This is a genomic window from Ramlibacter cellulosilyticus, assembly GCF_014297465.1.
GTDB classification, from domain to species: domain Bacteria; phylum Pseudomonadota; class Gammaproteobacteria; order Burkholderiales; family Burkholderiaceae_C; genus Ramlibacter; species Ramlibacter cellulosilyticus.
The window spans coordinates 113132-167979 of the sequence record NZ_JACORT010000012.1 but is presented as its reverse complement, the minus strand read 5'-3'; the positions used below and the strand labels follow the sequence as shown (position 1 = coordinate 167979).

The following is a 54848-nucleotide window of genomic DNA, read 5'->3' as shown; positions in this document are numbered from 1 at the left end:
AAGTGGCCCTTGGCCACGGTGAGGGGCTCGTCCTGCAGGAAGAGCCCCACCTCGTAGCGCACGCTGGACGTGCCGATCTTCGCGACCCGCAGGCCGGCTTCCACCCCCTGCGGGAACGCCACCGGCGCGAAATAGTTGCACTGCGTCTCGATCACGAGGCCGATCGTGTCGCCGCGGTGGATGTCCAGCACGCCCTGCTCGATCAGGTGCGCGTTCACGGCGGTGTCGAACCAGCTGTAGTAGACGACGTTGTTCACGTGCCCGTAGGCATCGTTGTCCATCCAGCGGGTGCTGATCGTGCGGAAGGCCCGGTAGCCCTCGCGCCCCTCGGGCTGCGGCTTGTTGGCGTCGCTCATCGCGGGCGATTGTGCCAGCGGCGCGCATACGCCGCCGCGACCGCGAAGGTGTTGACCTGCACCTGCACCGTGTCCTCCATGCGGTGGCCGTAGCCGCCGGCCATCGCGAACGCGAGCGGCAGCCCGCGCTGCCACGCCCAGTCGAAGACGCGCCGGTCGCGCGCTTCCAGGCCGTCCCACGTGAGCTTGAGCCGCCCGAGGCGGTCGCCTTCGTGCGGGTCGGCGCCGGCGAGGTAGATCACCAGGCCGGGGTCGAAGCGGTGCGCCAGTTCGTCGAGGGCGCGCTCCAGCGCCTGCAGGTACGCGTCGTCGCCCGTGCCATCGGGCAGGTCCACGTCGAGGTCGCTCGCTTCCTTGCGGAAAGGGAAGTTCTTCTGCCCGTGCAGCGAGAGCGTGAACACCGTGGGGTCGTCGCGGAAGATGCGCGCGGTGCCGTTTCCCTGGTGCACGTCCAGGTCGACGATCGCGACCCGAAGGGGCCGGCGCTGGTGGCGGGCGTGTTCCGCCTGCAGCAGGCGCGAGGCGACGGCGGCATCGTTGAACACGCAGAAGCCGCCGCCCTTGTCGGGGTAGGCATGGTGGGTGCCGCCTGCGATGTTGGCCGCCACGCCATCGCGGAAGGCCGCCCGGCAGGCGGCGATGGTCGCGCCCACGGAGCGGCGGGCGCGGTCCGCCATGGCAGGGCTCCAGGGGAAGCCGATCTCCCGCAGGATCCGGGGGTCCACGGAGCCGTCGCTGATCGCCTGGATGTAGCCCGGCGTATGGACCAGGGCGAGTTCGCCGTCCGTGGCCGGCTCGGCCTGCATGAGCTGCACGTCGTGGACCTCCGCGGCGAGGCGGTCCCGCAGCAACCGGTATTTCTCCATCGGGAAGCGGTGGCCGGGCGGCAGGGGCAGGACGAACTGCGTCGCATAAAAGACCTGCATCGGCCGCATTGTCCCGGCCCGGCGGACATTAGGTAGGAACGCCTACTTTGCTGCAACGCAACAAAAAGGGCTTGCAATGACCGGCGCCGGCCCTATACTTCTTTCCATGCTGCACTGCAACATGCGACAGGGCAGATGAAGAAGTTCCCGCAACCCCTTTCACCTACCGGAGAAATCCCATGCTGACCGCTGAGCAACTGCTGGCCGCCCAGAAGGCCAATGTCGAAACCCTGTTCGGCCTGACCTCGAAGGCCTTCGAAGGCGTCGAGAAGCTCGTCGAGCTGAACGTCACCGCCACCAAGGCCGCCCTGGCCGAAGCCGCCGAGACCACCCAGTCCATGCTGTCCGTCAAGGATGCGCAGGAACTGCTGGCCCTGCAGGCCTCCCTCTTCCAGCCCCTGGCCGAGAAGACCGCCGCCTACAGCCGCCACCTGTACGACATCAGCTCCACCGCCGGCGCCGAGTTCGGCCGCACGTTCGAAGGCCAGTTCGCCGACGCCCAGAAGAAGTTCCTGGCCGTCGTGGACAACGCCGCCAAGAACGCGCCCGCCGGTTCCGAGACCGCCGTCGCCGTCTTCAAGAGCGCCGTTGCCGCCGGCAACAACGCCCTGGAATCCGTGCAGAAGGCCGTGAAGCAGGCGACCGACGTCGCCGAAGCCAACTTCAACGCCGTGGCCGCGACCGCGGTCAACGCCGCCAAGGCCCCCAAGGCCAAGCGCGCCTGAGTCTTGCATTGACGGTTCCTGACTCCATTTCGGTGGAGCGGGAACTCCGGTCCTAGACTCCCACTCATTCGGTATTCGCGCGACCCGGTCGCGAGAGTATCTTCAGGTTGTCTCCTCGGGTCCTTTCGACACCTTCCAAGGTTCAGGGATCCCTTCAGGCTCCCGGTGGCAACACCGGGAGCTTTTTTCATGGGGCGTGCGCCTTCGCTTCCAGCGCTGCGCGCAGTTGCGGCAACAACGCCTGCATGGCCGCGCGGCCCGCGTTGATCGCGCGCTGCTTGCCGGCGAAGTCGCCGCTGCCCATGCCCGTCAATGCGGGGCGGACGACGAGGTCCGCGTCCTTCAGTTCCCAGCTGTTGATGCTCTTGCCCATGATGGCGAACGTCTGCAGCAGCACCTGCAGCGTGTCGCCCGACGGATTGCCTTCGGGGGCGCTGGAGATGTCGACCGCGATCACCACCTCGGCGCCCATCTGCCGCGCGTAGCGCACCGGCACCGGCGAGACCAGGCCGCCATCGACGAACTCCTGGCCGCCGATGCGCACGGGCAGGAACACCGCCGGCACCGCGCTCGACGCGCGCACGGCCGTGCCCGTGTCGCCGCGCTGGAAGAGGACGCCCTGCCCCGTGCGCAGGTCCGTGGCGACGATCCCCAGCGGCAGCGCCATGTTCTCGATCAGCCGGTGGTTCACCTGCGTGTTGACGTAGCGCGCCAGCGCCTCGCCGCGCAGCACGCCGCGGTTGAAGAGAGGCAGGGTCCAGTCGGCGAAGGCCGCTTCGTCCATGGCCATCGCCACCTGCTGCAACTGCTGGGCGTTGCGCCCGCTCGCGTAGAGCGCGGCCACCAGGCTGCCGGCCGAGGTGCCCACCACGAGGCCGGGCTTGATGCCCGCTTCCTCCAGCACCTGGATCACGCCGACGTGGGCGAACCCCCGGGCCGCGCCGCCGCCGAGCGCCAGGCCCACGCGCGGCGGCACCTTGGCGACGGCAGGCGTGGGCGGTGCCGTCGTTTCGGGCGGCTTGGCCGGCGGGGTGCCGGCGCATCCGCCCAGCGCGAGGACACAAGCCGTCAGGACACCGCCAGCCAGCCGGCGCCAAAAGTTACTGAGAATGATTCGCGTTTGTTTTATGATCGTCCGCTCCCAACAGAGCGCTCACCAAAGGACTGAACCGATGATCTCCAAGGTCGCCGCCGTCGCGACACTGCTCGCCGCCGCCCTCGGCAATGCCGCCGCGCAGGAGCAGGTGCTCAACCTCTATTCCGCCCGCCACTACTCGACGGACGAGGCCCTGTACAGCAACTTCACCAAGGCCACCGGCATCCGCATCAACCGCGTGGACGCCGACGACGCCGGTATTCTGGCGCGCCTGAAGGCCGAAGGTGCCGCTTCGCCCGCCGACGTGGTCCTGCTGGTGGACGCCGCCCGCCTCTACCGCGCGGACGTCGACGGCCTGTTCAAGCCGGTGAAGTCCAAGGTGCTGGAAGACGCGATCCCGGTCCAGCTGCGCGCCCCGGCCACCGCCGACGGCACGACCTGGTTCGGCTTCTCCACGCGCGCCCGCGTGGTCGTGTACGACAAGATCAAGGTCAAGCGCGAGGACGTGGACACCTACGAGGAACTCGCCGATCCCAAGAACAAGGGCAAGGTGTGCCTGCGTTCCGGCTCGCACCCGTACAACCTGTCGCTGTTCGGCGCCGTGACGGAGCACCTGGGCGAGCAGAAGGCGGAAGCCTGGCTGAAGGGCCTCGTCGCCAACATGGCGCGCGATCCCGTCGGCGGCGACACCGACCAGATCAAGGCCGTCGGCTCGGGCGAATGCCAGGTCGCGGTGAGCAACAGCTACTACATCGCGCGCCTGATGCGCTCCACCAACCCGGAAGACCGCAAGCTGATGGAACGCGTCGGCATCGTGTTCCCCAACCAGCAGTCCTGGGGCACGCACGTCAACATCGCCGGCGGTGCGGTGGCGAAGAACAGCAGGAACACCGCGGCCGCGGTCAAGTTCCTGGAATACCTGGCGAGCCCCGAGGCGCAGAACTACTTCGCCAACGGCAACAACGAGTGGCCGACCGCGAAGGGCGTGAAAGTGAGCAACCCGGCCCTGACCGCGATGAGCGGCGGCGGCGAGTTCAAGGCGGAGACGATCCCGATCGCCACCGTCGGTGCGAACACGGTGAAGGTGCAGCAGATGCTGGACCGCGTCGGTTTCAAGTAACCAGGCTCCGCGAGGACCCACGGAAGCCCGCTTCGGCGGGCATTTTTTTTGGTGCTCCGGGGACACCAAGCAATCCAGAACGCAGAGGTCGCAGAGATACGCAGAGGTCGCAGAGAAAACCCTCCGGCCCGGCTGTTCTCTGCGACCTCTGCGTGACCCCTGCGACCTCTGCGTTCTTCTGCTCGCGCCCCCGGAATCGGTGAAGAGCCATTCTTTCGTCGCCATAATCCACGCGAACATCCAAGGAGCACAACGATGGACATTCAGGGCAAGGTCTTCCTCGTCACCGGCGCGGCCTCCGGCCTCGGCGAAGGCACCGCGCGCATGCTGGCGGCGGCCGGCGGCAAGGTCGTCGTCGCCGACATGCAGGTGGAAAAAGGCGAGCAGGTCGCGAAGGAGATCGGCGGCGTCTTCGTCAGGTGCGACGTGAGCCAGGAAGCCGATGCGCAGGCCGCCGTCGCCAGGGCGGTGTCCCTCGGCAAGCTGATGGGCCTCGTCAACTGCGCCGGCATCGCCCCCGCGGAGAAGACCGTCGGCAAGAACGGCGCCCACAACCTCGGCGTGTTCAGCAAGACCATCATGGTCAACCTGGTGGGCAGCTTCAACATGATCCGCCTCGCCGCCGAAGCGATGGCGAAGAACGAGCCCGAGCCCACCGGCGAGCGCGGCTGCATGATCTCCACCGCCTCCGTCGCCGCGTACGACGGCCAGATCGGCCAGGCCGCGTACAGCGCCTCCAAGGGCGGCGTGGTCGGCATGACGCTGCCCATCGCGCGCGACCTCGCGCGCAACGGCATCCGCAACATGACCATCGCCCCCGGCATCTTCGGCACGCCCATGTTGTTCGGCATGCCCAAGGAGGTGCAGGACGCGCTGGCCGCGAGCGTCCCCTTCCCCTCGCGCCTCGGCACGCCGGACGACTACGCGAAGCTCGCGAAGCACATCTTCGAGAACGACATGCTCAATGGCGAGGTGATCCGCCTCGATGGCGCGATCCGCCTGGCGCCGAAGTAACCCCGCGGGGACGGCGCGCGTCCTATAGTGCCGGGTCGGAACCACCGGACCTGGAGAACAACGATGCGCCGTCCCGTCCTCACCTGGCTCGCCGCCGCGAGCCTGCTGGCTGCCTGCGCCAGTCCCCCGAGCGCCCCCACCGCTTCCTCCGGCTTCACCTACACGGTGCCGCAGCAGCCGGAGGCCGCCTCCGGCCTCACGGCGAAGCCCGGGTGGGCCACCACCAAGTTCGCCGTCGCCGCGGCGAACCCGCTCGCGACCGATGCGGGCTACCAGGTGCTGAAGGCCGGCGGTTCGGCGGTGGACGCGGCGATCGCCGTGCAGATGGTGCTCTCGCTCGTCGAGCCGCAGTCCAGTGGCATCGGTGGCGGCACCTTCCTCCTGCACTTCAACGGCCGCGAAGTCGAAGCCTTCGACGGCCGCGAGACCGCGCCGAACACCGCCGACGAACGCCTCTTCCTCGGCGCCGACGGCAAGCCCCTGCCCTTCTACGAAGCCGTGGTCGGCGGCCGCTCGGTGGGGGTGCCGGGCACGGTGAAGGTGCTCGAGATGGCGCACCGGCAATACGGCAGGCTGCCCTGGGCCGCGCTGTTCCAGCCCGCCATCAAGCTCGCGGAGGACGGCTTCCGCGTCAGCCCGCGCCTGAACACCTTGATCAAGGCCGACGCCCACCTCCAGAAGGACCCCGTCGCGCGCGCGTACTTCTACCAGCCGAACGGCGAGCCCGTCGCCGTCGGCAGCACGCTGCGCAACCCGCAGCTCGCCGCGGTGCTGCGCCGCATCGCCAGCGAAGGCTCGCGCGCCTTCTACGACGGCGAGATCGCGCAGGCCATCGTCGACAAGGTGCAGCGCCATCCCACCAATCCCGGCAAGCTGACGATGGCAGACCTCGCGGCCTACCAGGCGAAGAAGCGCGCGCCGCTCTGCACGGACTACCGCACGCCGCCGCGCGAATACCGCATCTGCGGCTTCCCGCCTCCCAGTTCGGGAGCGATCGCGATCGGGCAGATCCTCGGCATCCTCGCCAACACGACGGCCGACACGCTGCCGCCGGAGAACGGCCTGCCTTCGCCGGACTGGCTGCACCTGTACACCGAGGCGGCCCGGCTCGCCTTCGCCGACCGCGGCCAGTACGTCGGCGACCCCGACTACGTGCAGCCGCCGGCGGGCAACTGGATGAGCCTGCTGGACCCCGCGTACCTGCAGGCGCGCGCCGGCCTGATCCGTCCGCAGAGCATGAAGACGGCGCAGCCCGGCAACCCGGGGCAGCGCACGAGCCGGTACGCGCCGGGTGCGGACCAGGTGGAGTACGGCACTTCGCACATCAGCATCGTCGATCCGTTCGGCAACGCGATCGCGATGACCACCACCATCGAGGACCAGTTCGGCGCCCGCCAGATGGTGCGCGGCTTCCTCCTGAACAACGAGCTCACCGACTTCAGCTTCGCGCCGGCCGACGCGCAGGGCCGGCCCATCGCCAACCGCGTGCAGCCCGGCAAGCGCCCGCGCTCCTCGATGGCGCCCACGCTGGTGTTCGACAAGGCCACGGGCCAGCTCGCCATGAGCGGCGGCAGCCCCGGGGGCGCGCTCATCATCCACTACACGGCGAAGACGCTCTATGGCGTGCTGCACTGGGGGCTGACGCCGCAGCAGGCCGTGGACCTGCCCAACTTCGGCTCCAACAACGGGCCGACGCTGCTGGAACAAGGCCGCTTCCCGCCCTCCACCGTGCAGGCGCTGCAGGCCCGCGGCCACGAGGTGCGCGAGATGGACATGACCAGCGGCCTGCAGGCGATCACGGTCGGCAACGTGCACGGCACGCAGATGCTCCTCGGCGGCGCGGACCCGCGCCGCGAAGGCATCGTCATGGGAGATTAGGCTTGCGGTCGATGCGCTCGTACTCGCTGATCACCTGTGCGCCCAGGAGCAGCAGGGTCGCCGCGATCTCCAGGCTGAACAGCACGACGATCGCGGTGGTGAGCGAGCCGTACACCACGCTCACCTGCGACAGCGTGGTGAAGTACCAGACCAGCACGCGGCGCGTCACTTCCCACAGCAGCGTGGCGGTGACGCCGCCCACGAGCGCGTGGCGCCACCAGAGCCGCCCCACCGGCATCACCATGTAGATGGAGGTCAGCAGCAGGACTTCGCCCGCCAGGCCCAGCAGGTACAGCAGCACGCCCGACATGCCGTGCAGGGACCACACCAGCCCGAGGAAGAAGACGCTGTTCTCCCCCATGGCCTGGATGCTCGCCGCCACCATCGTCATCACCAGCAAGCCGAAGCCGAGGCACAGGATGTAGACGTAGGGCAGCAGCGCGGAGACGAGGAAGTGCCGCCGCTTCACGGTGAAGCGGTGCAGGAAGATGACGGCCATCGCCTTCTCCAGCACCGTGAACGCCAGCGAGCTGAAGAACAGCATGGTCCCGAACAGCACCCAGCCGATCACGTCGCGGTGCTGCACGAAATTGGCGAGCTCCGCGATGATCGCGCGCGACTGGCCGGGGAACAGCCACTCGAGGTAGCGCCCGAGGGTCGTCATCAGCTCCGCCTGGTCCACCACGTGCGACAGCGCGATGACCGTCAGGATCAGCAGCGGCACCACCGACAGCAGCGCGTAGTACGCCACCGCGCCGGCGAGCAGCAGCCCCTGGTTGGACTTGAACCCCTTGAGCACCTTGCGTGCGAAGGTGCCGGGATTGGCGAGCACGTAGGCGCCGGCGGGGCTCAGGACGGGCATGCGGCCGAGTATGCCGCCGGCGCGCGGATTCGGGGCGGCCCCGGGCGACCTCAGGCGTCGCGCACCAGCCGGAAGCCGAGGTGCGACATCGGGCTGTACGGGTCGCAGCCGCGGCGCGCGCTCGGCCGGTACGACAGGCAGTAGTCCACGTTGCAGAGGAAGGACCCGCCGCGGATCACCTTCTTCGGCGCATTGGCGGGCACGCCGCGGTCCGCCGGGTCGAAAGAGTCCCGCGGGCCGCGCGGATCCTCGATCGGCCCGCCGCCGCGCCGCGCCTGGGCCGCGAACCAGTCGGCCCGGTACCAGTCCGCCACCCATTGCCACGCGTTGCCCGTCATGTCGTGCAGGCCGTAGCCATTGGGCGGGAAGCTCTGCACCGGCGTCGTGCCCGCCGCGCCGCCCGCCTCCGGCCGCACGACGGGAAAGCGGCCCTTGCCCGCGTCCCAGTAGTTGGCCGCCGGCGCGCCATCGGGAGCGGGGTCGTCGCCCCACGCGTAGGTCGCCTGCTCCAGGCCGCCGCGCGCCGCGAACTCCCATTCCGCTTCGGTCGGCAGCCGCTTGCCGGCCCAGCGGGCATACGCGAGCGCATCGTCGTGGCTCACCTGCACGACGGGATGGTCGCCCTTGCCCGCGATGGAACTGCGCGGCCCCTGCGGATGCCGCCAGTCCGCGCCCGGCACGTAGCGCCACCACTGCGAATAGTCGTCCAGGCGCACGGGCGCGCGGGTGCCGACGAACACCATCGCGCCGGGGACCAGCGCCGCATCGGGCGGACGCGGCGTGCCCGGCGGCAGCTGCACGCGCACCGTGTCCCAGTCGGGCGTGCGCTCCGCCGTCGTGACGTAGCCGGTCTCGCGCACGAAGGCGGCGAACTGCCCGTTGGTGACGTGCGTGCGGTCCATCCAGAAGCCGCGCACCCGCACCGCGTGTGCCGGCCGCTCGTCGAAGCGCGCCAGCGCGTGGTCGCTGCCCATGAGGAACACGCCGCCCGGGACCCACGCCATGTCCTTCGGGCCGGAGACGCCGTCGCCGATGCGCACGACAGGGCGGACGGGCGAGCGCCGGCGGTCCCACGCACGCCAGCCGAGGAAGCCGGCGCCCGCGGCCACGACGCCTGCGCCACCGAGCACCAGTGCGCGCCGCCTAGTAGACGCCATGGCTCTTCGCGCAGCCGCGCCCCAGGTTCTGCCGGACCAGGTCGACGTCCGCCGCGGCCGTGACGCCGTCGGTGCCCGCGAAGTCGTACACGCTGGAGAAGCCCCAGCCGGTCGCGAGCGCCTGCACGTTGGCGAGGTCCTGCGCGTCGACGACGCCGTCCTTGTTGCCGTCGCCGGGGCACGCGGGTTCGGACGCCAGCACCTCGTCGAGGCGGGCCGTCAGCTCGCCGTACACGCGCTGCAGTTCCGGCGTGAGCGGGGCCAGCAGCAGGTTGCGGTCGGGGTCGTCGAGCAGCGGCGTGGGGCTGGCCTGGTCGATCGCGTAGAACTCGTTCGTGGTGACCGGGTTGCAGCTGTCGGCGGCGGGGTCGTAGGTCTGCGTGGTGTTGCGGATCACCTTGTAGCGTTCGTTGCGCAGCGCGCTCGAGAACTCGGGCAGCACCGAGACGGTCGTCCGGCCGGCGCGGGACAGTGCCTGGTTCACCTGGCAGCAGCCCGGGTAGCCGGCCCCGCCGTTCGGCACCACCGACGGGTCGGTGTAGCCGCTGCCCCACCAGACACCGGCGTTGTCCTCGCAGACGCTCTTGGTCATGGGGATTTGCGTGCAGCTCGTCTGGATCACGCAGGGCCCGTTGCGCCCGCCGTTGGCCTGGAGGTTGAAACCCGTCATGGCGAAGTTCATCGTGCGCAGGCTGCCCTGCCCCGCGTTCGTGAGGTAAGGCAGCAGCGCCACGGAGTCCACCGTGCGCGGCACGGCCTTGTGCACGTCGATGCCGGCCAGCTCGCCGAACAGCTGGAACACGTCCACCATGTTGACCATGTGCTCCACGGCGCGGCCCGGCTGCGCGACGGGCGGGCCCGCCACGATCAGCGGATCCCAGATGCCCGTCTGGTACGTGGTGCCCTTGGCGAGCTGCGAATTGAACGGCGGCTTGACGGAGAAGCCGAGCGAGCCGTTGTCGCCCACGATCACGATGACGGTGTTGCTGGCCTTGGGGTCGTACTGCAGGCTGCCGTCGCCCGCGCGCTTCGCGATGCCCGTCTCCACGAGGATGCGGCCGAACTCGGTGTCCAGGGCTTCCGTCATCTGGTTCTGCAGCACCCGGCCGGCGAGCACGCCGTCGCAATCGAGCGCGTCCTTGTCCGCGTGGCCGCTGTGCGGCACCAGGGCCATGGGCGGCTGCTGCAGGGGCGTGTGCGCCGCGCTGAAGCTCACCGTCGCCATCCACGGCTTGCCGGAGGCGCGCGACTTGATCCAGGCAATCGCCGCGTCGGCCTCGATGCGGGTCCGGTAGCCGCGGCCGCGGGAGTCGTCGAGAGGCACCTGCTCCACCCTGCCGCCATCCACGACCACGAGCGGCGAGACGTAGTAGGCGTTCTCGCGCCGGAAGTCGAGGCTGGCCGGCCGCGTGCCGCAGGCCTGGTCCGGCACGAACAGGCCGCCCGCGTTCACGCACTGCAGCCCCGCCGCGTCCTGCGAGGGCGCAGCGCGAGTCTTCACGCTGCAGCTGCCGTCCGGCCGGTAGCAGGCCCCGGTGTCGGCGCCGCCGCGCTGGCCGGCCGGGGGAACGAAGCCGCACGTGTACGTCTTCGCGGGCGCGAGGCCGCCGCCCGTGGTATCGATCGACGCGGGCACGCCGCCGATCCAGCCGGTGAAATGGTCCCAGCCGAGCACCGCGGGCGTTCCGTTGCCGGCGGGGTTGTTCTCCGGGCCGGCCAGGTGGAACTTGCCGAACATGCCGTTCTCGTAGCCGGCCTGCTTCAGCAGCTTGGGCACGGTCATGTCGTAGGGCGAGACCTGCGACTGCGCCAGGTCGTTGGGGCCGATCGCGGCGTAGACGTTGGTGCGGTGCGGGAAGCGCCCGACGAAGAAGGCCGCGCGCCCGGGCGAGCACTCCGGCATGGACCAGGCATTGCGGAAGCGCACGCCGGCCGCGGCGACCGCATCCATGTTGGGGACGTGCGGCGGCACCGGCCCGCCGTAGCCGAAGGACGCCATCTGGTCGACGCCGACGTCGTCCAGGATGACGAAGAGGATGTTCGGCCGGGGCGGCGCGCCCGGCAGCTGGATGCCGCCGCCACCACCCCCGCACGATGCCAGCGCCAGCGCGCCCGCCGCCAGCAGCCACCGCCACGACTTCATCGCCCGCCCTCCCCGGTCTGGATGAAGTGCGGAATGTACGACGCCGCCGGCTAGACGTCGATGGCCGCGGCCGACCCCGCCTGCTTGCGCAGCTCGAACTTCTGGATCTTGCCGGTGGAGGTCTTCGGCAGCTCGCCGAACACCACGGCCCGCGGCACCTTGAAGCCGGCGAGGTGCTTCTTGCAGTGCGCGACGACCTCCTCCGCCGTGAGCTTCGCGCCCGCCTTCAGCTCCACGAAGGCGCAGGGCGTCTCGCCCCACTTGGCATCCGGCTTCGCGACGACGGCCGCCGCGAGGATGTCCGGATGGCGGTACAGCACGTCCTCCACCTCGATGGACGAAATGTTCTCGCCGCCCGAGATGATGATGTCCTTGCTGCGGTCCTTGATCTTGATGTAGCCGTCGGGGTACTGCACCGCGAGGTCGCCGGTGCGGTACCAGCCGCCCGCGAAGGCTTCCTGCGTCGCCTTGGCGTTCTTCAGGTAGCCCTTCATCGTGATGTTGCCCTGGAACATGATCTCGCCCATGGTCTCGCCGTCCCAGGGCACGGGCTTCATGGTCTGCGGGTCGAGCACGCGGGCGCTGCGCTGCAGGTGGTAGCGCACGCCCTGGCGCGCATTCAGGCGCGCGCGCTCGCCGATGTCCAGCCGGTCCCAGGCGTCGTGCTTCGCGCAAGCGGTCGCGGGGCCGTACACCTCGGTGAGGCCGTAGACGTGGGTCAGGTCGAAGCCCAGCTTCTCCATGCCCTCGATCAGCGAGGCGGGCGGGGCCGCGCCCGCGACCATTGCCTTGACGCCGCGCGGCAGGCCCTTCTTCAGGTCCTCCGGAGCGTTCACCAGCATGCCGTGCACGATGGGCGCGCCGCAGTAGTGCGTGACGCCGTACTCGCGGATCGCGTCGGCCATCGCCTTCGCTTCCACCTTGCGCAGGCAGACGTTGACGCCGGCCCGCGCGGCGACCGTCCACGGGAAGCACCAGCCGTTGCAGTGGAACATGGGCAGCGTCCACAGGTAGACCGGGTGCTTGGGCATGTCCCACTCGAGGATGTTGGAGATCGCGTTGATCGCCGCGCCGCGGTGGTGGTAGACCACGCCCTTGGGGTTGCCGGTGGTGCCGCTGGTGTAGTTCAGCGCGATCGCGTCCCACTCGTCGGCCGGGAGTTCCCAGGCGAAGGACGGGTCGCCTCCGGCGAGGAAAGCCTCGTACGTGGTGCTGCCGATGCGCTGCGCCTCGCCGGTGAAGAGCGCGTCCTCCGCGTCGATCACGAGCAGCGGCCGCCCCTCCTTGCGCAGCGCGATGGCTTTCTGCATCACGGGGGCGAACTCCGGGTCCACGATCACCGCCCTGGCCTCGCCGTGTTCCAGCATGAAGGCGATCGCCTCCGGGTCCAGCCGGGTGTTCAGCGTGTTCAGCACGGCGCCGGCCATGGGGATGCCGAAGTGCGCCTCCACCATGGGCGGGGTGTTGGGAAGCATCACGGCGACGGTGTCGCCCTTGCCCAGGCCGGCCTGATGCAGGGCGCTCGCCAGCCGGCGGCAGCGCTCGTACACCTGCGCCCAGGTCCGGCGCAAGCCCCCATGGACCACCGCCGTTCGTTGCGGGTAGACGTCGGCGGCGCGCTCCAGGAAGGACAATGGCGACAGCGGCGTGTAATTCGCCTCGTTGCGCGGAAGGTCCTGGTCGAAGATGCTGGCCATGCCCTGTCTCCTCTCGTTCGAAGGGAGCCAAGGTTAGTCCTTTTCCGCCCGGTGCAGAATCAGGTAGGAACACGTAGCCCCGATGGCGATCCCCCAGTCTTTCATCCAGGAACTCATAGCGCGCGCCGACGTCGTCGAGATCGTCGGCCGCCACGTGCAGCTGAAGAAGACGGGCGCCAACTATTCCGGGCTCTGCCCCTTCCACAGCGAGAAGACGCCGTCCTTCACCGTGAGCCCCTCCAAGCAGTTCTATCACTGCTTCGGCTGCGGCAAGAGCGGCAACGCCATCGGCTTCCTGATCGACTACGCCGGGATGAACTTCCCGGAAGCGGTGAAGGACCTGGCCGGCCAGTACGGCATGCAGGTGCCGGAAGAGGACATCTCGCCGGCGGAACGGGCCCGCCAGGCGGAGCAGAAGCAGAAGCAGGCCACGCTGACCGACGTGCTGGAGAAGGCCGGCGCCGCCTACCGCAAGCACCTGAGGACGTCGCAGAAGGCCGTGGCGTACTTCAAGAGCCGGGGCGTGTCCGGCGAGATCGCGAAGCAGTTCGGCCTGGGCTACGCGCCGGAGGGCTGGCGCACGCTCGCGGGCGTCTTCCCGGAGTACGACGACCCGCTGCTGGCCGAGAGCGGCCTCGTGGTCGTCAACGAGGACGACGACAAACGCTACGACCGCTTCCGCGACCGCGTGATGTTCCCCATCCGCAACGTCAAGGGCGAGTGCATCGGCTTCGGCGGCCGGGTGCTGGGCGACGAGAAGCCCAAGTACCTCAACTCGCCGGAGACGCCGATCTTCAGCAAGGGCCGCGAGCTCTATGGGCTCTGGGAAGCGCGCAACGCGCTGCGCGAGGCAGGCTACGTGCTGGTGACCGAGGGCTACATGGACGTGATCGGGCTGGCGCAGCTCGGTTTCCCCAACGCGGTCGCCACCCTGGGCACGGCCTGCACCACCGACCACGTGCAGAAGCTGTTCCGCTTCACCGACAGCGTGGTCTTCAGCTTCGACGGCGATGCCGCCGGCCGCCGCGCCGCCCGCAGGGCCCTGGACGGCGCCCTGCCCTATGCCACGGACGTGCGGACGGTGAAGTTCCTTTTCCTGCCCCCGGAACACGATCCGGACAGCTACATCCGCGAGCACGGCACGGAGGCGTTCGCGCGCTTCGTGCGCCAGGCCGTGCCCCTGAGCGAGTTCCTGCTGGAGGCCTCCGCCGAAGGCTGCGACCTCGGCACGGTGGAAGGCCGCTCCCGCATGGTCAGCAACGCCGGGCCCCTGTGGAAGCAGCTGCCCGAGGGGGCGCTGAAGCGCCAGATCCTGGGCGCGATCGCGGAACGCGCGCAGCTCGGCGAACACGACCTGCTGGAACTCTGGGGCATCGTGCGCCCCGGGCAGCAGAAGGCGCCGCGCCGCGAGCGCAAGGGCAGCGACGCACCGTACAAGCGGCGGGCGTACGGCGCCGGCCCCCGGCATGCGATCAAGCCGCGGACGATCGCGATGGCGGAACACATCGCCCGGGCGGCGCTGCGCAACTCCGAGGCCTGGGACCTCCTGACGAACGACGACCACCACGTGCTGTGCGAGCTGCAGTCGCCGCACGGCGACCTGTTCTCGTGGATCGACACCCGCTTCCACGAGCACGGCGCCGAGCCCTGGGCGGTGCTGCAGCTGGTGGTCGAGGGCCAGCCCTTCGCGGAGCTGGCGGGGCGCCTGATCGCCCTGGACGACATGCAGCCGAGCGGGCGCGCGTACGAGGTGGAGGAGCTCGGCCCGGACGACCTGCGCCGGGCGATGACGGCGATCCACCTGGAGGCGGTGGCGGCGGAAATCGAGCGGGTCGGCAAGCTGCCCGGGACCGATCCCACCCGGATGGAGCGCCTCTACGAGCTCAGCCGGAAGCGGCAGGCGTTGCAGGAAGCGCAAAAACCCCCGGCCAAGGCTTGAAATCGGCATTGACCGATATAATGTAGGGTTGCTAGCGGCAAGAGCGACAGCAGCACCTCCGGACCGGCCGGCCCTCACGCACGAGCGGCACCCCCAGCGGGTAGGCCAACACACCGCAAGGACTGCACACCAAATGTTCGCCCACCCATCTTGCCCCTGAGGCCCAGGTCGGCCTTTCTCCACCCGCGCCGGGTTCGTGGCGCATTTGTGTTTCCGCTGTCCTGTACCGAGGTCGTATGCCCGCTCAAAAGTCCGCGAAGACGTCTGCCGCCGCGAAACCTGCCGACCGCAAGCCAGTCCAAGCCTCATCCCCCTCCAAGGCCCCGCTGAAGGTCGTCAAGAGCGACAAGAAGCCCGCCGCAACCCAACCCGTCAAGCCCGTGCCCACGAAGTCCCCCGCCAAGTCCGAGAAGGCCTCCGCCAAGGAAGAAACCAAGAAGTCCGCCAAGACCGCCGTCGCGGAGGAACCCGCGAAGAAGAAACCGGGCCGCCCGCCCAAGGCGAGCGCCGAAGTCGACACCCCGCCCAAGACCGGCGCCAAGCGCGGCCGCAAGCCGAAGGCGGCAGCGGAAGGCCCGAAGGCCGAGGACGACGAGGACCTGTCGGACGTCGAGGCCGACTTCGAGGACAGCGAACCGGTCGTGGAAGAAGCCGCGGCGGTGGTCGAGAAGGCCAAGCCGCTGCGCATGAAGATCAGCAAGGCGAAGGAACGCGCCTTGATGAAGGAATTCGGCCTGGATGAAACCATCCTGACCGAGGAGGAAATGCTCAAGCGGCGCCAGCGCCTCAAGAGCCTGATCAAGCTGGGCAAGACCCGCGGCTACCTGACGCACGCGGAGATCACCGACCACCTGCCGGAAAAGCTGGTCGACAACGAGACGCTGGAAGTCGTCGTCTCCATGTTGAACGACATGGGCGTGGCCGTGTACGAGCAGACGCCCGATGCCGAGACGCTGCTGCTGACGAACACCGGCCCGACCGCCGCGACCGAGGAAGAAGCCGAAGAGGAAGCCGAAGCCGCCCTGTCCACCGTCGACAGCGAATTCGGCCGCACCACCGACCCCGTGCGCATGTACATGCGCGAGATGGGCACGGTGGAACTGCTCACGCGCGAGGGCGAGATCGAGATCGCCAAGCGCATCGAGGGCGGCCTGATGGCCATGATGGAGGCGATCTCCGCCTCGCCCGCCACCATCGCCGAGATCCTGCGCCTGGCCGCGGAGATCCGCGAGGGCAAGGTCGTCATCTCCACCATCGTGGACGGCTTCTCCAACCCGAACGAAGCCGACGACTACGTCGCGGAAGAAGACTTCGACGAATTCGACGCGGACGACGACGACGACGGCTCCGGCGGCTCCAAGGCGCTGACCCGCAAGCTCGAAGAGCTCAAGGCGCAGGCGCTGGAGAAGTTCGACAAGATCGCCAGCCTGTTCGAGAAGGTGCACAAGGCCTACGACAAGGAAGGCTGGGGCTCGCCCACCTACCAGAAGTGCCAGCACGCGCTGTCCGAGGAGCTGATGACCATCCGCTTCACGGCCAAGACCATCGAGAAGCTGTGCGACATGGTGCGCGGCCAGGTCGACGACGTGCGCAAGAAGGAGCGCGAGCTGCGCCGCATCATCGTCGACAAGTGCGGCATGCCGCAGGAAACCTTCGTCAAGGACTTCCCGCCCAACCTGCTGAACCGCCAGTGGGTGGAGAAGCAGGCCGCCGCCGGCAAGCCCTGGAGCACCGTCATCGCCCGCAACGTGCCGGCGATCCAGGAACTGCAGCAGAAGCTGATCGACCTGCAGGCGCAGGTGGTGGTGCCGCTCGCCGAGCTGAAGGAGATCAACCGCCGCATGAACGAAGGCGAGGCTTCTTCCCGCGAGGCGAAGAAGGAGATGATCGAGGCCAACCTGCGCCTCGTGATCTCGATCGCCAAGAAGTACACCAACCGCGGCCTGCAGTTCCTGGACCTGATCCAGGAAGGCAACATCGGCCTGATGAAGGCGGTGGACAAGTTCGAATACCGTCGCGGCTACAAGTTCTCGACGTACGCCACGTGGTGGATCCGCCAGGCCATCACGCGCTCGATCGCCGACCAGGCGCGGACCATCCGCATCCCGGTGCACATGATCGAGACCATCAACAAGATGAACCGCATCTCGCGCCAGCACCTGCAGGAGTTCGGCTTCGAGCCGGACGCCAGCATCCTGGCGGCCAAGATGGAGATCCCGGAAGACAAGATCCGCAAGATCATGAAGATCGCCAAGGAGCCGATCTCCATGGAGACGCCGATCGGGGACGACGACGATTCCCACCTGGGCGATTTCATCGAGGACACCGGCAACACCGCGCCGATCGAAGCCGCCATGCAGGCCGGCCTGCGCGACGTGGTGAAGGACATCCTCGATTCGCTGACCCCGCGCGAAGCCAAGGTCCTGCGCATGCGCTTCGGCATCGAGATGAGCACGGACCACACGCTGGAGGAAGTCGGCAAGCAGTTCGACGTCACCCGCGAGCGCATCCGCCAGATCGAGGCGAAGGCGCTGCGCAAGCTCAAGCACCCGAGCCGCTCGGACAAGCTGCGGTCGTTCATCGACACGCTGTAAGCACAAGGGCCCTGAGGGGCCCTTTCTCATTCCCTCACCCCGCCCCCCTCCCGCAAGCGGGAGAGGGAGCCTGTGTTGCTCCCTCTCCCCTCCGGGGAGAGGGCTGGGGTGAGGGGCACGCGGCCGCCATAATCCCGCGATGCTCCACGACGCCGACTTCCTCGTCCTCGGTGCCGGCATCGCCGGCGCCTCCGTCGGCTACTTCCTCGCGCCGCATGCGCGCGTGGTGCTGCTGGAACGCGAGTCCCAGCCCGGCTACCACTCCACCGGCCGTTCCGCCGCCCTCTTCCTCGACTCCTACGGCACGCCGCAGGTGCGTGCCCTGAGCAAGGCGAGCCGGCCTTTCCTCGACGCGCCGCCGCCCGGCTTCTCCGAACATCCCGTGCTCTCCGGGCGCGGCTGCCTGCTCGTCGCCGCGCCGGGCGAGGAAGCGCTTCTCGAGGCGCACTGGGAGCTGCTGCGGTCCATGACGCCGCACGCGCGGCGCCTCGCCAGGGAAGAGGCGCTGGAGATGGTCCCCGTGCTGCGCCCCGAACGCCTCATCGGCGCCGTGCTGGAGCCCGATGCCAGCGACATGGACGTGCACGCCATCCACCAGGGCTACCTGCGCGGCCTGCGGCGCGCGGGCGGCTCCGTCGTTTGCGACGCGGAGGTGCTGGACCTGGCGCGCAACGACGGCGCGTGGCAGGTGCGCACGAAGGCAGGCAGCTTCACCGCACCCGTGGTGATCAACGCGGCCGGCGCCTGGTGCGACGTCATCGCGGATCTCGCGGGCGTCCCGCGCATCGGCCTGCAGCCGAAGCGCCGCTCCGCGTTCACCTTCGCGCCGCCGGAAGGCGTGGACACGCGGTCCTGGCCGTGCCTGATCAGCGCCGACGAGAGCTGGTACGTGAAGCAGGACGCCGGCATGCTGCTCGGCTCGCCGGCGAATGCGGATCCGGTGGACCCGCAGGACGTGCAGCCGGAGGAGCTCGACATCGCGCTCGCGATCGACCGCATCCAGTCCATGACGACGCTCGAGATCCGCCGTCCCGCCCGCACATGGGCCGGCCTGCGCTCGTTCGTGGCGGATGGCGACCTCGTCGGCGGGTTCGATCCGTCGGCGGAAGGCTTCTTCTGGGTGGCCGCGCAAGGCGGCTACGGCATCCAGACCTCGCCGGCGATGGGCGAGGCGTGCGCGGCGCTCGCGCGGGGATTGGAGTTGCCGGCGCACATCGCGGATTGCGGGCTCACGGAAGCGATGTTGAGCCCTGCACGCCTGCGGTAGCCGCCATCGGTGGGGTTCGCTGCGCTCACCTTCCGACGCTGGCGCGTCGCCACCCTACAGCTTGCAGCAGGCTGGGTCGAGCGAAGCTCACCGTAGGCTGGGTTCAGCGGAGCTCACGGTAGGCTGGGTTGAGCGAAGCTCACCCCAGCGCTGCCCCATCAGAACATCGTCTCCTGGTACCGGTCGTCCTTGCCGTCCCCGCGCCTTCGCAGCAACTGCACTTCCGGCTCCGCGTCCGCCTCGATCTCGTAGCGCTTGCCGCACTCCGGGCACGGATAGGACGCGTGCTGGTGCTCGTGCGCGACCTGGGCCAGCACGCGGAAGCGCGCGCCGCAGTAGGCGCACGACTGCTCGAACACGCTGAGGTGGCCGTCGGGCCCCGTATCGTCCATGGGGTCCTCCTCTCCTGGAGACGGACCCTGGCAGTATGCGCCTAGGCCAGGGCCTCCAGCGCCATCATCCCCGCCGCCGTGTTGGAGATCGGGATGTGGTAATTCGTGTGCACCTTGCGCACGCGGCCGGCAACGGCGCCGCGCGTGGCGAGCCACATCAGCAGCTCCACGCCCTGCGTTCCCGTCTTCTCCACCAGCTCGTGGATGCTGTACTGCGTCGCCCACTCCGGGTCGTCGACCAGGCTCTCCATGAACTTCAGGTCGAAGGGCTTGTTGATGAAGCCGGCGCGCTCGCCATCGAGCTGGTGCGACAGGCCGCCCGTGCCGATCACGACCACCTTCCTGTCGCCGTCCCAGGAGCGGACCGCCTCGCCGACGGCCTGTCCCAGCTGGTAGCAGCGGCGCGCGCTGGGCAGCGGGAACTGCACGGTGTTGATGCACACCGGCACCACCGTCACCGGCACGCCGTTCGGCCAGAACAGCTTCATCGGCAGCGTGAAGGCGTGGTCGACCAGCATCTCCTGGCAGGTGGTGATGTCGAACTCCCTCGCCACCAGGTGCTCGATGATGTGCCAGGACAGGTCCTGCTGCCCGTGGAACGGGGCCGAGGTGGGAATGCCCCAGCCTTCGTCCGCGTTGCGGTACTCCGGCGCGGCGCCGACCGCGAAGGTCGGCATCTTGTCCAGGAAGAAGTTGAGGCCGTGGTCGTTGTAGAAGACGACCGCGACGTCGGGCTTCACTTCGTCGAGCCACTGGTGCACGGGCAGGAAGCCGTCGAAGAAGGGTTTCCAGTAAGGTTCCGCCTGGAGTCCCCTGGCGATGGCGCCGCCGATGGCGGGCACGTGGGAGGTGGTGAGTCCACCGACGATCCGGGCCATGGTGCGTCCTTTCAGGCGGCGAGGCGGTCGGGTTGGTCGTTCTGCTGCAGCAGCTTCAGCTTGAACTGCTGCTTGGTCATGCCGGTCTGCGCGGCGCCGAGGTCCTGCACGTCGAGGCCCAGGATCCCGGCGAACTTGGCGAGGTAGTACACGTTGCCGCCGGCCGCCAGCAGCCCCAGCACGTCGCGCTTGCGGATCGCGTCGGCCTGCGGCGCGGTCAGCCCGTAGTGGCGCATGTAGCGCTCCTCGTCGGCCTTGAACGCCTCGCGGTTCGCCTGGTCGTTGAACGAGAAGCACATGCGGTTGAGGGCGTAGCCCTTCATCGCCTGCGCGCCGTCGAACAGGGTGGTGCCCGGAATCCCGGTGTTGCTCATGGCAGTCTCCTTCGCGGGCCAGTATGTGCAAGCCGCACCGCCTGCCAACTGACGCAGGTCAAGGTTCCTGCCGCCGGTTCAGCCGCTGATGTCCCCCACCACCTGCAGGAACCACTCGGCCTGGCGCCGGCGCTCCGGCACCTCGCTGGACGCCACGCCGGGCGATTGCGCGAGGCCGTCGGCCGTGGCGCGCCGCCCCTGCGCCCGCAGCAGCAGCCAGCGTGCACAGAACTCCACGATCGTCGGCTCCGGCACGTCCGGCTGGAGCGGGTCGTCGGACTGGCCGCGGGCCACGACATAGCGGCTGACGTTCATGAAGCGCTTCAGCTCGCGCGGGCTGGCGGTCTCGGGGTTGTTGGCCAGCTGCGGCTGCCACTGCTGCACCGCCTTGCGGTACCCGGGCGTCGGCTCCACGACGTAGCGGTCACGGTATGTGAGCGCGGCCAGCACGAGCAGCAGCACGGGCAGCATCGCGAGCACGTAAGGCCAGTCGGGCGCCTCGCCAGGCGGCAGCGGCGCGCCCGCGGCCGCATCGGGCGCACCGGGTGCGGGCGTCGGCTCGCGCGGAGCGGCCGCTGCATTGCCGTCCGGCGCGAGCGCGGCCACGACTTCCGTCCTGCCCGCCTTGCGCGCCTGCGCCTCGAAGTCGCCGCGCAGCGTCTTCACGGCGGCCTCGTGCGGCGCGACCGCCGCCTGGAACAGCTTGTCGAAGCCGGTGGTTTCCTTGCGCAGCGCCGGCAGCAGGCCTTCGACCGCCCTGGCGTGGCCGGCGACCACGTCGGCGTCGGCGCGCACGGTGGCCAGCGCCAGGCCTTCGCCGCCGCGTTCCGCCTGCACGCGCAGGACCTGCTCGAAGCGCTTGGCGCTGCGCAGGAAGTCCTCCGTCCGTTCCAGGGTGGCGGCGCGTGCAGCGGCGGCGGCCTGCGCCTCCTGCTCCATGAAACCGAGCGACTGCCACCACTGCACGCCGAGCGCGCCCAGGAACAGGGCGAGCGCCAGCCCCAGCGTGGCCGGCATGAAGCAGGCCCCGCCGATCTCGCGCGCCCGCTGCCAGCGCGCCTTCCAGGTCCGGTCCTGCGCCTGCTGCTCCTTGCGCTTCTGCAGCAGCAGGTCCACCGCCTGCGCATCCTGCACCTGGGGCAGCTGCACGTCGAGCTGGACCAGCTTGCGCAGGTACTTGCGGGCGTACGCGAGCCGGTCGCGCTCGGGCGTGCCCTTCGCCGCGGCCGGGGCACCCTGCCCCTCGTCGTCCTCGCGGCGCGCGCGTTCCAGCACCGCCTGCTCCTCGGCGAGCGTCTTGTGCGCGCTGGCGATCTGGGCCTCCACCAGCTCGCGCGCCATGCCGAGCACGACGAAGCACCGCCCCGACTCGCACAGGTAGTTCACCGCTTCCAGCAGTTCCGCGGCCTTCTGCGGCTCGCACCGGTCCAGGTCGTCGATGAAGATGGTGAGCGTGCGCGGCGACAGCGCCCGCGCCACGTCGCCGAAGTGTTCGCGGAAGCGCTGCCGGAAATCCGCCTTCGCCTCGGCCTGCGACAGGCTGAACTTGCTGTTCAGGCGGGCGGCGAGGATGCCCGGGCTGGTCGGGAAGGGCCGCAGCAGGTAGGTGGCCAGCATGTACAGGCAGAGCGACAGGCCCACCGTCCCGAGCAGCCAGTACCCATTGCCGGGGTCGCTGCGCAGCGCGGCGAAGGCCGCACCGAGCACGTCGGTCAGGCTCGCGCTCTTCGCCGCGGCCAGCCACTCGCCACCGAGCAGGAAGTTCCAGACGGCGTGCAGGTCGCGCACCAGGTGGTCCAGCGTCGGGAACTGCGGCGGCTCCGCGCCGGGATGCGGTGCACGCACCACGAGGCACGCGACGTAGAGCGGGATGACGACCAGCGCCACCAGGCCGGCGACCACGCCCCAGTCGTTCAGCTTGCGCATGCGCCGCAGCACGAGCCGCGCGCGGAAGCGCAGGCCTTGCCAGCGCCACCAGCTCGGCACCGCCTGGCGCGTGATCGCCTGCAGCAGCGGTGCGAGCAGCACGTCCCCGTGCTGGTGGTGCCAGACGTTGAACCACACCGGCCGCGCGCCCAGGTGCCGCAGCCGCACCTGCAGCATGCGCATGAAGCTGGTCTTGCCGCGGCCCCACGGCGCGTTGATGGCAATGGCCAGCGGCGGCGTGGTGGCGGAATGGCGCAGGAACAGCGCCAGCGCTTCCACGGCGGGCGTGAAGGCGAGGCGATCCTGCTCCGCGCGCGAGATCGGTTCGTCGGACACGCCGTTGTCCATGAGGCCCGTCTTCGCGAGGCGCAGCTTGCGGCGCTGCCAGGCGAGCAGGCCTGCGCCGGCGGGCGGCAGCATGAGGAAGCCGACGAAGCCGAGGAACCAGGGAGCGGGATAGCGCGCGTAGCTGCCGATCGCGGTGAGCGGGTCCTCGACGCGCAGCGCGCGCACGAGGTTGCCGGAGACATCGGTGCCCACGAGCGACCTGCCGTCCGGCGTGGCGAGCGACGTGAGCGGCTGCGAGAGCGGCTTCTTCCCGGGTTTCCATTGGCCGCCGCCGTCGTCGGTGGTGAACACCTCCGCGTTCTCGGTCACGGCGATCCCGAACTTGCCGTGCGGCGCCATGGCGACGGCGCGCAAGGGAGCGTCGGTCACCAGAACCGCGGTATAGACGCTCCCGTTCATGCTGCGCAGCACGGCTCTGTCTGCCACCGCGAAGAACACGTCGCCCTGGCGCGTGAGGGCCCGGAACCGGGACGGGAGGCTGGCGGAAGGCACCATCAGCGCCGCGGGCTTCCAGTGCAGCCCGCCGTCCTCGCTGGTCACCAGGTCGTCGGCGGTCGCCCCGATCACGCGTTCCTTGCCGGCGAACAGCACGGCCACCAGCGGCGGTGCGACCGGAGCCGCCGCCACCGGCGCGGGTTGCGCCACCGGGGGCACTGCAGGCACAGGCGCGGGCACGGGCTCGGGCACCACGCGGGCACGCGGCGCCTGCGGCGGGATTTCGGCCTTGCTGCTCGCCTTCGGCCGCGGTGCCGCCTTCTGCACCGGCGCCTGCTCCACGTTCGGCAGCGGCCCCTGCTGCTTGAGCAACGCGTCGGAGGGTTCGCACTGGTTCGCCTTCGCGTTGTACGTCCAGCCCGCCGGGCATGCCCCGCCGGGGGGAGGCATCGCCGTCTTCTTCGCCGTCGCGGCCGGGACCGCCAGTCCCGCCGGCTGCGTAGCCGCGGCCGTGCGCCACTCCTGCCCGAGGTTGTCGGAACGCAGCACCTTGCCCGTGCCCACGGCCAGCACGACCTGCCCTTCGGGCGCGGGCGCGAGGGCCTTGAGGCCGCTGCCTGCGGGAACCTTGTTCTCCCACTTGCGGCCCCCGTCCGTGCTGCGCCACACGGCGCCGTTGCTGTCCAGGACCATCAGCGCACCCGCCGCCTCCGCGACCGACACGATCGTCGCGGCACCGGGCACGCGGCGCGGCCGCCAGCTCCGGCCACCGTCGTCGCTGCGCAGGAGCACGCCCTTGTCGCCGGCGGCGAACAGGCGCCTGCCTTCCGCCGCGAGCACCATCGAACGGAAGTGCGGCCGCCCCGCCTGTGCGCCGGGGCGCAACCAGCGGTCGAACTCGATGGGCTCCGTGAGCCAGGCCCAGGACCAGCGCTGCGGGTCGTCGTCGTAGGCGTCCACCGCCGGCACCTGCGTGCGGGCCGCATACAGGGACACGCACAGCATGACCGCGAGCGCGATGGCGACCCCCATCAGGCCCTTGCGCACCGCGCTCGTGCCTCCGGACGGTTCGCCGGCCTCCGGCTCGAAGTCGTCGTCGAAGCGGCTGGCCTCCTCGGAGGCCGACTCCATGGGCGGGCTCTTCATCATCGTCGCCTCCTTCGCGCGCAGGCGCAGGCGAATCGCGGATGGTGATGATCGATCCGGCGCGGCGGCACTGCAAGCGGGAAGCGCTCTCCCGAACGGGGTGCCCACTCGTCCGTGGCGGGGTCCGCGTAAGATCGCGCCTCGCATGACCCTCCCTCTTCCCGCGGATCCGCGCGCGGCCAACCGGCGCGGCATCCTGGCGATGGCGGCCGGCATGGCCTGCTTCGTCACCAACGACACCCTCGTCAAGTACGTCAGCCAGTCGCTGCCGGCGCCGCAGCTGATCTTCGTGCGCGGCGTGTTCGCCACCCTGCTGCTGTTCGCCATCGCCGCGGCGATGGGCGCGCTGCCGCTGTTGCCGCGGCTCGCGGATCGCAAGGTGGTGCTGCGCGCCGCCTTCGATGCGTTCGCGACGGTCACCTACCTCGTGTCGCTGTTCCACCTGCCGATCGCGAACGCCACCGCGATCAACATGGCGACGCCGCTGTTCATCACGCTGTTCGCGGTGATCGCCTGGCGCGAGCGCGTCGGCGCCGGCCGCTGGATCGCCATCGCCACCGGCTTCGCCGGCGTGCTGCTGGTCGTGCAGCCGGCGGGCTCCGTGTTCAATGCCTATGCGCTCCTCTGCCTGGCCGGCACGCTGCTGCACGCGAGCCGCGACCTGATGACGCGCGCGATCGCGGGAGGCATCCCGTCCATCCTCATCACGCTGAGCACCGCGTTCGCCGTCACGCTGCTGGCGGGCCTCTGGAGCCTGTTCACGGCGTGGCAGCCCGCGAGCCTGCGGCAGGTGGGCCTGCTCGCGGCCGCGAGCGTGTTCCTGAGCGGCGGCTACTTCCTGCTGACCGTCGCGATGCGCGCGGGCGAGATGAGCGTGATCGCGCCCTTCCGCTACACGGGCCTGCTGTGCGCGCTGGTGCTGGGGTTTGCGGTCTGGGGCGACGTGCCGAACGGGCTGGCCTGGGGCGGCATCGCGCTGCTCGTGGGCGCGGGCCTGTACGTGCTGCACGGCGAGCGCGCACGCACGCCGCGCGAAGCGCTGGACTCGATCTCGGACTAGCGGTCCCCGGCGGGCCTCGCGTCAGAACACTTCCGTGTCGACCTCGCGGTTGGACTGCTCGCTGTAGCGGTTGCCGGCGACCGTCTTCTCGTTGATGAGCGCGCCCACGCGGCGGAGCAGGTCCGGCGAGAGCTTCACGTCCGCGGCAGCCAGGTCCTCGTGCAGGTGCTCCACGTTGGTCGTGCCCGGAATCGGCAACACGTACTCGCCCTGGTGCAGCAGCCACGCCAGCGCGAGCTGCGCCGGCGTGCAGCCCGCCTCGCGCGCGAGCTCCTTGTAGGGCGGCAGCAGCTGCAGGTTCCGCGCGTGGTTCTCCGGGTCGAAGCGCGGCATCGTGCGGCGGATGTCCTTCGCGTCGAAGGTGCGCACGTCCGGCACCGCGTCGCACAGGAAGCCGCGGGCGACCGGGCTGAACGCGACGAAGTTGATGCCCAGCTCGCGGCAGGCGCCGAGCACGGCGATCTCGGCGTTGCGCGTCCACAGCGAGTACTCGGTCTGCACCGCCGTGACGGGATGCACCGCGTGCGCCTTGCGGATGGTCTGCGCGCCCACTTCCGACAGGCCGATGGTGCGCACCTTGCCCTGCTCGACCAGCCGCGAGAGCGCGCCCACGCTCTCCTCGACGGGCACCTTCTTGTCCCAGCGATGCAGGTAGTAGAGGTCGATGACGTCCGTCTGCAGGCGGCGCAGGCTGTTCTCGCAGTCGCGGAAGATCGCTTCCGGCCGCCCGTCGATCACGCGGCGCGTGACGCCGTCGTCGCCGGCCACGCCCGCCATGCCGCCCTTGCTGCACAAGGTGATGCGGCTGCGCTCGGCCTTCAGCACGCGGCCGACCAGCGTCTCGTTGGCACCGAAGCCGTAGAGCGCCGCCGTGTCGAACAGGGTGACGCCCGCGTCGAGCGCGGCGCGCAGGAGCCTCTCGCCCTGCTCCGCGGAAGGCGGGATGCCATAGGCATGGCTGAGGTTCATGCAGCCGAGGCCGATGGCGGTGACGGTGAAGGGGCCGAGGGTTCTGGTGTGCATGGGGCGATTTTCACCGGAATCGCCCGCGCGGCCGGGCGGCTACTTCTTCGGCGACATGATCCCCAGCATCAGGTCCGTATTGAGCTTGGCGATGCGCTGCACCAGCGACCACTGGCTCGTCATGAGCTTGCCGAACTCGGGATTCGTGGGGTTCGCCTGGCCGGACATCGCGAGCTGCGCGGTCGACTGCGCGATCTTCTGCTGCTCGGCGACGATCTGCTGGATGGCTTCGTTGTACTGGTCCAAGGTCATGGGGATCTCCTGTCGCGGTGTCCGTCCGCGCTCGCATCCTAGCCAGCCGGGCGCGTTCCGGGGGGCTGGACCAAGGTCCCATGCCGTCGGGCAGGCCCCCGCGCCATCATGGCGTCACTGCTCTTCATCAGGAGTGCGCATGAAGAACGCCGCCCGCCTGCCCCTGTCCCTCGTGGCCGCCGCGTCGCTCATGACCGGATGCGTCTACGCACCGGTCCTGCAGAGCACCTACCCGTTCGCCCAGCACCCGGGCGTCGCCATGGAAGTCTGGACGCAGTACGACGCCTACGGCTACGGGTACACCGTCATGAGCCTGGTCAACCGCAGCAGCGTCGACAAATGCGCCTGGACGGCCACGCAGGACGGCCGCCTGCTGCGCTCCGGCGAGAGCTGGCAGGTGAACCAGGTGCAGTCCCCCGGCGCCGTGGGCATCGCCAACGTGCAGCCTTCGGACCCCACCTGCGCCAATGCCAGGCGCACCTACGGCTCATCCACCGGCTGACGGGTCCGCGGGCGGTTCCCAGCCCAGGATCTCCGCGAGCCGGGTGACCACCCAGCGCGCCTCCCTGGGCTCCAGCACGGCGCCCTCGGCACCCAATGCCTGTTCCATCTTCGCGAGCACCTCGCGCTCGCTGCCGCCCGACTTGAACAGCGCCGTGGCCGCCTGCTCGGCAAGCATCTGCGCCATGTCCTCGCACAGCTCGTAGCGCGTGCGCACCGTGGCCATGGGTTCGGTGAGCCGGTGTCCCGAAGGCGAGGTGAAGAGTGCCGCGAAGGAAGGCGGTACTTCGATCTGGTTGTCGTCCATCGCCGCGAAGCATAGCCCCTGACCGCGCGGCGAGCCCCGGCGCGCGGCTTCGCCGCTATCCTTGGCCGCACGCGATGACGCCCTCCCCTGAGTTCGATGCAGTCGTGGTCGGCGCCGGCGTGGCCGGGCTGTTCTGTGCAGCGTCGCTGGCGGATGCGGGCGTCAAGGTCGCGGTGCTCGAGGCACGGGCCGACGCCGGCGGGCGCGCCCGCAGCTGGCACGACGCGACGATGGGCCTGGAGGTCGACATCGGCCCGCACGTCCTCAGCTCGGAGCACCGGCAGTTCGTCCGCATGCTGCGCCGCCTCGGCACCGCGGACCAGGTGCAGTGGCAACGCGAGCCGCAGGTCACGCTGCTGGACGCGGGCGAGCTGCTGGCCGTGCGCAACGTGCGCTGGACGCCTCCGCTGCACGGGCTGCCCAACCTGCCCGTCGCGCTGCGCCGCATCGGGTGGCGCGATGCAGTCTCCCACTGGCGCGTCGCGTGGCATGCGGCCCGCGCGAACGAAGAGTCCTTGCGTGCGCTCGACGGGATCGCGGCCTTGCACTGGCTGCGCAGCCTGGGCGTGACGACGCGGGCCATCGACTGGTTCTGGCGATCCGCCCTGCTGGCGCTGCTGAACGTGCCGCTGGAGCATTGCTCGGCGGCTGCCGCAATGCGCGTGTTCCGGCTGATGCTGGGGCGCAGCGGCTACCACTTCGGTTTTCCGACGACGGGACTCTCGCGCCTGTACGTACCCGCGTGCGTGGGGCTGGTGCGCGAGCGTGGCAGCGCGTTCTTCACGCGCAGCGCCGTGCGCAACCTCGAGATCGAGAACGATCGCGTCGCTGGCGTGCGACTGCGCGACGGAAAAGTCCTGCGGGCCCCCTGGTGCGTGCTCGCGCTGCCGCCGTGGAACCTCGCGCCCCTGCTCGCGCGAACGCGCTCTGCGCGGCTGGCGGGGCTGGCGGAGGCCGCGTCGCGCTTCCTCGGCGCGCCGTACACGAGCACCGTGCTGGCCCTCGATCGCCGCGTCGGCGAACTGCGCTTCCGGGCGCGCGTGTGGAACCCCGCCGACTTCAATACCGATTTCTACGACCTCGCCAACATCCGGCCGGAGCTGGCCGGTGGCGGGTCTGTCATCGCCTGCAATGCGATCGGCCCGCATGCGCGGCTCGCGTGGAGCGACCGCGAAGTGGTCGCACGCACGATGGCGGAGCTCGCCGACTGCACACCGGCCGCGCGCGATGCGCGCGTCCTGCGCGCCTGCGTGCACCGCATCCGCGCGGCCATTCCGCAGCCGCGCCCCGGAACCGAGACCCTACGTCCGCCCACGCGCACGGGGCTGCAGGGCCTGCTGCTCGCCGGCGACTGGATCGCTACCGCCGTCCCGTGCTCGATGGAGAGTGCCGCGCGCTCCGCGGCGCTGGCCGCCGGCGCGATCCTCGGGCGCGAACTCGTGCTGCCGCCCCCCGAGTCCTACGGCTTCGTCGGCCTGCTGCGGAAGCGCGCATGAACCTTCGCTTCGCCAACGCCGACGAGGCACTGCGCTTCTTCGACAGCCTGCCGCCGATGGAGCCCGAGGCGATGCTCGGACCGTGGGCGGGCGAGGAAGTCCCGACGGGACACCCGCTGGACGGCGCGCTCACCGCGTTCGGCTGGCACGGCAAGCGTTTCGCGAGTGCCGAACACGTGCATCCCCTCGTCTTCGGCAGCGGCGCGCGCACATATTCCGTGCGACCGCGCTGGGTGTGGCCGGGGCTGCCGCTGCTCCTGCGCTTCCCGGCGCTCCAGCGCGCGCCTTTTGCCCCTGTCGTGCGCGCGCTGATGCCCCTGCTGGCCACGCGGCGATCGCGTGCGCGGCTGCGCGCCGTCCGGTTCCGCGGCTGCGTGAGTGCCGCGATGGTCTACGACGAGATCCCGGTCCAGGACGTGTTCCGCGGCATCGACGGCGAAACCGTGCTGGGGCTCATGGACATGAAGGGCATGGCGCAGCCTTTCTTCTTCGCGCTGCGGCGCGAACCGCCAGCCTGACGCCCGCCCGTCAGGATCGCGCAAGCGCCTGCCCAAGGAAGCAGCACCGTGTGCAAACCCAATGCCGGCGCGGCCTGCGCGCGTACTGCACACGCTTGTCCACAGCGTTCTCCACGCCGCCTGTGCGGATCGCGCCGGGGCGGGTGTGCTAGGGGAAGCGCCCGTGTCAGCGCTTGCCGAGCATCATCGTCCAGTAGGTTCCCCACTGGCTGTCCCGCTGCCCGACGCACGCCACCGCCACCTCGTTGAACTCCGGGTTCATCAGGTTCTCGCAGTGCGCGGGGCTGTCGATCCAGCCTTGCAGCGCGCCGCCCAGGTCGCGATCGCCGCCGGCGAGGTTCTCGCCCACCAGCCTGGACTTGTAGCCGGTGCGCGCGACGCGGTCGCGCACCGTCCGGCCTTCGGGGGTGCGATGGTCGAAGTAGTTGCGGCGCGCCATGTCGCGCGAATGCGCCGCGGCGACGGACTGCAGCGTGCCGTCCCAGTGCAGCGCGCGCGCCGGCGGCATCTTGCGCCAGCCGCAGCGCTGGCCGGCGGCGCGGGCCGCGTTGATGCGGCGCAGCGCCTCGCCCGCATCGACGCTGCAACTCGCGACGAAGCCATGCGGACGGGAAACGACGCTGAAGGCGGTGGCGTCCGCCACCGCAGGGGCCCAGGAGGAGGCGGCCAGGACGAAAGCCGCGAGCGCTCGACGACGGTACTGCATGCGGTCGAGCTTGCCACGGTCGAGCTACGCCACCTGTTTCAGACTGTGGCAGCGCGACGCCGGCGCAACACTGCGCGGCTCGATCAAGGCATGCGGAAGCGCTCCACCGCCTGCCTGTCCCATGCCAGACCCGTGCCCGGCTTGTCGCCCACGGGCCAGTGACCATCGACGATCTTCACGGGCTCCGCCGCGATCGCGTCGGTCCAGTCGACGTACTCGAGGAAATGGCAGGTCGGCGTGGCCGCAAGGAGGTGCGCGCTGACCTCGGGCATCAGGTGCGAGCTCATGGGGATGCCGTGCGCCTCCGCGACGCCGGCCGCCTGCATCCAGCCGGTGACACCGCCGATGCGCGCAACGTCCGGCATCACGAGGTCGCACGCCTGCGCCTGCAGCGCGCGCAGCAGGTCCTTGGGGCCGTCGAAGTTCTCGCCGAGCTGCAGCGGCAGGTCCAGCGTGCGCGCGATCTCCGCATTGCCCGGCAGGTCGTCGTGGCGGATCGGCTCTTCGAGCCACGCGACGCCTTCGGACTGCAGCGCGCGCCCGCGCTCCAGCGCCTCGAAGCGCGACAGCGCCTGGTTGTAGTCGACCATCAGCTGCACGGCATCGGGCAGGCGCTTGCGCACGGCGCGCGTCACCGCGAGGTCCTCGGCGAGGGTGGCGTAGCCGAGCCGCAGCTTCACGGCCTGCATGCCGCCTTCGAGCAGCGCTTCCGCCTCGTCCGCGGCGGCTGGCGGCGCCATCAGCCCGAGTCCGCAGGAGTTGTACGCGCGCACGGGCCGCGGCGCGGCACCCAGCAAGGTGGCCAGGGGTACGCCTGCCGCCACCGCCATCGCGTCCCACAAGGCCATGTCGAAGGCGGAGAGCGCCATGCGCACGAGGCCGGTGACGCCGACCAGCGCGAAGCGCCGCTGCAGCTTCGCCGCGAAGGCGACGGGCGCGATGGTCTCGCCGCGCACGATCTCCGCCGCGTCCTCCACGAGCGACGCGATCGGCTTCGCGCCGCTGCGCCGGTAGCAGAAGACGTACGAGCGTCCGGTGATGCCCTGCTCCGTGTGCACGTCGACGAGCAGCAGCGGCGCGGCCCGGACCGTGGCGGCGCTCGTGCCGAGCACGTAGCGCAATGGCACTTCCACCGGCGTGCAGGTCACGCCGCGCAGGCGCAAGTCGCAGGTGCGCGCCGCCGCTTCAGCCACGGCGCGCTCCATCGGCATGCAGGGCGAGGATGTCCGCGATGGCGCGGTTGCAGGGCGTCGCCACGCCCTTCTCGCGCCCGAGTTCCACCACGCCGCCCGAGAGCCAGCGCACCTCCAGCGGATTGCCGCGCTCCAGGTCGTGGTGCATCGACGAGGTCATGTCCGGCGACACCGTGTCGGCGCGCTGCATGGCGCTGGCGAGGTAGTCCTCCGGCAGCGCGACGCCGTGCGCGCGCGCGACGGCGATCACTTCGCGCATCACGTCCTCCAGGAAGGCGCGCGTCTGCGGGTGCGAGCGGATCGGGCCGATCGTCCTGCGCATCGTGGTCGTCGTGCCGGACAGGCCGACGAGGAACACGTACTTCTGCCAGATCTCGCGCTGGATCTCGGTGGAGAGTTCCGCGTTGATGCCGCCCGCGAGGCAGGCCGCGAGCAGCGCCTCGCCGCGCGCGGAGCACTTGCCGTCGAACTCGCCGAAGAGGAGGCGCTGCATCGGGCCGGTCTGCTGGATGACGCCGGGCGCGGCGATGGTGGTCGCGACGTAGCCGACGCCGCCCATGACCTGCTTCGCGTCGAAGGCCGCGCGGAGGTACTGGTCCTTGAGCACGCCGTTCTGGAACGAGATCACCGCGGTGTCCGGCCCGACCATGGGGCGCATCTGCGCGATCGCCTGCTCCGTGTCCCAGAGCTTCACGCCCAGCATCACGACGTCCATCACGCCTGCTTCCGCGGGCTGGTCGGTGGCCTGCACTTCGCGCAGGTGCAGCGGCTCCGGGCCTTCGATGCGCAGGCCGGCCCGGCGCATCGCATCGAGGTGCTGCCCGCGCGCGATGAAGGTGACGTCCGCCCCGCCTTTCGCGAGCTTCGCGCCGAAGTAGCCGCCAAGCCCGCCCGAACCCATGATCGCTATGCGCATCGTGTCTCCTTGTTGCTCTCGAGCCGGCCAGCATAGCGCGGGCGTTGGACCCCTTCTTCGCGCGGGCCTTGCTCGTGGTAGGACGCCACGCACCGCGCGTGCCGACGCGCACCGACCGATGGCCACGCGACGCCCTGCCGTAATGGGAAAGCAGCAGCGTGCTGCCTCCATCCCGCCGGAGCCGAGGCGGCTGCCACTCCACTCACCATGAACAAGCTGTTCGGTATCGTCTTCTGCGCCGCCGCGCTGGCCGCGTGCTCCAACATGTCCGGCACCCATTCGATGGGCAACTCCTCGGCCAACAAGTCCGAAACCAAGAACAGCACGGACGCGAACAAGTCCGGCAACCCGGCGGCGGTCAGCCCCGGCGGCGGCGCGAGCAGCGGCGGCTCGCGCTGAGTCCGCTCAGCCCGTGCGGCGGTCGGTGCGGGGCCGGGGCCCCGCGATGCGCCACCACGCGGGCAGCAGCTCGCGCACGGCGGGCCGGGCGAAACGGTCGTCGATGAGGACCACCACGCCCTTGTCCTCCTGCGTGCGGATCACGCGCCCCGCGGCCTGCACCACCTTCTGCAGGCCCGGGTACAGGTAGGTGTAGTCGTAGCCGGCGCCGAAGGCGGCTTCCAGCCGTTCCTTCAGCTGCTCGTTGCGCGGGTTCACCTGCGGCAGTCCGAGCGTGGCGACGAAGGCGCCCACGAGGCGGTCGCCGCGCAGGTCGATGCCTTCGCCGAAGCTGCCGCCCAGCACCGCGAAGCCGACGCCGGCGCCGCCCGGCACGAAGCGGTCCAGGAAGGCCTGGCGCTCGCCTTCGTCCATGCCGCGCGCCTGCAGCCAGGCGGGCACTCCGGGATACGCGTGCCGGAACTCCGTCGCGACGAGCTCCAGGTAGTCGAAGCTGCTGAAGAACGCGAGGTAGTTGCCTGGCTGCACCGCGTAGCGCTCGGCGATCAGGCGCGCGATGGGCGCGGCCGATCGCTGGCGATCCGCAAAGCGCGTCGAGATGCTGCCCACCACCTGCACGTCCAGCTGCTCGGGGCTGAACGGGGATTCCACGTCGATCCACGCCGTGTCCGCCGGCATCCCCAGCATGTCGAGGTGGTAGTGCGGCGGGCTCAACGTGGCGGAGAACAGCGTCGCCGACCGCGCGGCGGCGAAGCGCGGCTTGAGGAAAGGCGCGGGAATCAGGTTCTGGATGCGCACCGTGGCCGCGGGCCGGCCGGACGGCCCCGGCTGCTCGGTGAACTCCAGCGCCGAGTGCGTCCCGAAGGACTCCGCCAGGCGCAGGAAGCCGAGGATGTCGAAGTACGCCTGCTGCAGGCCGGCATCGCCCGTGCCGGGGGCCGCTTCGGCGAAGTGCGCTTCCAGTGCGTTGCCCGCCTGCTTGAGCGCGTTGACGAAGGAAGCCGGCGGCGCGTCCAGCGTGCCCTGCGCATGCGCCTTGCGCAGCGCGCTCCAGCCGCGGTTCACCTTGTCGAGGGGAGCCCGCACCGCCGCGGGCGCGGTCGCCCGCACAGCACGCAGCGCCGCCTGCGAGAGCGCACCCGAATACATGGCCCGTGCCCGCTCCACCAGGTTGTGCGCTTCGTCCACGAGCACGCCGACGCGCCACTCGTTCGCGAGCGTGGCGGTGTGCAGCATCGCGCTGCCGTCGAAGAAGTAGTTGTAGTCCCCGACCACCAGGTCCGCCCAGCGCGAGAGGTCCTGCGCGAGGTAGTAGGGACAGACGCCGTGGCGGGCCGCCACGCCGCGCAGCGTGGGCGCATCCATCGCGGCGACCTGCAGGCTTTCCGCGCGCGCGGCGGGAAGGCGGTCGTAGAAGCCCCGGGCCAGCGGGCACGCCTCGCCGTGGCAGGCCTTGTCCTTGTGCTCGCAGGCCTTGTCGCGCGCGGTGAGCTCCAGCACGCGCAGCGGCAGTGCGGGCGCGCTGCGGCGCAAGGCCTGCGCCGCATCGAGCGCGAGCTGGCGGCCGGTCGACTTGGCGGTGAGGTAGAACGCCTTGTCCAGGCGATGCGGCGGCGCCGCCTTCAGCAGGGAGAAGACGGTGGCGATCGTCTTGCCGATGCCGGTGGGCGCCTGCGCCAGCACGCAGCGGCCGGTCGCCACGCCCTTGAACACCGCCGCCGCCAGGTCGCGCTGCCCGGTGCGGAACGACGGGTGCGGAAAGGCGAGCGACGCGAGCGCGGCATCGCGCTGCTCGCGATGCGCGAGCTCCTGCGCCGCCCAGGCCTGGAACTCGCGGCAGCGCGCCTCGAAGAACGCGCGCAGCGCATCCGCGGAGTGCGTTTCCGCGAAGACCGTTTCCTCCTGCGTGGCGATGTCGAAATACACCAGCGCGAGCTCCACCTCCGCCAGCCCGCGCGCCTGGCACAGGAGCCAGCCGTACACCTTCGCCTGCGCCCAGTGCAGGTGCCGGTGGTTCGCGGGCTGCTTCGCCAGGTCGCCGCGGTGCGTCTTGATCTCCTCGAGCCGGTTGCGGCCGGGGTCGTAGCCGTCGGCGCGCCCGCGCACCGCGAGCAGCTCGAACTCGCCGCGCAGGCCGATCTCGGTTTCGTAGTCGCTGCCGCGGCGCGCCGCCACCAGCTGGTGGCCGGCGATGCCTTCCTGCGCCGTGGGCACCGGAGTGAACCGCAGGTCGAGGTCGCCGCGTCTTGCGGTGAACTCGCACAGGGTGCGGACGGCGACGGAGTACGGCATCGGGGGATCGTAGTCGAAGCGGCGCGGCGATCCTTCGCGTGCGCCCCGCAAGGCGGAACGCTGGAATTCGTCACGGCTGCGCGATGGTGCATCGGCCGTGTCCCGCCGCGTCCTTGCGAATGGCTCAGCTTGCGCCCACAGTCGCGCCTGCCATGCGTGACCTTTCCTTCGCCGGCGGCGCGTCCCGCGTGCGGCGCTCCCTCCCCCTGCTTGCCCTTGCCCTCTGCGCGTGCGGCGGTGGCGGGGGATCCGCACCAACCGGTGGGATGGACCTGGCAGCGGCTGCGGAGACCACCACGCCCGTGACGCAGGCCCCTGCTCCCGTGAGCGCACCCGCCTGGACGTGGCTGGGCGTGACCACCGACGACCCCAACACCGCAACCGCCGCCCAGGTCGAAGCGCTCGCCGCGCTGCCGCGCCGGGTGACCCTGCGCGTCGTCCTCGACCAGGGCACGGAACCCGCCGACTACGTCGACTCCGTGCGCAAGCTCGCCGCGGTCTCCGACGTCATGGCCCTGCCCCTGGACTCCTCCGACATGGCCAGGCTCACCCCGGCGGAGGCCGGCGCGCGGGCGCGCCGCTACATGGAAGCGCTGGGCGAATCCGTGCCGGTCTGGGAAGTGGGCAACGAGGTCAACGGCGACTGGGTGGGCGCCGATCCCGTCGGCAAGATCGCGGCGACCTTCGATGCCGCCCGCGCATACGGAAAGAAGACCGCGCTGACCTTCTACTACGAGAACCCGGCGACGCCCGGCCACGCCATGCTGCCGTGGATCGACGCGAACATCCCCGCCGGCCACCGGCTGCGCACCGGCCTGGACTACGTGCTCGTGAGCTACTACGAGGACCAGAACCGCGGCCACCGCCTGTCGCAGGAAGAGATCGACGCGATCTTCTCGGGCCTGGCGCGACGCTTCCCGAATGCGAAAGTCGGCTTCGGCGAATTCGGCTGGGGCCGCAGGATCCCGGCGGACGCCGCCACGCGCGCCGAGCTGATCGAGCGCTTCCACGGCACCACGTCCTCGGAGCCCGCGTTCGTCGGCGGTGGCTTCTACTGGCACTTCCGCCAGACGATGAGCCCGCGCAGCAAGCCGGACTTCGCTCTGCTGCAGCGGCTGGCCGCACCGTAAGGCGCCGGCGGCACCTCCCGGGGGTTTTCCTGGCTAGCGTTTCCCCCCGATGGGAGAGGCGCGCGGCGACCGCAGATCCATACTGCGTTTCCCCTCCCTGCACTTCCATGAGACACGTGCTCCCCAGCCTTCGGTCGCCGCTGCTGGCGGGCGTGCTGCTGGCCGCGACGGTGGCATGGGGCGAGGCGCCGGGGCGGGAAGAAGCCGCCATCGCGCAACTGCAGGCCGCGTACGCGGAAGCCGTGGGTCCCGGGGTCCAGGGAGACCTCTACGGCACGCTGCTCGCGAGCGTGCTGCGCCGCGTGTACCACAGCCACGTCACGAGCGTCGACCTCGACGCACTGGCGGCCGTGGCAGGGCGCACCATCGCCGCGGAGCCCCGTGGCACGCTCGAAGCACGCGCGCTGTTCCTCAAGGCGATCAACACCGCGCTCGGCACGCTGGATCCGTACTCGCGCTTCCTCGACGGCAGCGCGCCCGCGAACGACGTTCCGCTCGCTTCCGACCCCGTGGTGCGGCGCGAGCCGCTCACATGGAAGATGGAAGGCGACGTGCTCGTCCTGCGCCTCCCGGTCTTCACCGCCGCTTCGGCTGCCGCGTTGCGCCAGGCCGTCGCGGAGGCCTCTTCCCGCCAGGCGCCGGCGGCGGTCGTTCTCGACCTGCGCGGCAATCCCGGCGGGCCGCTGCCCGAAGCCGTGGCGGTGGCCGACGCCTTCCTCGCGGAAGGAGAGATCGTGACGCTGAAGGGACGCACGCCCCAGGCGCAGCACACCTGGCACGCGGATCCCGAGGAACTGCTGCCCGGCGTGGCCATGGCCGTCCTCCTGGACGCGCATTCCGCGTCGGCTTCCGAGCTGGTGGCGGCGGCACTGCAGGACCACCACCGCGCGGTCGTCCTGGGGCAGCGCAGCTTCGGCAAGGGCAGCGTGCAGGGCACGTTCAGCCTCGGACGCGATGTCCGGGGCGCGCTGAGGCTGACGTCGTGGTTCTACTACCGCCCGGCCGGGACGGCCGTGCAACAGGCCGGCGTCACGCCGGACGTGGAAATCGCGGCGACGCAGGCAACGGACGCGCAGGCAACTGCCGCGCCACAGGCACCGGTCGACCCGATGCGCTGCGCCGCGGTGTACCCGTCACGGGATGCTGGACTCGCGTGCGCGGTGGCCTACCTGCACGCCGGGGGTGTCGAGCGCTTCCTCGCGCAGCTGGCCCGTTAGGCCGGCTCGGCGAGGCTGCCCATCGCGAACACCGACACCGGGATGCGCCCGGCCAGTTCTTCCGCGGTCTGCGTGAGCCAGGCCCTGCGCTTCTGCGCCTCGAGGGCGGCCTGGCGTTCCTGGGCGAGTTCCTTGGGCGTGAGCTCCGCCTCGTCCTCGATCATGATCTGCACTTCGTTCTCGGCCGTCGTGGCGGCCTCTACCTTTTTCGACATCGCGCGCATTGTCTCCGTTCCGCGTGTAAAGCGGAATCAGAAGGTGGCGATGTCCCGACACAGCGGTTCCCTCAGTCCGCAGGGCTTGACAAATCGGCGCCGCGTCCGGCCTGCGGGAGCTCGATGCCGGGAAAGATCTTGATCACCGCCGCGTCGTCCTCGCGGCCGTGGCCGGCGCTGGACGCCTGCATGAACATCTGGTGGGCGGTGGACGCCAGCGGCAGCGGGAATTTCGTGGCCCGCGCCGTGTCCAGCACCAGCCCGAGGTCCTTGACGAAGATGTCCACGGCGGACAAGGGCGTGTAGTCACCGGCGAGGACGTGCGCCATGCGGTTCTCGAACATCCAGCTGTTGCCGGCGCTGTGGGTGATCACCTCGTAGAGCGACGCCGCGTCCACGCCTTCGCGCAGCCCCAGCGCCATCGCTTCCGCCGCCGCGGCGATGTGCACGCCGGCGAGCAGCTGGTTGATGATCTTCACCTTGCTGCCGTTGCCCGCGCGGTCCCCGAGGCGGTAGACCTTGGCGGCCATGGCGGCCAGCGCGCCGCCGGCCTTGTCGTAGGCCTCGGGGCGGCCCGCGGTCATCATGGTCATCTGGCCGGAGGCCGCCCTGGCGGCGCCGCCGGAGATCGGCGCGTCGAGATACAGCAACCCGCGTTCGGCGAGGCGGCCTTCCAGCGCGATCGACCAGTTCGGGTCCACGGTGGAACACATGACGAAGAGGCTGCCGGGCCGCATGGCGGCGGCGGCGCCTGCGTCGCCGAACAGCACCTCCTCCGTCTGCGCCGCGTTGACCACGACGCTGACCACGATCTCGCAGCGCTGCGCCATCTCCGCCGGGCTGGCGCAGGCCACGCCCCCTTCGGCGACGAACGACTGCACCGCCTCCGCCCGCACGTCGAACACGTGCACGGGGTAACCCGCGCGGCGCAACGACCCGGCCATGCCGCGCCCCATGGCGCCCAGGCCGATCACGCCGATCGCGGGATGAGTGTCTTGCGGCATCGTCAGGTCCTCCGGTTGCGGGCGATTCTGCCCCGACTCACTCCATGTCCGCCCACCACGCGGGCCCGAAACGCCCTTCCAGCCACGCGACGAAGCGCGTCACCTTCGCGGGCACCAGCTGCGGCGAAGGGTACACGGCGTGGATCTCCTGCGCGGGCAGCGTCCAGCCTTCCAGCAGCGGCACCACCGCGCCGGCCTGCAGGGACTTGTTCGCGACGTAGCGCGGCAGGATGGCGACGCCCATGCCCTTGCGCGCGGCGGCCAGCAGCGTGGAGAGGTTGTTCGACCGCAGGCAGCCTCTCACCGGCACGAGCGCGTCCTCGCCCTGCGGCCCCGCGAACTGCCAGCGGGCATCGCCCTGCACCGTCGTGTAGACGAGCGCCTCGTGCGCGGCCAGTTCGTCCGGCTCCGTGGGCGTGCCGTGGCGCTGCAGGTACTGGGGCGACGCGACCACCACCCAGGGACTGGTGCCGAGGAAGCGCGCGCCCAGCGTGGAGTCCGCCAGGCGCCCCATGCGGATGGCGACGTCGATGCCCTGCTCCACCAGGTTGACGTAGCGGTCTTCCACCGTGAGCTCCACCTGCAGCTTCGGGTTCGCTTCCATGAAGCGCATCACCAGCGGCGCCAGCACGCGGCGGCCGAAGGCGACGGAGGTGCTGATGCGCAAGGACCCTTGCACCTGCTGCTGCAGCAGCGTGGCGACGCTGTCGGCCTCGTCCACGTGGTGCACGATCAGCTTGCACTTCTCGTAGTAGAGCGCGCCGACTTCCGTGGGCGTGACACCGTGCGTGGACCGGTGCAGCAGCCTCGCCCCGAGCTGCCGCTCCATCTGCGCGACCTGCTTGGTCGCCGAGGGCTGGCCGATGCCCAGGTCCGCGGCGGCCTTGCTGAAGGAGCCGAGGTCCACGACGCGGACGAAGAGGCGCAGCGCTTGCAGGCGGTCCATGGTGCTCCCGTGCGCCGCCCATTCCACCGCGGAATAAGCCAAATGCGCAGGCGGAGTCTTCCACGAAGCCGGCCGCTTCTCAATGATGGGACCAGTTTCGATCACCATAGGAGAGAGCAGATGGCCAGGATGAAAGCGTGCATGGCGGCGGTGCTGGTGCTGGAGAAGGAAGGCGTGACGCAGGCCTTCGGCGTTCCCGGCGCGGCGATCAATCCCTTCTACGCGGCGCTGCGCGAGCGCGGGTCGGTGGCCCACGTGCTGGCCCGCCACGTCGAGGCGGCATCGCACATGGCGGAGGGCTACACGCGGGCCCGCGCGGGCAACATCGGCGTGTGCATCGGCACCTCCGGGCCGGCGGGCACGGACATGATCACCGGGCTGTACTCCGCCGGCGCGGACAGCATCCCCATCCTGTGCATCACGGGCCAGGCGCCCCGCGCCCGCATGCACAAGGAGGACTTCCAGGCGGTGGACATCGAGTCGATCGCGAAGCCGGTGACGAAGTGGGCCGTGACCGTGCGCGAGCCCGCGCAGGTGCCGCGCGCCTTCCAGCAGGCCTTCCACCTGATGCGCTCCGGCCGCCCGGGCCCGGTGCTGGTCGACCTGCCGCTGGACGTGCAGCTGGCCGAGATCGAATTCGACATCGACACCTACGAGCCGCTGCCGGTCTACAAGCCGGCCGCCACGCGCAAGCAGGTGGAGAAGGCGCTGGACATGCTGGCCGCGGCAGAGAAGCCGCTGGTCGTGGCCGGCGGCGGCATCATCAACGCCGACGCCAGCGAGCTGCTGGTGGAATTCGCCGAGCTCACCGGCGTGCCGGTGATCCCCACGCTCATGGGCTGGGGCAGCATCCCCGACGACCACCCGCTCATGGCCGGCATGTGCGGGTTGCAGACCAGCCACCGCTACGGCAACGCGACGATGCTCGCGAGCGACTTCGTGCTGGGCATCGGCAACCGGTGGGCGAACCGGCACACCGGCTCCGTGGACGTGTACACGAAAGGCCGCACCTTCGTGCACGTGGACATCGAGCCCACGCAGATCGGCCGCGTGTTCATGCCGGACTTCGGCATCGTGAGCGATGCGAAGGCCGCGCTGGAACTGTTCGTGCAGGTTGCGCGCGAGCGCCGCGCCGCGGGCCGCCTGCGCGACTACGGGGAGTGGGCGAACCGCTGCGCCGAGCGCAAGCGCCTCATGCTGCGCAAGTCGCACTTCGACGACGTGCCGATCAAGCCGATGCGCGTCTACGAGGAGATGAACGCAGCCTTCCCGCGCGACACCACCTACGTCACCACCATCGGGCTGTCGCAGATCGCGGGTGCCCAGTTCCTGCACGTGTACGGGCCGCGCCGCTGGATCAACTGCGGCCAGGCCGGGCCGCTCGGCTGGACGATCCCCGCCGCGCTCGGCGTCGTCGCGGCGGACCCCACGCGCACGGTCGTCGGCCTCTCGGGCGACTACGACTTCCAGTTCCTGATCGAGGAGCTCGCGGTCGGCGCGCAGTTCCGCCTGCCCTACGTGCACGTGCTGGTGAACAACAGCTACCTCGGGCTGATCCGGCAGGCGCAGCGCGGCTTCTCCATGGACTACTGCGTGCAGCTCGCCTTCGAGAACGAGAACATGCCGGAGGAAGACGGAGAGGTGCGCGGATACGGCGTCGACCACCCGACGGTGGTCCGCGGTCTGGGCTGCAAGGCGCTGCGGGTCACCGATCCCGACCGCATCCGCCCCGCGCTGGTGGAAGCGCAGGCGCTCGCGCGCAAGCACCGCGTGCCGGTGGTCGTGGAAGTGATCCTGGAGAAGGTGACCAACATCGCGATGGGCACCGAGATCGACAACGTCATGGAGTTCGAGGCCGTCGACTGCCGCCACCCCGAGGGCCGCGCCGGCCTGGAGCTGGCGGGCCTGCTCGGCTGAAGGACCATCACGCCGGGCTTATGGGAACGATCAAATCATTTCACTTCCGTTGATCGTTCCCCCCGCCTAGATTCGCTGCAGTGCAACAAAACAGGAGATCGCGATGCAGCACCACTGGGTACGTTTCCGGCACCAGGGCCTCGAGTGCTTCGGCACGCTCGAAGGCGACCGGGTCCGCGTCTGGCACGGCAACATGTTCGAGTACCCGCAGCGAGGCGACCGCACCCTCGCCGTGGAGGACGTGCGCCTGCTCATGCCGGTGCGCCCGAGCAAGGTCATCGCGCTCTGGAACAACTTCAAGGCGCTCGGCGACAAGCTGCAGCTGTCCGCGCCCGCGGAACCGCTGTACCTGCTGAAGACGCCCAACTCCTACCTGGACCCGGCCGGCACCATCCGCCACCCGGGCGGCGGGGCGAAGGTGGTGTTCGAAGGCGAGCTGGGCGTGGTGATCGGGCGCACGGCCAAGCAGGTGCGCGAGCAGGACGCGATGGAGCACGTCCTCGGCTTCACCTGCGCCAACGACGTGACGGTGGCCGACATCCTGCACCGCGATGCCTCCTTCCCGCAGTGGGTGCGGGCCAAGGGCTTCGACACCTTCTGCCCCATCGGCCCCGCCGTCGCCACCGGCCTCGACCCCGCCAAGCTGCGCGTGCGCACGCTGCTGAACGGCGAGGTGCGGCAGGACTACCCGGTCAGCGACATGCGCTTCTCCGTGGCGCAGCTCGTGAGCCTGATCTCGCAGGACATGACGCTGCTGCCGGGCGACGTGATCCTGTGCGGCACCTCCATCGGCGTGGGTTCCATGAAGCCGGGCAGCACGGTGGAAGTGGAGATCCCCGGCGTGGGCCGCCTGAGCAACCATTTCGCCTAGGGAGACCTCCATGAAGATCGCCATCATCGGCGCCGGCGCCATCGGCGGCTACGTCGGCGCGAAGCTCGCGCTCGCGGGCGAGGACGTCACCTTCCTCGTGCGCGGCGAGAACCTGCGCGCGATCCGCGAGCACGGCGTGTGCCTGCAGTACGCCGACGGCAGCGAGCAGGTCGCGCGCAACGTCCGCGCGACGGACGACTACGGCGAGGCCGGGCCGCAGGACCTCGTGATCCTCGCGACCAAGGCGCACCAGGTCGCCGCCGTCGCGGAGCAGCTGCCGCGCCTGTTCCATGCGGACACGGCCGTCGTGACGATGCAGAACGGCATCCCCTTCTGGTACTTCCACAAGACGGGCGGGGTGCTGGAAGGCAGCCCCGTGCGCAGCGTGGACAGCGACGGCGAACTCGCGCGCCGCATCCCGCCGGAACGGGTGATCGGCTGCGTGGTCTACCCGGCGTCCGAGCTGGTCGCGCCCGGCGTGGTGCGCCACGTCGAGGGGGACCGCTTTCCCCTCGGCGAACTGGATGGCAGCGAGAGCGAACGCGTGCAGCGCATCGCCGCCGCGTTCACGCGCGCCGGGTTCAAGGCGCCGGTGCTCACGGACATCCGCGCCGAGATCTGGCTGAAGCTGTGGGGCAACCTGAGCTTCAACCCGATCAGCGGCCTCACGCACGCGACGCTGCTGGACATCTGCCAGGACCCGCTCGGGCGCGGCCTCGCCGCGGACATGATGCGCGAGGCGCAGGCGGTGGCCGGCAAGCTGGGCATCACCTTCCGCGTGCCGCTGGACAAGCGCATCGCCGGCGCGGAGAAGGTGGGCCGCCACAAGACCTCGATGCTGCAGGACATCGAGGCGGGGCGGGCGCCGGAGATCGACGCACTGGTGGGCTCGGTCGCGGAACTCGCGCGCCTCACCGACACGCCGACACCGCACATCGACGCGGTCTATGCGCTGGTGAAGCTGCTGGCGAAGAACATGGAGGCGAGCGGGGGTCGCGTGCGCCTGCAAGCGGCCTGACTGTATGTCTCCCTCTCCCCCTGGGAGAGGGGGAGGGAGTGCGTCTCGCGTCAGTGGCGAACGCGGGCTGCCGGGGGCGCCTCGCACGCTCTCGGGTCGCGGAAGCATTTCTTCAGGAACGCGACTTTCGCTTCCGGATCCGCGCCGTCGGGCGGCGCGGTCCGCACCTGGAAGATCACGAAGCCAAGGGAGCAGGCCGCGAGAACGAGCGCCAGGTATTTCATCGTGGTCTCCCGGCCGGGGCACCGGCCGCAAGCGCATTGTGCAAGCCGAACCTGAAGGCCAGCCAAAGACTTCAGGGCGCCGGGAAGCGCACGAGCACCTCCAGCCCGGGGTGCGCGTTGCGCACCGTGAACGCGGCCCCGTGCGCCTGCGCGACGAGGCGCGACAGGTACAGCCCCAGCCCCACACCGCCGGTGCCGCGCTCGCGCGATGCGTCCGGCCGGTAGAACGGCTCCGCCAGCTGGGACAGCACTCCTTCGTCCACCCCCGGGCCGAAATCGCGCACGCCCAGCACCACGCTGCCATCCGCCTCGCGCGCGACCCGCACCGTAGGCGCCTGCGCCGCGGCGCCGTGCCGCAGGGCGTTGTCGACCAGGTTGCGCACCAGCAGCCGCACGCGGGCGCGGTCGAGCTCCAGGCGCGGCACGTCGGGTGCGATCTCGAGGGTCACGCCGTCGTTCGCCACCTCGCGGACCAGCTCGCCGAGATCCGCAGGTTCGCGCTGCAGCGCCGCGTGTCCCTGCCCCAGCCGCTCGCTCTCCAGCAGCTCGGTGACGAGGTCCGCCATTTCCTGCAGTTCGCGCAGCAAGGCCTCGCGACGCACCGAGGCTTCGCCCCCTTCCGGCAGCAATTCCACGTGCAGCCGCGCGCGCGTGAGCGGGCTGCGCAGCTCGTGGCTGATGGCCAGCAGCAGCGCGCGCTTGGCTTCCAGCATCTGGTGGATGCTGCGGGCCATGGTGTTCACGTCTTCCGCGAGTTCGCCGAGTTCGTCGTTGCGGCGCACGGGGATCGCCTGCGTGAACTCGCCGCGCCCGAAGCGCTGCGCGCCCGCGCGGATGTCGTCCAGCGGGCGCAGCAGGCGGCGGACGAACTTGTACGCGACCCACGTCAGCAGCAGCAGCGTGGCCAGCGTGCTCCAGGCCCAGATGCGCGGCCGCTCGCGCCAGGGCTGGACGTTCAGGCCGAAGGCGATGCGGTGGCCGTCGGCGCTGGTGCGCACGAGCAGGCCGTCGTCGCGGGCCCAGCGGTCATGCGCGCGCCCGTCCTCTGTGGTCGTCGGATGGCTTTCCCACTGCACCTGCGGTCCTTCGATGCGCACGGTGATCGGCAGGCGCCCGGTGAGCGCACGCGCCCGGTCCACCGAAGGCGGCGAGCCGAGATCCGCCGCGAGCCGGTCCACGTAGTCGCTGACCAGCGGCCGCGCCGCGTCGCGCCAGCCGATGCCCAGCGCCTTCTGCATGCCGAACATGAAGGCGCCGCCGAGCGCGAAGGCGAGCAGCAGGAACAAGGCGACCAGGCGCGCCTTGAGCGAGTGGCGCATGTGGCGCCGGGCACGCTGGTGCCAGGGCCTAGCCATGCGCCTGCGGCCGCAGCGCCAGCGCGTAGCCCGCGTTGCGCAGTGTCTTGATCGCCGCCAGCGGCTCGAGCTTGCGGCGCAGGCGGCTCACCACGATGTCGACGGCGCGCGTGTACAGCTCCGCCTCGTGGCCGCGCAGCTGGTTGAGGATGTCGTCGCGGCCGAACACGCGGCCCGGCTCGCGCGCGAGCACCAGCAGCAGCTCGAACTCCGTGCCCGTGAGCTCCACGGCCTCGCCCTGGCGCTCCACGCTGCGCGTCACCGGGTCGATGACGAGCCCGTCGAAGCGCAGCCTGGCGTCGGCGGGCACCGCGCGGCGGCGGCGCAGCACGGTCGTGATGCGCGCCACCAGCTCGCGCGGCTCGAAGGGCTTGGGCAGGTAGTCGTCCGCGCCCAGCTCCAGCCCCACGACGCGGTCCATCACCTCGCCGCGCGCCGTGAGCATGAGCACGGGCACGTCGCCCTCCGCGCGGATCGCGCGGCAGACCGCGAAGCCGTCCTGCTCCGGCAGCATCACGTCGAGGATCACCGCGTCGAAACCGCCTTCGCGCAGCCGCGCCAGGCCTTCGCTCGGGCGCGTGGCCTGGTGCAGCTCGAGCCCGAAGCGGGCGAAGTAGGCGGCCAGCGGTTCGCCGAGCTGCGCGTCGTCGTCGATCAGCAGGATGCGCGGCATGCGGCATTGTCGGCCATGCCCAGCAGCCCTTCGCGAAGGGCCCGCTGGGCCAGGGGTGGCAGCGCATCGAAGCGGTCGCCGAAAGTGCGGACCGCCTCCAGCCACGGACCCTCCACCCGCGGCAGCCGCGCGAGCAGCGCGAAGGCATGGTCGCGGTCGAAGCGCGGGCCCCAGACCAGCGCCTGCAGTTCGGCGCGGGGGTCGTCCACGGTCTCGGCGACGGCCCGCACCCAGGCGGGGGCCGCCGCGCGCTCAGCCACGGCGCCACCCATGGCGGCGCTCCAGGAAGTCACGCACCTTCGCCTGCTGCGCGGGCGAGAGGCTGTCGTAGAAATCGCCGAACGCCGCGATGACTTCCGGGCTCTTCGTGTTCACCGCTTCGACCTTGCCGGCCAGCAGCCCCTGGGCTTTCGCGCGGTCGAACTTCTCGCCGGCGACGAGCGAGCGCACTTCGGCACGCGGGTCCGTCGCGCCGCGCAAGGCCGTGGCCTGCTCGTGCAGCTTGCCGGCCAGGGTTTGCAGCCGCTGCTTCTGGTCCGCGTTCAGCTCGAGGCGGCTCGTCACGCGGTCGACGGCGCGCTGGCGGAATTCCGCCTTCTCCTCCGCGCTCATCGAGGAAAAGCGCTCGTGCGCGTAGCGGTGCCCGCAGGCGGTGAGGCCGCCGAGGGCGACGGTGGCGCCGAACACGCCAAGCAGGGTTCTCTTGATCCAGGGTCGCATCGCAGGGCTCCAGTGGGATGGGGACGCCATCGTGCCGGCGCGGCCCCGCGGGCGCATCTCGCCGCGGTCGCGGTTCATGTCGTTTTGTTTCGGGGGCCGGGCGCATAATGCCCGCCCTGCCCCGATCCCCTGGAACCCGCCTTGACGTCCGCTGCGAGCACCCCCCGCCCCCTCACCTCCGAAGACTTCGACGCGCTCGACGACGAGCTCGACCTGCTGCGCGAGCGCGACGAGGAGATCCCGCAGTGGGAGTTCTGCGAAGGCTTCCTGGCCGCGCTGCTGTGCATGCGCCGCGAGGTGCCCGCCGAGGAGTACTGGCCCGTGCTGCTGGGCGACGACTTCCGGCCGATGGAGCACATGGAGTTCGTGTGGCGCTGGCGGCGACGCTGGCAGGAGATGGCCGCCGCCCTCGACCAGCCGGTGGAAGTGCTGGAGGACGAGCGCACCTACCACCCGGAAGCGCTCGACACGCGCGGCGCCATCCTCTCGCTGCCGCCCGAGGAACGCGTCGAAGGCGACCTCGAGAACCTGCCGGCCTACGCGCAGGTGTGGGCGCTGGGCTTCATGTACGCGGTGGAAAGCTGGCCCGGCGACTGGGAAGCGCCGCGCGACGACGAAGCGGCGGAGATGTTCGACAACGCGCTGCAGGACATCGTCGCGCTCACCGAAGGCGATACCGGGGAGCCCGCCGTTTCCATGTACAGCGAGGACGGCCCGCCCAGCGTGAGCAACGACCGCCTCGATGCCGTGGGCTCGGCGATCTGGGCGGTGTACGAGCTGCGCCAGATCGCGCGCAGCCTCGGCCCGCGCATCGATCCGGTGCGCAAGGCCCCGGAGCCGGGACGCAACGACCCGTGCCCCTGCGGCAGCGGCAAGAAGTACAAGAAGTGCCACGGGGCGTGAGCCCCGCCCTGGGTTCCTAAGCCTCGACGATCACCTCGAAGCCGCCGAAGATCATCCGCTGGCCGTCGAAGGGCATGTTGTTCATGAATTCCCGCATGCGCGGGTGGTCCATGGACTTCTTCATGCCCTCGTCGCGCACCGCGCGCGAAGGCCAGGTGATCCACGCGAACACGACCGTCTCTTCCGGCTTGCGCTGCACGGCCATGGGGAAGGACGTCACCTTGCCCTCGGGCACGTCGTCGCCCCAGCACTCGACGACCTGCAGCGCGCCCAGTTCCCGGAACACCTCCGCGCCAACCTGGGCCATCGCCCGGTACTTGTCCTTGTTCGCCGTCGGCACGGCAAGCACGAATCCATCCACGTAGCTCATGCGCAATCTCCTGTGATGGGGGCGGCGAATGCCGCCCCCACGAGGATGACGATCGGGCGGCGCGGATTTCGACATGACGTTGTAACGGCGCGTTGCCGGGCGGCCTTGGCCCCGCTCATATGATGGTCATCATATTTCCGGCTATGCTGCGGCCCAGCCTGGAGGAAGCCATGGATCCCGCACCCAGCCGCAAGCAGCTCACCCACGACCGCATCCTCGACGCCGCCGCGCGCGCATTGCGCGAGACCGGCTTCCACGGCGTCGGCGTGGCGGACATCATGAAGCGGGCCGGGCTCACCCACGGCGGCTTCTATGCGCACTTTCCTTCGCGGGACGCCCTCATCGTGGAGGCGCTGCAGCGCGCCGGCGAGGACAGCCAGGGGCGGCTGCAGCGGTCCATGGCCGCCGGCGAAGCCCGGGCCGGCAGCCGGTTCCGCGCGCTCGTGGAGAGCTATCTCTCCGAGACCCACCTCAAGGCGGCGGACCGCGGCTGCCCCGTCGCCGCGCTGCTGTCGGACGTGCCGCGGCAGTCCGACGCGGTGCGCGCGGCAGCGGGCGACCGCATCGCCTCGCTCATCGCGAGGGTCGCCGCCGCGCTCGGGCCCGACGCGCCGCCGGACGCCGCCGCGATCGTGGCTTCGCAGATGGTCGGTGCGCTGCAGATCGCTCGCGCCCTCGGCGACAACGCGCTGGGCCGCCGGCACCTGGCCAGCAATCGCCGCTTCCTCCTGGAACGGTTCGACGCTGGCGCGGCCAGGGAAGCGCGATGAGCGCCGCCGCCCTCCCCGCCAACGCCGCCACGCAGCGCATGCTGCGCGGCCCCGTGCTGCCCACCCTGCTGCGCCTCGCCACGCCCAACGTGCTGGGCCTCTTCGCGAACACGGTCGTCATTGGCTTCGACGGCTACATCGTCGGCCGGCTCGGCGCCGACACGCTGGCGGGCGTGGCCGTGGTCCTGCCGCTTGCCATGCTGATGCTGCAGATGTCCGCCGGCGGGCTCGGCGGCAGCACCACGGCGGTCGTGGCGCGCGCCCTCGGCGCAGGCGACGCGCCGCAAGCCACGCGACTCGCCCAGCACGCCCTGCTGCTCGGGCTGGTGGCCTCGCTGCTGTTCACGCTCGTGGCCGCCAGCCCCGCGCTGTACGCGGCGATGGGCGCACGCGACGCGGTGCTCGCGCAGGCCAGCCGCTATGCGGCGGTCCTGTTTTCGGGTGCGGCGGCGATCTGGTGCGTGAACGTGCTGGCCGGCGTCGCGCGCGGCACCGGCGACATGGCGGCGGCGGCCCTGGCACTGGTCGCGACCACCGTCATGCACCTGCTGCTCTGCCCCGTGCTCGTCTTCGGTGCGGGCGCGTGGCCGGGCCTGGGCGTTGCCGGTGCGGCAACGAGCACCGTGACCTGCAATGCGTTGTCCGCGCTGGGGCTGCTCGCGTGGCTGTCGCGGCGCGGACGCCAGGTGCGCATCGTCGGCACGCGCTGGGAGCTGCGCCGCGACAGCTTCCGCACGATCCTGAAGCTCGCCCTGCCTTCGGCGCTGAGCCCGGTCCTGAGCAACAGTTCGATCGCGCTGGCGACCGCGTACGTGGGCACCTTCGGCAGCCTGGCCGTCGCGGCCTATGGCATCGCGGCGCGCCTCGAATACATCCTCGTGCCCATCGCCTTCGGCATCGGCGGCGCGCTGACCGCGATGGTGGCGACCAACCTCGGCGCGCAGCAGGCCGTGCGGGCCAAGCGCGTCGCGTGGACGGGCGCCAGCCTCGTGTGGGCGGTCACCGGCCTCATCGGCCTTGCCGCGGCGATGTGGCCGCAGGCGTGGATGGCCCTGTTCTCCGCGGACGCGGCGGTGCGCGAAGCGGGCAGCACGTACCTGCGCATCGTCGGCGGCTCCTACGGCTTCTTCGGCCTGGGCCTGGCGCTGTTCTTCGCCTCGCAGGGCGCCGGCCGGCTCGCATGGCCGCTGACCGCGAGCACCGCACGCCTGCTGGTGATGGCCGCCGGGGGCTGGCTGGCCATCCGGCTCGCGCCCGGCTCGCCCGGCGTGCTCTACGCCGTGGTGGCGCTCAGCCTCGTGGTGATGGGGACCACGCTCGCGACCGCGACGCACTTCGCGCAGTGGGGCGGTGCGCGGGGCACCGGCGGCACCTCGCCGCGCTGACGCGTCGGCTCACCGTCCCACCACCGGCGGCAGCCACACCTCCAGCAGGTCCTGCGTGGCCTTGAGGCGCAGCGGCAGCTCGCGGATCACCCAGTTGCTCGTCGCGTAAGCCGTCGACGCCGCCTTGCCGCTGGCCACGATCTCGCTGGCGCAGGCCTGCAGCTCCGGCTGGTGCTGGATCACCGTCGGCGCGCCGACCGGCAGCGGCGGCTGGCGCTGGGCCTGGCGCGCGGACTGCGTGACGTCTTCGACCCCGGGCACCTTCGCCCCGAGCTCCGTCCACCGGGCCCGCAGCGTGCGCGCCACTTCGCGCTGGTCGGGGCCGTAGATCTGGATGTAGATGGTCTTGCCCTTGCACGCGTCGCTGGCGGCCTGCGCGGCGGCCGGGGCAGAGGCCACCGGCATCGACCCCGCGGCCTCGGCCGCGGTCCGCACGCCGCGGTCGTCGCCGCTCCCGCGCTGCTGCACGATGGGCCCCGCGGGCGGCGCGGTCACCGTCGTGGGCGCGGGCGCGCTCGCCACGACTTGCGGTGCCGCCGAAGCGGGTGCGGCCGGGGCGAGTGCCTTGTCGGCGGCCGTCTGCGCCTTCTCGCGCTCGCGGATCGCCTCCAGCTGCTCCTGCGGCCGGCAGTTCAGCGCATCGTGCTCGTAGTCGCGGATCCAGTACTGCGCGATGCAGCGGGCGCGCGGCTGCTGCTTCAGGCACGCCGCGGCGTCGAGCGTGTCCAGGCAGATGCCGGCGATCTGCGGATCCGCTTCGCAGGACGCCCGCGCCTCCCGCAGCATCGCCTGCAGGTACGGGTTCGCCTGGTAGCCTTTCGCGCTCGGCTTGTCGCACACGCGGTCGGCGAGGCCGGCCAGGGCGACGACGAGGTTCACCGTGGGCTTGCCGCGCTCGCCCGCCTTCGCCGCCAGCAGCTCCGCATAGAGCTTGGAGAGCTCCTTCGTCTCCGCCGGGTCGCGCTTCTCCGCCGCTTCGCGCTCCTTCGCCTCGCTGTTGATCGCCTGGTAGGCCGTGACGCCCAGGCTCGCGATGGCGCCGATGCTGATCGACGTGGTGACCGCGCCGGTGGCGACGATGCGCGCCGGGAGCCGCTTCACCGGCGCCGCCGCCGCCGACGCCGCAGCGGCCGCGGCCGGGCCCGCCGGGTGCTTGCCGTCGGCGTGCGTCAGGGCCCCGTCGTCGATCTCGAAACAGCGGGCCGCCACGTCGCCGACCGACTGCAGCAAGGCGGGCGTGATGCCCTCGCCGAGGATGGTGCCCAGGCGGAAGTAGCTTTCCCACTGCGATTCGTCGAAGAACTGGTCGGCCGTGGGCTCCTGCGGAAACGCGGGGTTGTCCGCCTTGAAGTTCACCAGGTCCACGGGCAGGCCCGCACGCATGCTCGGTTTCACCACCACCAGGTAGCCGGGATTCTTCCCCGCGCCGTAATCGATGTGCGCGAGCGCGAGGGACGCGCTCGACTCCGCCGAAGCGATGTCGCTCAGGGAGCCGAACGACTCCCAGCCGCGCTCCAGGGGCGGCTTCGGCTTCAGGAAGCTGATGTCGGCCTGCAGGTCGATGCGGGCCTTGCGCACCAGGTTCTCGATGTCGCCGAACGCGTAGCGCGGGTCGGCCCCGCAGTCCGCCAGCACGATCAGCTCGCAGCGTTCGCGCAGCAGCGCGTAGGCGGCCGTGTTCTCGAAATGGCCGCCGTCGCTCAGGAACCAGGGGCGGATGCCGGCGATGTCGAAGCGTCCGAGCAACTCGTTGACCAGCAGGCCGTACTTGCCGAAGGCGCTCCACTTGTCCCGGCCCTCCTGGCGTTCCCACCAGTAGCCGAGGCGCAGGCCCGCCATCATCGCCAGCGCGGAGATGCCGGGACGCGTCGCGCCGCCCAGGCCCGGCGAGACCGCGGCGCCGGAGATCGCCATCCAGGAGCCCAGCGTGAGGGCGTTCTCGCCGCCCAGGGACTCCCAGCCGCCGGCGCCGATGCGCAGGTGCTGCGCGCCCACCGTCACCGGCAGCCCCTTGCGGTCCTGGTTGAACAGTCCGCCGCGCGGGTCGCGGGTCTGGTTCGCGCAGGCGTTGATCAGGTGCACCGGCCCGCCGCTCGCATGCGGGGCGTAGTCGGCGAGCGGCATGTCGTCGTCCGCCTGGAAGGTGTTCACGCTCACGGGCCTCGCGCTGCGGACTTCGGGCACGACGCCCAGCGGGTCGACGCCGCCGCCCAGCCGCTGCGGGTTCGTGGCCCCCAGGTAGCCGCGCACCAGCCGCGCCTTGTAGAAGGCGTACAGCGACGACTTGTTCAGGAACGCGGCGTTGCTCGCCGAGACGAAGAACATGAGCAGCGCCGGCACGAGCACGGCGGACCACGCGAGCCAGGCCAGGCGGAAGGCCGGCTCCGCGGCCGTCGTCTGCTCCGCGAGCGAGAAGAGCCGCTGCGTGACCTGGCCATGCACCACGCTGATCCAGAAGATCACGAGGCCGGCGAGCACCATCAGCCCCGCGACGTTGAGCAGCGCGCCGATCGCATGCCGCACGAGCGGCGGGAAGTTGCGCGGCAACTCCGCCACCTTCGGCAGCACCGCGCGCAGGACCACGCCCGCGACGGCGATGCCCACCGCCACCCGGCCCTGCAGGCCGCCGCCACCCAGCGCGAGCTGCCACGCGTAGTAGTCGAGCGCACCCGCGACGAAGATGCCCACGGCGATCCGCAGCAGGAGGCCGAGCGTCGCGGTGAGGCGGTTGCGCACCCTGCCGTGCGCGCCCACCGCCAGCAGCAGCACGAGCGCGATCGCGGCACCGAAGATGAACATCACGTCCAGCGCCACCACCGTAAGCAGCACGGGCAGCGGCAACTGGAGCTCTTCGCGCAGCCACGGCCAGGCGGTGGCGATCACGTACAGGCCCGCCGCCGCGAGCGCCACGGCGAACCAGCGCCAGCCCGGGATCGTGCGTTCGGCGTCGGCAGGGAAGTTCCAGTAGACGGCGGCGGCGATCGCGCTGAACGCGGCGACCACGGGCAGGAGGAGCCACACGGTCGGCCATCCGGTGAGCCACAGGAGCGCCTGCGCCTCGACCGCCGACCTGCCCGCCGTGTCGCGGCTCCAGCCGTCCACGGCCTGCCACGCGCCGAGGTCGATGCCCACCAGCGCGAGACCGAGCAGGATGCACAGCAAGGCCAGCTCGATGTGCACCGCCACGAAGTTGCGGCCGAAGGTCGCGGCCGCGAAGAAGGCGTCCTTCGTGCCGTGCGGAACGAGGTAGCGGCCGTTGGCGCGCAGCCACCACGCGAACCAGCGGCGGTCGGCGTCGCCGAGCGCCGCTTCGACGGCTTCGGCCTTGGTCTCGCCCGACGCCGGCTGCGCCTGGTGGAACAGGCGCCCGATCATGGCGCCGACGTAGCCCCCGCCGGAGACGGTGGACAGCAGGTCGAAGCGGTGGAACACCTGGTTGCGCGCGAGGCTGCGCACGAGCCCCAGGCAGAAGGTGGCGCTGCGGATGCCGCCGCCCGACAGGGCAAGCCCCCAGAGGGGTTGCTGCAAGCCGGCCTGCTGCGCCGGCGAGAGTTCGCCGCGGCGCGCGGCGGCCAGCTGCTCGATGGAGCTCGTCATCGTCGTCCCTCCCCGGGCGGCAGGCTTGCGCCGCCGCTGGGGCTCACTTGTAGGGAACAGCGGCGGCCCGCGCAAGCCCCGGGCGGGGTGGCAAATGGTTACCTTGAGGCAGCGGCGCCTCCGCAACAGACGGCGCCAAAACGCCCTCCGCGGCTGGGCGCCTGCGCTGCCGTTCGCTACAGTGGCACCACCTGCCGCTTCGAGAACGACCCATGGACTTCTTCAATTCGCTGACGCTCGACATGAAGATGCTCGTCGTGGGCATCGTGGGCGCCGCACTGCTGGCAGTCTTCTCGGGCAACCGCGCCGCGGAGAAGCGCTACCTGCTCGTGCTGGCCGTGCTCGCGGCGGCGGGCGTCTATCGCTTCCACAAGACGACGGGCGAAGAGCAGCGCGCCGCGATGGCGGCGAAGCCGGCCCCGACCAACGTGGTCAAGGCCGCGCCCAAGCACGTGCCGCTCGTGTCGACGTCGGCGAAGTAGCTACCAGCCCAGCCCGAAACGCAGTCCCAGCATCACCCCCGTCCCGACGACGATGGTGCCGAACAGGTCCTGCTTGCGCGTGTAGAACGTGAGGCCTGCCACGGCGCCGAAGATGCGCGCGTCCTTCCAGGTGGAAATCAGGTGCCCTTGCGTCATGACGATCTCGGGCGCGACCACGGCCACCAGCGCAGCCACCGGCGCATAGCGCAGCCCTTCGCGCAGCCACCGCGGCATGGGCAGGTCCTGCTCCGGCAGCAGGAAGAAGGCGCGGCACAGGAGGGTGACGGCCGCCATGCCGAGGATGGTGAGGAAGATCTCGAGCGTGCTCACGATGCGGCGCCGGTCAGCGGGAGGAAGCGGGCCGCGCGTGCTGCGCCAGCACGCCCACGGCCACGGCCGCGGAGATCGCGACGACGATGTTCAGGCGCAGGGGCAGCGCATACGCGGCAACCGCCGCACAGGCGGCGACGAACGCGGCCACCCAGGTCGAAGGGCTGCGCAGCTGGCTGCAGGCCAGCGCCAGCAAGGCCATGGTGCCGGCGAAGCCGATGCCCCACTCCGGCGGGATGGCGGCGCCCGCCACGATGCCCGTGATCACGGCGACCTGCCAGGCTCCGTAGTTCACGACGGCCGCGCCCCAGAAGTAATCCAGCTGGCCGGGCTCGCGCCGCGGCTCGGGGTAGCGGCGCAGGAACATCGCGAAGATGGTGTCCCCCATGAAGTAGCTGAGGAACACGCGCTTGCCGCGCGGCAGGTGCGCGAAATACGGCCGGTACTGGTAGCTGAAGACCAGGAAGCGCAGGTTGACGCACGCCACCGTGGCGCACACCACCCACATCGGGGCATCGCTGGCGATCAGGGGCAAGGCGGCGACCTGTGACGTGCCGGCCGATACCAGGATGGACATCAGGATGGCCAGCGGGACGCCCATGCCGCTCTTGGCCATCGCCACGCCGGCCACGAGGCCCCAGGCCGAGATGCCGATGGTCATGGGGCCGCAGTCGCGCACGCCGGCCCGGAACATGGGCCGCCGCGCGGTGGCGAGGGCCCTGCGCTGCACGCGCGCGAAGCGATGACTCAGACCGGGACCCTCACTCATTGGCGCCGTGATTGTC

51 protein-coding genes (1 of these 51 cut by a window edge) are annotated in these 54848 nt (G+C 70.7%); 21 read left to right on the top strand and 30 right to left on the bottom strand.

The window, feature by feature from the left end; all coding sequences use genetic code 11:
- Window positions 1–356 carry the 5' portion of an acyl-CoA thioesterase gene (locus H8N03_RS22950; protein ID WP_187078557.1) on the bottom strand. Its footprint begins 85 nt before the window's first position, so only the first 356 of its 441 coding nucleotides appear in the window; it begins with the start codon at window positions 354–356; the stop codon falls past the left edge of the window.
- Complete coding sequence (locus H8N03_RS22945; protein ID WP_187078556.1) at window positions 353–1282, bottom strand: histone deacetylase family protein; 930 nt, start codon at window positions 1280–1282, stop codon at window positions 353–355. Before H8N03_RS22945 ends, H8N03_RS22950 begins: the two co-directional genes overlap by 4 nt.
- Window positions 1283–1461: 179 nt before the next feature.
- Between H8N03_RS22945 and H8N03_RS22940 the strand changes: the two genes are divergently transcribed.
- Window positions 1462–2007: a phasin family protein gene (locus H8N03_RS22940; protein WP_187078555.1), complete on the top strand. Its 546-nt coding sequence runs from the start codon at window positions 1462–1464 to the stop codon at window positions 2005–2007.
- Between the two features lie 187 nt (window positions 2008–2194).
- Here the strand turns inward: H8N03_RS22940 and H8N03_RS22935 are convergent, their stop codons facing one another.
- The gene (locus tag H8N03_RS22935; RefSeq protein ID WP_435531683.1) at window positions 2195–3118 is read right to left on the bottom strand and encodes a patatin-like phospholipase family protein; all 924 of its coding nucleotides are present in this window, start codon (window positions 3116–3118) and stop codon (window positions 2195–2197) included.
- 61 nt (window positions 3119–3179) lie between these two features.
- On the opposite strand from H8N03_RS22935, the gene H8N03_RS22930 reads away from it, so the two are divergent.
- From H8N03_RS22930 to ggt, 3 genes are all read left to right on the top strand, one after another.
- Window positions 3180–4223 (top strand): extracellular solute-binding protein, encoded by a 1044-nt coding sequence (locus H8N03_RS22930; RefSeq protein WP_187078554.1) that lies wholly within the window; start codon window positions 3180–3182, stop codon window positions 4221–4223.
- Window positions 4224–4478: 255 nt separating this feature from the next.
- A complete protein-coding gene (locus H8N03_RS22925) occupies window positions 4479–5237 on the top strand; it encodes a 3-hydroxyacyl-CoA dehydrogenase (RefSeq protein ID WP_187078553.1) in 759 nt (252 codons plus the stop codon).
- A 63-nt stretch (window positions 5238–5300) separates the two neighbouring features.
- Window positions 5301–7115: a gamma-glutamyltransferase gene (gene ggt, locus H8N03_RS22920; protein ID WP_187078552.1), complete on the top strand. Its 1815-nt coding sequence runs from the start codon at window positions 5301–5303 to the stop codon at window positions 7113–7115.
- On the opposite strand, the gene H8N03_RS22915 is transcribed toward ggt, so the two are convergent.
- The 4 genes from H8N03_RS22915 to H8N03_RS22900 are packed head-to-tail and all read right to left on the bottom strand — an operon-like array spanning window position 7102 to window position 12974.
- The gene (locus H8N03_RS22915) at window positions 7102–7977 is read right to left on the bottom strand and encodes a YihY/virulence factor BrkB family protein (RefSeq protein WP_187078551.1); all 876 of its coding nucleotides are present in this window, start codon (window positions 7975–7977) and stop codon (window positions 7102–7104) included. The genes ggt and H8N03_RS22915 overlap by 14 nt on opposite strands.
- Before the next feature lie 50 nt (window positions 7978–8027).
- A complete protein-coding gene (locus H8N03_RS22910) occupies window positions 8028–9134 on the bottom strand; it encodes a formylglycine-generating enzyme family protein (RefSeq protein ID WP_187078550.1) in 1107 nt (368 codons plus the stop codon).
- Complete coding sequence (locus tag H8N03_RS22905) at window positions 9121–11277, bottom strand: sulfatase-like hydrolase/transferase (protein ID WP_187078549.1); 2157 nt, start codon at window positions 11275–11277, stop codon at window positions 9121–9123. Before H8N03_RS22905 ends, H8N03_RS22910 begins: the two co-directional genes overlap by 14 nt.
- Before the next feature lie 50 nt (window positions 11278–11327).
- On the bottom strand, window positions 11328–12974 hold the full coding sequence (locus H8N03_RS22900) for an acyl-CoA synthetase (RefSeq protein WP_187078548.1): 1647 nt from the start codon (window positions 12972–12974) through the stop codon (window positions 11328–11330).
- Window positions 12975–13056: 82 nt separating this feature from the next.
- Here H8N03_RS22900 and dnaG point away from each other — a divergent pair, with 82 nt between their 5' ends.
- From dnaG to H8N03_RS22885, 3 genes are all read left to right on the top strand, one after another.
- The gene (dnaG, locus tag H8N03_RS22895) at window positions 13057–14913 is read left to right on the top strand and encodes a DNA primase (RefSeq protein WP_187078547.1); all 1857 of its coding nucleotides are present in this window, start codon (window positions 13057–13059) and stop codon (window positions 14911–14913) included.
- 236 nt (window positions 14914–15149) lie between these two features.
- Complete coding sequence (gene rpoD, locus H8N03_RS22890) at window positions 15150–17507, top strand: RNA polymerase sigma factor RpoD (RefSeq protein ID WP_187078546.1); 2358 nt, start codon at window positions 15150–15152, stop codon at window positions 17505–17507.
- A gap of 139 nt (window positions 17508–17646) precedes the next feature.
- A complete protein-coding gene (locus H8N03_RS22885) occupies window positions 17647–18774 on the top strand; it encodes an NAD(P)/FAD-dependent oxidoreductase (RefSeq protein ID WP_187078545.1) in 1128 nt (375 codons plus the stop codon).
- Between the two features lie 158 nt (window positions 18775–18932).
- On the opposite strand, the gene H8N03_RS22880 is transcribed toward H8N03_RS22885, so the two are convergent.
- The 4 genes from H8N03_RS22880 to H8N03_RS22865 all read right to left on the bottom strand — a co-directional run bounded on the left by H8N03_RS22880 (window position 18933) and on the right by H8N03_RS22865 (window position 24276).
- Window positions 18933–19166: a hypothetical protein gene (locus tag H8N03_RS22880; protein WP_187078544.1), complete on the bottom strand. Its 234-nt coding sequence runs from the start codon at window positions 19164–19166 to the stop codon at window positions 18933–18935.
- A gap of 41 nt (window positions 19167–19207) precedes the next feature.
- The gene (locus H8N03_RS22875) at window positions 19208–20044 is read right to left on the bottom strand and encodes a class III extradiol dioxygenase family protein (RefSeq protein ID WP_187078543.1); all 837 of its coding nucleotides are present in this window, start codon (window positions 20042–20044) and stop codon (window positions 19208–19210) included.
- Between the two features lie 11 nt (window positions 20045–20055).
- Window positions 20056–20418, bottom strand: coding sequence for a protocatechuate 4,5-dioxygenase subunit alpha (locus tag H8N03_RS22870; RefSeq protein ID WP_187078542.1), 363 nt, complete (start codon window positions 20416–20418; stop codon window positions 20056–20058).
- A 78-nt stretch (window positions 20419–20496) separates the two neighbouring features.
- Window positions 20497–24276, bottom strand: coding sequence for a P-loop NTPase fold protein (locus H8N03_RS22865; protein WP_187078541.1), 3780 nt, complete (start codon window positions 24274–24276; stop codon window positions 20497–20499).
- Window positions 24277–24418: 142 nt separating this feature from the next.
- Between H8N03_RS22865 and H8N03_RS22860 the strand changes: the two genes are divergently transcribed.
- Complete coding sequence (locus H8N03_RS22860) at window positions 24419–25333, top strand: DMT family transporter (RefSeq protein ID WP_187078540.1); 915 nt, start codon at window positions 24419–24421, stop codon at window positions 25331–25333.
- 21 nt (window positions 25334–25354) lie between these two features.
- Here H8N03_RS22860 and H8N03_RS22855 read toward each other — a convergent pair whose 3' ends face one another.
- Both H8N03_RS22855 and H8N03_RS22850 read right to left on the bottom strand, forming a co-directional pair.
- Window positions 25355–26356: an aldo/keto reductase gene (locus H8N03_RS22855; RefSeq protein ID WP_187078539.1), complete on the bottom strand. Its 1002-nt coding sequence runs from the start codon at window positions 26354–26356 to the stop codon at window positions 25355–25357.
- Between the two features lie 39 nt (window positions 26357–26395).
- The gene (locus tag H8N03_RS22850) at window positions 26396–26608 is read right to left on the bottom strand and encodes a hypothetical protein (RefSeq protein ID WP_187078538.1); all 213 of its coding nucleotides are present in this window, start codon (window positions 26606–26608) and stop codon (window positions 26396–26398) included.
- Window positions 26609–26747: 139 nt separating this feature from the next.
- Here H8N03_RS22850 and H8N03_RS22845 point away from each other — a divergent pair, with 139 nt between their 5' ends.
- The gene (locus H8N03_RS22845) at window positions 26748–27110 is read left to right on the top strand and encodes a hypothetical protein (protein WP_187078537.1); all 363 of its coding nucleotides are present in this window, start codon (window positions 26748–26750) and stop codon (window positions 27108–27110) included.
- Here the strand turns inward: H8N03_RS22845 and H8N03_RS22840 are convergent.
- Window positions 27096–27416 carry a hypothetical protein gene (locus tag H8N03_RS22840; protein ID WP_187078536.1) on the bottom strand — a complete coding sequence of 107 codons (321 nt, stop codon included), beginning with the start codon at window positions 27414–27416 and terminating at the stop codon, window positions 27096–27098. The genes H8N03_RS22845 and H8N03_RS22840 overlap by 15 nt on opposite strands.
- Window positions 27417–27490: 74 nt before the next feature.
- Between H8N03_RS22840 and H8N03_RS22835 the strand changes: the two genes are divergently transcribed.
- A complete protein-coding gene (locus tag H8N03_RS22835) occupies window positions 27491–28912 on the top strand; it encodes a hydroxysqualene dehydroxylase (protein WP_187078535.1) in 1422 nt (473 codons plus the stop codon).
- Window positions 28909–29430, top strand: a complete 522-nt coding sequence (locus H8N03_RS22830; RefSeq protein ID WP_187078534.1) for a DUF4334 domain-containing protein — start codon at window positions 28909–28911, stop codon at window positions 29428–29430. The genes H8N03_RS22835 and H8N03_RS22830 overlap by 4 nt, the downstream gene beginning before the upstream one ends.
- Before the next feature lie 166 nt (window positions 29431–29596).
- Here the strand turns inward: H8N03_RS22830 and H8N03_RS22825 are convergent, their stop codons facing one another.
- The 3 genes from H8N03_RS22825 to H8N03_RS22815 form a co-directional block, all read right to left on the bottom strand.
- Window positions 29597–30136, bottom strand: coding sequence for a CAP domain-containing protein (locus tag H8N03_RS22825; RefSeq protein WP_187078533.1), 540 nt, complete (start codon window positions 30134–30136; stop codon window positions 29597–29599).
- 83 nt (window positions 30137–30219) lie between these two features.
- Entirely contained in the window at window positions 30220–31329 is a 1110-nt protein-coding gene (locus tag H8N03_RS22820) for an enolase C-terminal domain-like protein (RefSeq protein ID WP_354005164.1), read from the bottom strand.
- Window positions 31322–32245 carry a ketopantoate reductase family protein gene (locus H8N03_RS22815; RefSeq protein WP_187078532.1) on the bottom strand — a complete coding sequence of 308 codons (924 nt, stop codon included), beginning with the start codon at window positions 32243–32245 and terminating at the stop codon, window positions 31322–31324. The genes H8N03_RS22820 and H8N03_RS22815 overlap by 8 nt, the downstream gene beginning before the upstream one ends.
- Before the next feature lie 207 nt (window positions 32246–32452).
- On the opposite strand from H8N03_RS22815, the gene H8N03_RS22810 reads away from it, so the two are divergent.
- Window positions 32453–32644, top strand: coding sequence for a hypothetical protein (locus H8N03_RS22810; protein ID WP_187078531.1), 192 nt, complete (start codon window positions 32453–32455; stop codon window positions 32642–32644).
- A gap of 6 nt (window positions 32645–32650) precedes the next feature.
- On the opposite strand, the gene H8N03_RS22805 is transcribed toward H8N03_RS22810, so the two are convergent.
- Entirely contained in the window at window positions 32651–34936 is a 2286-nt protein-coding gene (locus H8N03_RS22805; RefSeq protein ID WP_187078530.1) for an ATP-dependent DNA helicase, read from the bottom strand.
- 266 nt (window positions 34937–35202) lie between these two features.
- Between H8N03_RS22805 and H8N03_RS22800 the strand changes: the two genes are divergently transcribed.
- Together H8N03_RS22800 and H8N03_RS22795 are read left to right on the top strand one after the other, a co-directional pair.
- A complete protein-coding gene (locus tag H8N03_RS22800; RefSeq protein WP_187078529.1) occupies window positions 35203–36066 on the top strand; it encodes a hypothetical protein in 864 nt (287 codons plus the stop codon).
- A gap of 107 nt (window positions 36067–36173) precedes the next feature.
- On the top strand, window positions 36174–37283 hold the full coding sequence (locus H8N03_RS22795; protein ID WP_187078528.1) for a S41 family peptidase: 1110 nt from the start codon (window positions 36174–36176) through the stop codon (window positions 37281–37283).
- Here the strand turns inward: H8N03_RS22795 and H8N03_RS22790 are convergent.
- From H8N03_RS22790 to H8N03_RS22780, 3 genes are all read right to left on the bottom strand, one after another.
- Window positions 37280–37498, bottom strand: a complete 219-nt coding sequence (locus H8N03_RS22790; protein WP_187078527.1) for a hypothetical protein — start codon at window positions 37496–37498, stop codon at window positions 37280–37282. The two genes, H8N03_RS22795 and H8N03_RS22790, sit on opposite strands and share 4 nt — an antisense overlap.
- 71 nt (window positions 37499–37569) lie before the next feature.
- Complete coding sequence (gene ltnD, locus H8N03_RS22785) at window positions 37570–38502, bottom strand: L-threonate dehydrogenase (protein WP_187078526.1); 933 nt, start codon at window positions 38500–38502, stop codon at window positions 37570–37572.
- A gap of 37 nt (window positions 38503–38539) precedes the next feature.
- Window positions 38540–39448 carry a LysR family transcriptional regulator gene (locus tag H8N03_RS22780; RefSeq protein WP_187078525.1) on the bottom strand — a complete coding sequence of 303 codons (909 nt, stop codon included), beginning with the start codon at window positions 39446–39448 and terminating at the stop codon, window positions 38540–38542.
- Window positions 39449–39568: 120 nt separating this feature from the next.
- Between H8N03_RS22780 and gcl the strand changes: the two genes are divergently transcribed.
- From gcl to H8N03_RS22765, 3 genes are all read left to right on the top strand, one after another.
- Window positions 39569–41365, top strand: a complete 1797-nt coding sequence (gene gcl / locus H8N03_RS22775; RefSeq protein WP_187078524.1) for a glyoxylate carboligase — start codon at window positions 39569–39571, stop codon at window positions 41363–41365.
- Between the two features lie 103 nt (window positions 41366–41468).
- Entirely contained in the window at window positions 41469–42236 is a 768-nt protein-coding gene (locus tag H8N03_RS22770; RefSeq protein WP_187078523.1) for a fumarylacetoacetate hydrolase family protein, read from the top strand.
- Window positions 42237–42246: 10 nt separating this feature from the next.
- Entirely contained in the window at window positions 42247–43254 is a 1008-nt protein-coding gene (locus tag H8N03_RS22765; protein ID WP_187078522.1) for a 2-dehydropantoate 2-reductase, read from the top strand.
- Between the two features lie 50 nt (window positions 43255–43304).
- Here the strand turns inward: H8N03_RS22765 and H8N03_RS22760 are convergent, their stop codons facing one another.
- The 5 genes from H8N03_RS22760 to H8N03_RS22740 all read right to left on the bottom strand — a co-directional run bounded on the left by H8N03_RS22760 (window position 43305) and on the right by H8N03_RS22740 (window position 46226).
- A complete protein-coding gene (locus tag H8N03_RS22760; protein WP_187078521.1) occupies window positions 43305–43478 on the bottom strand; it encodes a hypothetical protein in 174 nt (57 codons plus the stop codon).
- 71 nt (window positions 43479–43549) lie between these two features.
- A complete protein-coding gene (locus H8N03_RS22755) occupies window positions 43550–44797 on the bottom strand; it encodes a sensor histidine kinase (RefSeq protein ID WP_255428351.1) in 1248 nt (415 codons plus the stop codon).
- A gap of 28 nt (window positions 44798–44825) precedes the next feature.
- The gene (locus H8N03_RS22750) at window positions 44826–45506 is read right to left on the bottom strand and encodes a response regulator transcription factor (protein WP_187078519.1); all 681 of its coding nucleotides are present in this window, start codon (window positions 45504–45506) and stop codon (window positions 44826–44828) included.
- Window positions 45488–45778 (bottom strand): hypothetical protein, encoded by a 291-nt coding sequence (locus H8N03_RS22745; protein WP_222623111.1) that lies wholly within the window; start codon window positions 45776–45778, stop codon window positions 45488–45490. Before H8N03_RS22745 ends, H8N03_RS22750 begins: the two co-directional genes overlap by 19 nt.
- Complete coding sequence (locus H8N03_RS22740; RefSeq protein WP_187078517.1) at window positions 45759–46226, bottom strand: Spy/CpxP family protein refolding chaperone; 468 nt, start codon at window positions 46224–46226, stop codon at window positions 45759–45761. The genes H8N03_RS22745 and H8N03_RS22740 overlap by 20 nt, the downstream gene beginning before the upstream one ends.
- Window positions 46227–46367: 141 nt before the next feature.
- On the opposite strand from H8N03_RS22740, the gene H8N03_RS22735 reads away from it, so the two are divergent.
- Window positions 46368–47129 carry a YecA/YgfB family protein gene (locus tag H8N03_RS22735; protein WP_255428350.1) on the top strand — a complete coding sequence of 254 codons (762 nt, stop codon included), beginning with the start codon at window positions 46368–46370 and terminating at the stop codon, window positions 47127–47129.
- Window positions 47130–47145: 16 nt separating this feature from the next.
- Here the strand turns inward: H8N03_RS22735 and H8N03_RS22730 are convergent, their stop codons facing one another.
- Window positions 47146–47499 (bottom strand): DUF1428 domain-containing protein, encoded by a 354-nt coding sequence (locus tag H8N03_RS22730; protein WP_187078516.1) that lies wholly within the window; start codon window positions 47497–47499, stop codon window positions 47146–47148.
- Window positions 47500–47669: 170 nt separating this feature from the next.
- Between H8N03_RS22730 and H8N03_RS22725 the strand changes: the two genes are divergently transcribed.
- Both H8N03_RS22725 and H8N03_RS22720 read left to right on the top strand, forming a co-directional pair.
- A complete protein-coding gene (locus H8N03_RS22725; RefSeq protein WP_187078515.1) occupies window positions 47670–48269 on the top strand; it encodes a TetR/AcrR family transcriptional regulator in 600 nt (199 codons plus the stop codon).
- Complete coding sequence (locus tag H8N03_RS22720) at window positions 48266–49654, top strand: MATE family efflux transporter (protein ID WP_187078514.1); 1389 nt, start codon at window positions 48266–48268, stop codon at window positions 49652–49654. Before H8N03_RS22725 ends, H8N03_RS22720 begins: the two co-directional genes overlap by 4 nt.
- 9 nt (window positions 49655–49663) lie before the next feature.
- On the opposite strand, the gene H8N03_RS26065 is transcribed toward H8N03_RS22720, so the two are convergent.
- Entirely contained in the window at window positions 49664–53251 is a 3588-nt protein-coding gene (locus tag H8N03_RS26065) for a patatin-like phospholipase domain-containing protein (protein ID WP_222623110.1), read from the bottom strand.
- Between the two features lie 212 nt (window positions 53252–53463).
- Here H8N03_RS26065 and H8N03_RS22710 point away from each other — a divergent pair, with 212 nt between their 5' ends.
- Window positions 53464–53733, top strand: a complete 270-nt coding sequence (locus H8N03_RS22710) for a hypothetical protein (RefSeq protein ID WP_187078513.1) — start codon at window positions 53464–53466, stop codon at window positions 53731–53733.
- Here the strand turns inward: H8N03_RS22710 and H8N03_RS22705 are convergent, their stop codons facing one another.
- Entirely contained in the window at window positions 53734–54063 is a 330-nt protein-coding gene (locus tag H8N03_RS22705) for an AzlD domain-containing protein (RefSeq protein WP_187078512.1), read from the bottom strand.
- 13 nt (window positions 54064–54076) lie between these two features.
- Window positions 54077–54793, bottom strand: a complete 717-nt coding sequence (locus H8N03_RS22700; protein ID WP_222623109.1) for an AzlC family ABC transporter permease — start codon at window positions 54791–54793, stop codon at window positions 54077–54079.
- Window positions 54794–54848 lie beyond the last annotated feature (55 nt).

Excerpts from the sequence above, each read along its gene's own strand:
- H8N03_RS22945 (WP_187078556.1), bottom strand. The coding sequence starts at position 1,282 with ATGCAGGTCTTTTATGCGACGCAGTTCGTCCTGCCCCTGCCGCCCGGC.
- H8N03_RS22940 (WP_187078555.1), top strand. The coding sequence starts at position 1,462 with ATGCTGACCGCTGAGCAACTGCTGGCCGCCCAGAAGGCCAATGTCGAA.
- H8N03_RS22930 (WP_187078554.1), top strand. The coding sequence starts at position 3,180 with ATGATCTCCAAGGTCGCCGCCGTCGCGACACTGCTCGCCGCCGCCCTC.
- H8N03_RS22925 (WP_187078553.1), top strand. The coding sequence starts at position 4,479 with ATGGACATTCAGGGCAAGGTCTTCCTCGTCACCGGCGCGGCCTCCGGC.
- ggt (WP_187078552.1), top strand. The coding sequence starts at position 5,301 with ATGCGCCGTCCCGTCCTCACCTGGCTCGCCGCCGCGAGCCTGCTGGCT.
- H8N03_RS22915 (WP_187078551.1), bottom strand. The coding sequence starts at position 7,977 with ATGCCCGTCCTGAGCCCCGCCGGCGCCTACGTGCTCGCCAATCCCGGC.
- H8N03_RS22910 (WP_187078550.1), bottom strand. The coding sequence starts at position 9,134 with ATGGCGTCTACTAGGCGGCGCGCACTGGTGCTCGGTGGCGCAGGCGTC.
- H8N03_RS22905 (WP_187078549.1), bottom strand. The coding sequence starts at position 11,277 with ATGAAGTCGTGGCGGTGGCTGCTGGCGGCGGGCGCGCTGGCGCTGGCA.
- H8N03_RS22900 (WP_187078548.1), bottom strand. The coding sequence starts at position 12,974 with ATGGCCAGCATCTTCGACCAGGACCTTCCGCGCAACGAGGCGAATTAC.
- dnaG (WP_187078547.1), top strand. The coding sequence starts at position 13,057 with ATGGCGATCCCCCAGTCTTTCATCCAGGAACTCATAGCGCGCGCCGAC.
- rpoD (WP_187078546.1), top strand. The coding sequence starts at position 15,150 with ATGCCCGCTCAAAAGTCCGCGAAGACGTCTGCCGCCGCGAAACCTGCC.
- H8N03_RS22885 (WP_187078545.1), top strand. The coding sequence starts at position 17,647 with ATGCTCCACGACGCCGACTTCCTCGTCCTCGGTGCCGGCATCGCCGGC.
- H8N03_RS22880 (WP_187078544.1), bottom strand. The coding sequence starts at position 19,166 with ATGGACGATACGGGGCCCGACGGCCACCTCAGCGTGTTCGAGCAGTCG.
- H8N03_RS22875 (WP_187078543.1), bottom strand. The coding sequence starts at position 20,044 with ATGGCCCGGATCGTCGGTGGACTCACCACCTCCCACGTGCCCGCCATC.
- H8N03_RS22870 (WP_187078542.1), bottom strand. The coding sequence starts at position 20,418 with ATGAGCAACACCGGGATTCCGGGCACCACCCTGTTCGACGGCGCGCAG.
- H8N03_RS22865 (WP_187078541.1), bottom strand. The coding sequence starts at position 24,276 with ATGATGAAGAGCCCGCCCATGGAGTCGGCCTCCGAGGAGGCCAGCCGC.
- H8N03_RS22860 (WP_187078540.1), top strand. The coding sequence starts at position 24,419 with ATGACCCTCCCTCTTCCCGCGGATCCGCGCGCGGCCAACCGGCGCGGC.
- H8N03_RS22855 (WP_187078539.1), bottom strand. The coding sequence starts at position 26,356 with ATGCACACCAGAACCCTCGGCCCCTTCACCGTCACCGCCATCGGCCTC.
- H8N03_RS22850 (WP_187078538.1), bottom strand. The coding sequence starts at position 26,608 with ATGACCTTGGACCAGTACAACGAAGCCATCCAGCAGATCGTCGCCGAG.
- H8N03_RS22845 (WP_187078537.1), top strand. The coding sequence starts at position 26,748 with ATGAAGAACGCCGCCCGCCTGCCCCTGTCCCTCGTGGCCGCCGCGTCG.
- H8N03_RS22840 (WP_187078536.1), bottom strand. The coding sequence starts at position 27,416 with ATGGACGACAACCAGATCGAAGTACCGCCTTCCTTCGCGGCACTCTTC.
- H8N03_RS22835 (WP_187078535.1), top strand. The coding sequence starts at position 27,491 with ATGACGCCCTCCCCTGAGTTCGATGCAGTCGTGGTCGGCGCCGGCGTG.
- H8N03_RS22830 (WP_187078534.1), top strand. The coding sequence starts at position 28,909 with ATGAACCTTCGCTTCGCCAACGCCGACGAGGCACTGCGCTTCTTCGAC.
- H8N03_RS22825 (WP_187078533.1), bottom strand. The coding sequence starts at position 30,136 with ATGCAGTACCGTCGTCGAGCGCTCGCGGCTTTCGTCCTGGCCGCCTCC.
- H8N03_RS22815 (WP_187078532.1), bottom strand. The coding sequence starts at position 32,245 with ATGCGCATAGCGATCATGGGTTCGGGCGGGCTTGGCGGCTACTTCGGC.
- H8N03_RS22810 (WP_187078531.1), top strand. The coding sequence starts at position 32,453 with ATGAACAAGCTGTTCGGTATCGTCTTCTGCGCCGCCGCGCTGGCCGCG.
- H8N03_RS22805 (WP_187078530.1), bottom strand. The coding sequence starts at position 34,936 with ATGCCGTACTCCGTCGCCGTCCGCACCCTGTGCGAGTTCACCGCAAGA.
- H8N03_RS22800 (WP_187078529.1), top strand. The coding sequence starts at position 35,203 with ATGGACCTGGCAGCGGCTGCGGAGACCACCACGCCCGTGACGCAGGCC.
- H8N03_RS22795 (WP_187078528.1), top strand. The coding sequence starts at position 36,174 with ATGAGACACGTGCTCCCCAGCCTTCGGTCGCCGCTGCTGGCGGGCGTG.
- H8N03_RS22790 (WP_187078527.1), bottom strand. The coding sequence starts at position 37,498 with ATGTCGAAAAAGGTAGAGGCCGCCACGACGGCCGAGAACGAAGTGCAG.
- ltnD (WP_187078526.1), bottom strand. The coding sequence starts at position 38,502 with ATGCCGCAAGACACTCATCCCGCGATCGGCGTGATCGGCCTGGGCGCC.
- H8N03_RS22780 (WP_187078525.1), bottom strand. The coding sequence starts at position 39,448 with ATGGACCGCCTGCAAGCGCTGCGCCTCTTCGTCCGCGTCGTGGACCTC.
- gcl (WP_187078524.1), top strand. The coding sequence starts at position 39,569 with ATGGCCAGGATGAAAGCGTGCATGGCGGCGGTGCTGGTGCTGGAGAAG.
- H8N03_RS22770 (WP_187078523.1), top strand. The coding sequence starts at position 41,469 with ATGCAGCACCACTGGGTACGTTTCCGGCACCAGGGCCTCGAGTGCTTC.
- H8N03_RS22765 (WP_187078522.1), top strand. The coding sequence starts at position 42,247 with ATGAAGATCGCCATCATCGGCGCCGGCGCCATCGGCGGCTACGTCGGC.
- H8N03_RS22760 (WP_187078521.1), bottom strand. The coding sequence starts at position 43,478 with ATGAAATACCTGGCGCTCGTTCTCGCGGCCTGCTCCCTTGGCTTCGTG.
- H8N03_RS22755 (WP_255428351.1), bottom strand. The coding sequence starts at position 44,797 with ATGCGCCACTCGCTCAAGGCGCGCCTGGTCGCCTTGTTCCTGCTGCTC.
- H8N03_RS22750 (WP_187078519.1), bottom strand. The coding sequence starts at position 45,506 with ATGCCGCGCATCCTGCTGATCGACGACGACGCGCAGCTCGGCGAACCG.
- H8N03_RS22745 (WP_222623111.1), bottom strand. The coding sequence starts at position 45,778 with ATGGGTGGCGCCGTGGCTGAGCGCGCGGCGGCCCCCGCCTGGGTGCGG.
- H8N03_RS22740 (WP_187078517.1), bottom strand. The coding sequence starts at position 46,226 with ATGCGACCCTGGATCAAGAGAACCCTGCTTGGCGTGTTCGGCGCCACC.
- H8N03_RS22730 (WP_187078516.1), bottom strand. The coding sequence starts at position 47,499 with ATGAGCTACGTGGATGGATTCGTGCTTGCCGTGCCGACGGCGAACAAG.
- H8N03_RS22725 (WP_187078515.1), top strand. The coding sequence starts at position 47,670 with ATGGATCCCGCACCCAGCCGCAAGCAGCTCACCCACGACCGCATCCTC.
- H8N03_RS22720 (WP_187078514.1), top strand. The coding sequence starts at position 48,266 with ATGAGCGCCGCCGCCCTCCCCGCCAACGCCGCCACGCAGCGCATGCTG.
- H8N03_RS26065 (WP_222623110.1), bottom strand. The coding sequence starts at position 53,251 with ATGACGAGCTCCATCGAGCAGCTGGCCGCCGCGCGCCGCGGCGAACTC.
- H8N03_RS22710 (WP_187078513.1), top strand. The coding sequence starts at position 53,464 with ATGGACTTCTTCAATTCGCTGACGCTCGACATGAAGATGCTCGTCGTG.